Genomic DNA, 57,671 nt, shown 5'->3' on the forward strand with positions numbered 1-57,671 from the left:
TTTACATTAGTTTTTCTCATGTATATTATTACAAACATTCGTTTTACTTGTATATTGTACGTGAGTATACTGATCTAGTTCAATTATCTGAAGGAGGATTTTCATTGAAACCGCTCAAGGCCGATCTACTTATTTTTTTCGTCACTATATGTTGGGGCTCATCATATCTATTCATGAAAATGGGACTTGGAACACTTGGTGAATTTAATTTAGTTGCCCTACGCTTTGGATTGGCTTTTATCGTTGCAGCAGCATTATTTCACCGTCGTTTACGGCACTTAAATAGAAAGACATTCTATTATGCTATGTTACTAGGCCTTCTCTTGTTTCTTGTATTCACCGCGATTACGTTCGGTCTGAAGACCACATCCACTTCCAATGCAGGCTTTTTGGTTAGCCTAACTGTTGTATTTGTTCCACTGATCAGTAGCTTTATTTATAAGAAGAAAATAGAAAACAAAATCTTTATCAGCATCCTGCTCGCCTTAGTCGGCATTGCCTTTCTAACCATTAAGCTTCCATTCACGTTCGCGATTGGAGATTTTCTATGCATGGCTGCGGCCTGCTTTTACGCTATACATATTCTTGTTGTAGGTTCAGCAGCTCAGAAGGTTGATACGCTAAACCTTGGTATTTTGCAATTGGGATTCGCTGGGGTGTATGGTCTGATCTTCTCTATCATCTTCGAAACGCCTGTTTTCCCAAGTACGACAGACGGGTGGGTAGCGATCCTTGCTCTAAGCTTGGTATGCAGCGCGTTAGGTTTCATCATACAAGTCGTTGCTCAGAAATACACTTCACCAACGAAGACCGGGCTGATCTTCTCTATGGAACCGGTATTTGCCGCCATGTTTGGCTATTGGTTTGCTGATGAAATTATGGATTCTAATGCTCTTATAGGTGCAGCGCTAGTGCTCCTAAGTATTGTTGTCGCTACTGTTAATGTAAATATATCTAGACGATCAAGGGTTAAGACTACTCCTACTAGTTAGAACTGATTCTTCTTTGGCACAGCAAAGAACCCCAGCCGTGATTAAGCGGTCAGGGGTTCTTCTTCGTCTGCATTACTTAACATATACGCCATAATCCAAAATAACATTTCCTTTTTCATCAGGGGAAGAGAAACGGACTTGATCGTAACGCTCGAAACACCAGGTGTTATCTTGTAGTTGCCATCCCTCTTCGGCGATCTTCGCCATGCACATATTGTGAGGCAGGGTACCGTACAGCTCACCATTATCGTCTCTACCATAGATCCAACAGGTAGCAACTTCACCTGCAGCGATGTCAGCATAGCTGTAGCCTTCAGGCACTTCCGTATTTTCAGTAAACAACATACCGATCCAATATTCAAGTTGGTTCCCGCTCATTCTCATCATCCCGTACGCTGCACCGTAAGACTCAGGCAACACACTCAGACCGCCAATTTCTTCAAACCAACCATTATGGATCCACTCATCCCACTTGTCCGCAAAACTCCCAACAGCATTTCGATCTTTATCGGAATACATCTTACCAATCAATCGTAGTTTAGGAAGATGCTCTCGATATACTTTGATCACTTCTGCAGCCATTATCCCTTACACCTCCAGAATATCACTAATATTACCCGTAATAATTCGCTGATAATCTTTTGGACTCCTGCTTCATTTAGATATTGTTTATTTGATTACGCTTGGAGATGAGTAACTGCAAATTCATAGAAAGCATGCGCTTCTTCCCAAGAAGGGAATGCCGCCTGAGCCATCTTTTCACTGCCGCCACCTTTTCCGCTGTACGGAGTCAAATGAGATTTGAAAAATGCACCGCAAGACTGGCTTGAACTGTTGTTATGCGCTAATACAACCTTGTTCTCAAGTGAAGACGCCAGTAGCACATACGATTCGCTTTTTGAGGTAATCATACTTGCCAAAGACTGAAGTTCTTTAAGTGATTTGTCGTCAAAAATATATGTAACTACACCATGATCACTTCCATCTAACAATTGCTCAGCAATAAACTCATTGTTCTTTTCCTTCAGAATAGCAACTTCAGCTTGAAGCTCTTTTTGCTCCTGTTCCCATTTCACAATCCGTTCCATAATCTCGTCTTTACCAGTTTTGAACTTAGTTGTTAGAGCTCCCAAAATCTGCTGGCTATCATTAAACTCCGCTAACGCACGGAATCCACATTTAAAATAAATACGAATGTTTCCTTTTTGCTTCTCTGTTTTGAGAAGTTTAATCATTCCGATCTCACCCGTTGCAGATACATGTGTTCCCCCGCAGGCGTTATACTCCACTTCTTTAATTTCAACTATGCGAATATGATCCGTCACTTTAGGCTGTTTCACAAGGTTTAAAGACTTCATCTCTTCTTCACTAACCCAATAGCTAAGAATAGGATGATTCTGATAGATACGAAGATTCACTTCACGTTCAATCGCATCTAATTCAATCGCACTTAGCTCTTTAGCTTCAACATCAATCGTGCAGTAGTCAGTTCCTAAATGAAAGCTTAGCGTCGTCGCTTGGTATAAATCCAAACAAACCGCTGACAACAAATGCTGTCCGCTGTGCTGCTGCATATGATCAAATCTTCGATTCCAGTCAATCTCACAGGTTACTTCTTTCGCTTCTGGAATCGATTCTATCTTATGTAATATCAGATCGTCTTCCTTGATGACATCAAGAACGGGGACTCCTTCAATATAACCTAGATCACACGGTTGTCCCCCTCCATGCGGATAAAAAGCCGTCTCTTCTAGAATGACATAATGCCCGTCGGGCTTCTCTAGGGTCTTACTAACAGTGGTCTTCCATTGCTTTAGATATGCAGAATCGTAATATAATTTTTGTGTCATCTCTATAATCCTCTCCATTAAGTACATTATGTTTATATTATAGTTGTTTGAATGTCCAGTCAAAATCCGAGATCATCACTTTGAGTTCCTTTTAAACTGATTTTGTGGTTAGGTAAAGTGTGGATTTTGCATAATTTCGTATGAACTAAAGAGAGTATGAATGATTCCGGTTATTATTGTGAATTTTTCATATGTTGTAATTTTCACTTTATACTGTGTATTCTTGAGTTTATTTTACAATTGAGCATGAAAAAAGAAGGAGATTTAACTCCTTCTTCGTTATCGTTGAGATTCCAGTTATGATTTGTCCGCAACTTACAGTACTTTTTAAAAGTGATCTAAAAGAAGCGTTTGTTCATTCGGAATCACCGATTCAAACTGTGTCACTTTCAATGGATCACCATGAAGGCGTCTCATCTTATTCATCTCACAAGGGCGTTTAAAGCCCAAGAACAGAGCAGATAGGGTCTGGATATCCGTCGACAAATCTGTCAGAATATCTTCTTGGTCCCCAAGATAGGTAACCTCGGCTTTACCATCCTCTTTGATGCATAGCTTCCAACAACCTGAATTCCAGTCTGCTGTAGCATCCGACACTCGAATGGTGAATTGAACTTCATTCTCTCGATTCCCCTCAAACGAATACTGCTCTATGAAGGACTTTAAATCTACAATGCGCGCCATAAAATAAGGAACTATTTCTTGAGCAATGCGGGGATCGGGTAACATGTATGGCAATTGATCGTCACTTGGAACCATAGACAACTTCACTTTATCGATACGAGAATCATGATTCGAGAAAAAGGTCCACAGTGCACTGCGAGCATCTTCATTCAAATAGACAAATTCATTACAAGTAAGCTCTTTACCATGTATCTCATACAACACATACCCCTGCGGCTCCTGACTAGCCGAATAATAAACGGCGCGGAACTTCTCTTCCCTTAACACGGATTCTCTCCACCATGCATCATCACGCGCGAGAGTTCCGTTATATCTCTTAACAAATGATTGATAGAGTGAATTAAATACCGAAATATCCGATACGTCTCTCACTATAGTTCCTGGTACGACTATTTTGGGTGGAAACTGCTCCACCGGGATCGTGTATCTCTTAAACTCCGTAAATAGCTCCCAACCAAATTTGCGATAAAAAGGAAATGAGAAAGGATGTAACATAGAAACGGTCTGACCTTGGTTCTTCATAAGCTTGAGGGTGTGCTTCAGTAGCGAAGCCACATGACCTTTACGCCGATTCTCTGGCCAAGTAGCAACACCTGCAATCCCTCCCATATCAATCATTCTGCCTTGCAGATAAATCTGGAACGGAATTAAAGTCAATTTAGCTTGTAATGCTTCTCCTTCAAAGATTCCCCAGTATTGTTCTGGTTTAAAAAGCTTCTTCCCTCTCTCCATATCTTCTGGCGTGAATGAGAAATGAAAAGCATACTCTGATAATTTCATACTTGCTTCATATTCATTGGGATGTAACTGTCTAAGCTCCATGGACTCACCTCTCTAATCAGATTGTTAAACATATGTAGATGCTACTACAGAATATAATATATCACCTTCGAATCCATAATATTGTTTTAAGATGTAAATCAATCCTTCAGACATCCATCTCGTAAACATTAATGGTAAGCTTGATCAAATGCCTGCATGAAGTGGTGCACTGAAAACGTGACTCTATGTTATTAAATAAGCTCTTCTTTCGTTCACTCTGTTAAATATCATCGATCCATTCCACGGTTGTTGTTCTCATAGCATTAAAACGGCGCAACGAATAATCAATTGAGTAACAGCAGCAATGCGCCATCCCTAATTACTAGCCTCCTCAAATATGTGTTGGTCTCTCCTGATAGCGCGGATTCCAGGTTCTGCTGGTTGTGTGATATTTCTGCAAGGAAGCGTGCAATACGTTTTAAACTTCCGTCCTTTTTCTGCCATGAAAAATGCACCCCCAAATGTCCATTAGTTTACCCGAGGGTTTTCTAATGTCCATTTTAAGGGGTGCACTTCAGCAAGATCGGGGTGGTTTCTCTTAGTGCTTCAATACAATACAGTATGATCCATCATTGAGATCGCCGTTACCCAACAATCCCCGTACGTTCCACACTCTCAACGAAATAGCGCTGTAGGATAACAAAGAGTACGATAATCGGCGCGATGAACAGCAGTTCGCCCGTGTTTTTAATCATGTATGCATATAATCCGTCTTCGAACTGTGTCGCCGTCCACATTGTTGGCAGCATCGTCGACAAGACTTTGATCCGCGTCAATAGCAAGGACACGTAGTAATTGTCGTTCCACATCCACACGAAGGAAAACAACGAGACGGTGACGATCGCCGTTATCGCGTTCGGCAGCATCACGCGATAGAAGGTCTGGAGAATACCGCAGCCATCCATATAAGCAGCTTCTTCCAGTTCCTTCGGAATGCCGCGGAAGAACTGCCGGAAGATGAAGATGAACAACCCGCTCTTAATCCCCATCCCCAACGCCGATTGCAGGATGAATGGCCAGTAGCTATCCAGCAAGTTAACGCCGTTACCGCCGGTGAATAAGCTAATGAGACCCGCTAGATCGAAGAAGCGATAGTTCAAGTACGTCGGAATCATCAAGGTCTGAGAAGGCACGATAATTGTGAAGACGGCCAGTGCAAACAGAATCCCGCTTCCCTTGAATTTCAGCCTCGCAAACCCAAATGCAGCAAGCGAGCATGAAATGACCTGCAAGACGGTCGTCATCACCGAGATTAAGAGCGAATTGAAGAACGTATCCGCATAGTGCAGCGTATTTGCCGCAAATTTGAAATTTTCGAGTGTAAAATGCTTAGGCAGCCAGAGGACGGTCGGATCCAACATATCCACCCGATCCTTGAAGGCGATCGATATTTTGAAGAACAACGGGTAGATAATAACGAAGCATAGCCCGATGATGAGTATCGCCCGAACAAGGATCCACGCCCAGTTCTGCATTATAAGGAGCGGCTGTTTCTCACGGGCTAACCGGACAAAGGCTGCTCTCTTGTTCATAACCACTTGTTTCAGAACAATCCCCCCTTAAATTTCCAGACTAATCATGATAGAACACCTTCGTCGACACGACGCGGATTAAGATGAGCAGAATAATGGATGTGATGATAAAATACACCCATGACATCGCTGCGCTAAGACTGAAGTTCAGCGCCTTAAAGGCGGTATCGTTGATCAGCAAGCTTAACTTGTTATAGTTGTACGAGTCGATGACCGTATAGACAATGTTCGTGAGAATGAGCGGACTTACCATAGGGAACGTAATTTTCCAAAAAGCTTCATAGCCTGTTGCCCCTTCGATCTTCGCCGCCTCGTATAGTGACGGTGATACGGACTGAAGACCCGCCAGGAAGACAAGAATTTGCACCCCTGAATGGCTGATAATTTCATAAATTCGATTCACGGAGCTTGTAATATACGACGTCAATTCGCTGCCGAAGCCGGACTGCAGCATTAAGGTCTCCAGCTCCGAGCTCGTGAACCCTGTTCCATCCACTCCGCCGGTAACCGTCTGTGCCACACTGGCCAAATCGCTGCTCTGCTCAATCGAGAGCAAATTTGTCGCAAGAAGGACCGGCAGGAAGAAGATCGCCCGTGCGACTACCCTGCCGCGGAATTTCTGATTCAGCAGGGAGGCGGCGAATAGACTGAAGATGATGATCGAAGGAATATTAACGAGCAAGCTCGTAATCGAATCCATTAATACACGATTGAAGGTAGGATGCTTGTAGAATATTTCTTGATAGAACTTCAAGCCTGCGAACTTCGTATCGAAGCCATTTAACGCGACCGTTAGATTGTTGAAGCTGTACACGAATGACTCGTATAGTGGAATCGCGAACAAGAATACAAACCCGAGGAACCACGGCACGACGAACATGACACCGATCCACGATTTTTTCTGCGACATCGTTAGTCCTTTCTTCATCGCCCTCCCCCCCCTACCAAGTAACCTTCAGCCGCGATGCTGGTACCGTTCACAATCACGTCCGTCTGATTATAGTTCACCGTAATCGATGTCCCGCTCTCATACGTCGTGCGATACACATGATCTGCGAGCTTCTCATGATTGACGATCGTCTGCGTACGTAGTCCTCTCATCACATCGTTTGTCTCCCGGTAATACTGAACCGCTTCATCGAGCCAGTTCGAGTAACTCGCCGAATATAAGTCGTTAAATTCCGTATTTCGCACAGCAGAAGGCTTCTCATAGAACCATTGATAATACACGTTGGATCCGGTCTCTAGCGTCTTCAGCACATTCGATTTATAGCTCTGGTCCGGGCTCATATTGATCGGCGATCCCGCGTAATCCATATATCCATGCAACACGAGTTGATAGAATGGGATTTCTTCATCCGCAAAATTGAGCATACTGCTCTTTAATGGCGCATCAACAATTGTCTTCACATAAGGCAGAACGTTTGCATTGCCACCGCTCACCATCGTGTTTCCTACTTTTTCTTGAAGCAACTTTACGCTATCCGCGATGATCGCCGCACTCTGCTCTCGATCAGTCGTTCTCCCTGAAGTGACATCGGAAATCATCATATCACCCAGATCACGCAGCGACAGACCGCCAACTTGCAGAGGTTCGTAATCCTTCAAGAAACTCGCCACGAGATCCGGCAGCTTTTTTGGCGAGAGAAGATAATAATCTAGTTCCCCACGGCTTCCCATTACGAGATCTGTCTTGTACTGCGCAATGCCTTCCCGTAACAAGAAGCTAGCACCGTCTCGCTTGGGCTTGAACCCGTGTCCAGTCGTATACACCCGTAAGAAGGACACATCCGGATAGAGTTCGATTTCCTCTTCTTTGGCATAACGAATTAATTCTTGAAGACCCGATTTTCCTCCCAATGCGGAATCAATATCGACATCATCGGGGAAATCATGATCCACTCCCCGATTGAACCAACCAGAATAACGAAGCTTGATCTGCTTCACACCGCGCTGTTTGAGCATCGCCAGTACGGATTTCGCTTGTTCAAAGCTGGTTAGCGATTTCACGGATTGATATGGAATGCCGAGGAACGTATCTCGAACCGCGATGGAACCGACCAGATCCAACACAAATGGTGTCTCTGCTTCTGCCTCCAGCTTGGTGAGTTTCTTGCTCTTCACCAGATAGTCTTGATAGTACTTCGCCATGCCGACATAACTTGCGGATTCCTTCGGCAGGAAGGCGTAGCGCAGCTTAATCCCCCCTTGGTAGAGCTCAGGGAACATTGGACTGTCTTTCTTTACGCTCCCCGCACGATACGTGAACGACTCCATCGGCTTGAGCAGGAACTTGGCACTGACGCGGTTATACGTATTGACCCGCCCGCTGACATCCGCATTTACCGAGGCGATTGCATCCCCCTCTTCAATGATGCAGAAGAAGGCTTGATCACTTTGCTTCATCCCGAAGACTGGCAGTCTCGCCGCTTGCTTGAATTCCTTCACAACATCTTTCTCTCTTAGCGACTGATCCTTACCATAAATCGGCATGTCGTATTGCGGAACAGAGATCTTTCCGTTATTCAAGTGAATCAACGCACCCGATCCATCAGGAACGAACATATATCCTTGATGATTCACACCCGCTGCGCCGAACATTTCAAGCACCTGAATCGAATCAATCGGAAACTCCTTCGTATCCTGAATTTCTCGTACAGGAACCTCGACCATGAAGTTCTCATCGTCCAAATAATATTCGATTGGAACGGTGAATCTTGCAGCAGCCGTGGGCTTCTGCCCTCCAGCTTGATTATGCATATTATCCTTCGCCGCTTCTTCCGCTGTGTACCCTACGGAATCTAGAATAGCGACGACGTCTTTGACTACATATTCCGGCATCTCTTTACGCGTATAGATTTGCTTCACTTCATCAAATTTGAAACGCTTCTCGATTTCGAACTTTTCCCCTTCATCTGCAATTTTAGATAAGATCATTTCGTCCATACGCTGCTTGCTAATGATCTGCGGGATGGCTTCCATCCCTTTCTGGAAGTTGCCGAGCTGATAGACAATTTTAATCCCTTTCGATGTCTTAAGAATTTCGAACTGATTGCGTTTGATGGCCTCAGCGAAATTGTTCACATAGAAGTTCTGACCTTTATCATTGTTATAAGCGATCGAAAATTGCGAAGATAGATTATCGCGATTAATGCCTTCAGCTTTCTTATCCGACTCGCGGTCGAGCGGGTTTGAATACCACGTATGACCATTCCGCTTATCCTTCACCGAGATTTCCGTTGTCGCCGGATCTATATACAGCGCAAGCGCCTGCGTCTCTGCTACCAACTGAGGTCCGTTCGTACCACTGGCGCCAAATGGGGTAGGTTCCGCAGACTTCTCAATGTTCGCCTCGTTGTTCGTCTTGGCAGCGGTACGCTCGTAGCTATCCGTCTGGCTTATCATCCGTATCCCCGTATACCCGATGATCAGGACCAGAGCCGCACCCGTCAGAAGCCAGCCTACTGTTTTCAGTCTCACACCGATCCCCCCTTACAACCGCACGATGATCTCACGATATAACGCCTCAATGAAGGTAATCATCTGTTGCACTAAGCTGAAACAGAGAAGACCTAAGAAGACGATAAACGCCATCACCAGTACGGTTAGAATTAACGTCAGTATTGTTTTGCCGATCGTATATTGATGTACGGTCATTGTACCGATGAACAACAGCCATCCGAACCACAGGTAGGCGATCGAGTCGAGCAGGTAATAAAACGGTGTCTCATCGATCGTAATGATATTACTAAATAGGACTTGTGGTAGGAAAATGACAACCAGCGGAAGAGTTGCATATCCGACGGCGATCACGATATCTTTGAATTTGCCTTCGCCATCCATCAAGGTCGTGAGCGACCAATTCGAAATACAGAATAAGAGGAATGGCAGCACAATGAATTTCAACTCATCCACGCTGTTCAGCTCGTCTAATTTGTTGAAGTTGACGATGAACCCCGCATACTGTCGCTTTAGAATCATCGTCAAGACGACCAAGATCAGAATGCCGAGTGCGATCCAGATCCTCCCTTTATGCTCGTATTTCAATTCCCAGAAGCTGCTGAATGGACGCACCATCGTGCGGAGTGGCATTTTAATGACACCCGTGTCGATATAATGCGCAGTCGTCGCGAGCTTCCGGCGCATATACAGCCTTCCTGCAACCACAGCAGCCACAACCAGGAATAGAATGGTCATCACTGTTCCGAAATTGTTCCACATATATTCCGTACGGTAACGCTTCAAGGCTTGGGAGTAATACTTACGGTTGTTGCCGTTCTTGAAATATTCCATCGCTTGTTTGTTATCGTCTTTCTTGAGCAACGCCTTCCCGATCCCGATATAGGCAATATCGAAGTTCGCATTGAGCTTGAGCACTTCTTCCCAGCTCTTCGCTGCTTGATCTTCCTTGCCGTTGTAGTGTTGCTTCACGCCTTCTCGAATTAATGATCCATAGCGGGTAGGACGGAAGATGACCAATCGGTTCGTCCCGCCGTCAAGCACGACCATCCGATCGCCTAACATATCTATCGCAGTCGGCTTCTGGAAATGATCTGAGGTCGTTCCCGTACCACCAAATTGATACAGCATATTGCCGTCGTTGTTATACGTAAATATCCGGTTACGCTTCGAATCGAGCGCGCTGTACATCCCGCTCTCATCATAGATGACATCGACGAAAACTGAACTCCCAGCATTTTGAATCGCCGTCTGCTTCGCTGCATCAACATGAATCGCAGATACGTCCCCTGCCGGATCGAAATACCCTTCACGCCGCAGAATATCCTCGCCGCCCGGATTGATCCGTTTGATCGGCTCCGGCGAATTAGCCTCCGATGAGACAGTATAGATAAATCTGCGGTCATCCATATCCAAATTGGAGAATTCCACTGGAAGAAATAATTGCATCTGACTGCTCTGTTCCTTCGTGGAGAAGCGTTTCCAGAAAAGATCGACAGGGCTAAATCTAACCTTGTTCGTCCCGATATAGCCGCGGAAATCCCCCTCGATATCGAATTCCATGATCCCTTCAAATGCACCTTGGGCCACCACATAGAGACGGTTCGTCTTATCTACCGACACTTTCAGCGGGAAGTATTGGAACTCTTTCGGAATGATGCTCGATACCGGTGGACCGAAGACCTTAAGCAATTTCCCTTCATCCGTGAGCTGAACCACTCGGTTGTTCTGTGTATCAGCGATGTACACATTGTCACCTGGATCAACAAACACACCATTCGGCTTATTGAATGTATCCTGCTTTCCTGTATTATCGAATGAATCAATGACGCGTACCAGCTTCCCGCTCTCATCCAGGTGCACGATCCGATTGTTGCTCGTATCAGCAATATAGATATGATTGCGGCCGCTTACGTACACATCTTGGGGATCATTGAAATCTCCGATTCCAAGTCCCGACCCGTAAATTTCAACCTCATTAATATATGGATAAGGCGCTGGCTCTGCTTCTCTCCAGTACGAATAGTTATAACCGTGATCTGGTACGTCAGCATCTGCGGTCGTATTCCCCGCAAGAAGCATGATAATGAGCAGCCAGACCGTTACCTTCCTGATCGCCACGCGCGCTCCTCCCTTCCATCCTTAATCTTTCATCCCCGATGTCGACATCGTCTGAATAACATTGCTTTGTGTAAAAATGAATATCGCCACGGGCACGATCATCATAATTAGGGCAGCAGCTGCCATCGGACCAGACCGGACGAAGCCGCCGGATAAGATCTGGCTGAATGCATAGTCCATCGTCTTCAGCTGCTCGCTGTAAATGTATGAAGAGCCTTGACTCCCCGACCCCGTTCCCCATAACCCCTTGAACGAGAAAATAATGAGCGTGAGCCACGCAGGCTTCACGATCGGCATGACGATTTTCCAAAAAATACGATATTCGCTCGCTCCATCGATCTTCGCTGCTTCAAGCAGTGAATCCGGGATCTGCTCCATGAACTGTTTCATGAGAAAGAGTCCAAGTGATGTTGCAAATGCCGGAAAAATCAGCGACCAATACGTGTTCAGCAGACCGACCCATGTCATGGTCAGATAAGTAGGAATCGATGTTACCTGCGATGCAAACATCAGCGACAGTACGACCAGTCCGAACAAGAAATTCTTCCCTGGAATATTCATCTTGGCGAGCGGATACGCTGCCATTGAGGCAAGAATGACATGGCCTGCCGTCCCTAAGAAAGCAACAAAAAAAGTATTGAAGATATATCTGGATAGAGGTACCCACGAGTTCGCGAAAATCAGGAACAAATCGTAGAAGTTATCCAGCGTCGGCGTGCGCACGATAAAGGTCGGCGGGAATAGAAACATCTCATCGAGTGGCTTCAGTGCCGTACTAATCATGAAGACAAAAGGGACCGCCATAAAGGCACCAGCTGCACCCAGTAGAACAAAGATCGCGATATCGACCGGCATCGAACGGTTTACTTTCTTCTCTCTCCGTAACCGAAATTGGAGTTGCATCGCTTCTATTCCCCCACCTTCCTGAGCAGCCTCTGAATAATCATGTTCGAGCCTAACATAATCACGAACAAAATCGTTGCAATCGCACAAGCATAGCCCATCTCGAATCGAATCGTACCGTAGTCGTTCAAATGTGTAACAATCGTATGCGCAGCATACTGCGGACTTGGGAAGCCGACCATGCTCGTTGCCACCTCAGCAACGGCGAAGGAGCTGGAGATTTGCATGACAGCGCCGAACAACAATTGCGGGCGCATCGAAGGCAGAGTAATATACCATAGCTCCTGCCAACGATTCTTAACCCCATCGATGGATCCGGCTTCGATCAATGTGCGGTCCATACTCTGAAGACCAGCGATGAACGCTAGGAATGCGGTACCCAGACTCAGCCATAGCTGCACGATCATGATGATGACGAGCATATATTTCGGATCCTGCAGCCATTGAATCGGTTCAAAAATAAATCCCCACTTCATAAGGAAGGCGTTCACATACCCAAAGGAATCACCAGAGAACGCCACCTGCCAGATCAAATACACATTCCCCGAAATGGAAGGGGCATAGAAGAGAAGCGTAACAACAGCTCGAATTTTGGGTGATAATTCATTGATCAACCAGGCCAGCATGAAGCAAGCGATATAGCTGAGCGGACCGGTAATGAGCGCAAATAACAATGTATTTTTCAGTGCGACGAGGAAAATCTCGTCTTTTAGGAACAGCGTTGCATAATTCTCCCAACCCACCCATTTCGGCGATTCGAGCACATTGTAGTAGGTGAAGCTCAGGGCAAAGGCCATCACGACGGGAAACGCCGTAAAGATGAAGAATAAGAAAAAATAAGGAGCGAGCAGCACATACCCTTGTTTATGCTGTTTCATCGTGTTCCACAGTTCTGCGTATTTGCCAGGCTGTCTCTTCGGAACAGGCGAAGGAACTACGCGGCCGGGTTCTGGTATGCTTGCGTTCAGTTCAACCGGATTAGGCACCTCAATCACCTCTCTTTCTACTCGTTCGACAACCCAAACTCTCGTTGTTTTTTCTTCATTTCGTCATTAATAAAGCGTGTATAATTGTCGAGCGACTCACGCGGATCATCATTAGAGATAACGACACTACGGAAGGCATTGTCCAGATGTCTACCTGTGAAATAGCCGCCTGGGACTTCAGGAACGCCTCTCGTCCATTTCCATTGTTCTATGAGCGTCTTGTAGTCCTTCACTTGCCATGGGAGCTGCGCCACTGCGACTTTGTTCGCCGTCTGCAGACGTCCCGCGATGCCGAACATCGCTTCCATCTGTTTGCCGTATCTTGCCTGTGTATCCGAACTTGCCCACCACTTCATGAACTGCCATGCTTCTTGCTTGTGTTCACTACTTTTTAGCATCACCGTGCCGTTCCCTGCTGAAGGAACATCCCTTCGAATCGTCCCATCTGGCAACGCTGTGCCCGGCGTTATTGTGAAATCCCATAATCCTTTCAATTCCGGTGCAATGACATTCACGAGATTGACCTTCGGATAATCAGCAATACCGATCGGCATTTCTCCACTACGAAAGCGATTCGTAAAATCCGTTGTTAGCGGCAATTTATACGTCGTATAGAGCTCCGTCCACTTCATGAATGATTTCATCGCGATTTCGGAATCGAGTGCACTTGACTTGTGATCATCAGAGTAGAGACTTCCACCTTCTTGATACAACATCATCCCGAACGTCGGATTTAGTGGCAAGCTTCCGCTATCCTGTACATTGGACCCCGTCTTTACGAGGACTTGAATCGGGAAACCAAAGATCAGATTGTGCTTCTGCAGCTCAGGCACCATCGCATAAACATCATCCCACGTCTGCGGCACCTTCATATTCAGCTCATCCAATATATCCTTGCGATAGAACAGGACCGGGAAATATTCATCCATAGGCAGTGCATAAACGCCGCCATTGAATTCGAAAGGCACGAAGGAACTCTCACTGTATTCCTTCTTCACCTCATCAAAGCCTGGGTACTTCGACAAATCTTCAACACCGCCCCGGAGCGCATAGTTCAGCGGCTTCTCATTGGATACCTGGAAAGCTACATCCGGCCCACGTCCTGCGAGCATCGCTTGCAGCAATACGCCTTCTGTAACAACTTGAAGATCTACACCAACGCCTGTATCTGGGGTGAAGGTCTCCTCGATCATTCGCTTAAGGACCTTTGCCTGATCCAGACCTAACGTGATCCATACTTTGATCTTCTTGCCTTCCTTCCCTTTCGTTGATCCGAGCTCATTGTAATCCGTGAAGAACGAGAGCGAGAAGGTCCCTACTTGATGTCTGAACTTCTGCCAGAAGCTGGCGTTCGAACTCGGCATTTCTTGGTTCGGCGAGGCTACGACGAGATAGTCAATTGATAGTGGCATGAAATTAATGGAATAAATCCATGATCCGAGTGAACTAATATTCGATTTGAATGTCTCCAGTCGTTGAGCTATTGTATTAGGATTTTCCGCCAAATCTCGCAGTTGTATCACGATTCGATTGAGCGTTGCCGTTCGGTCACTGCCTCCGCCTGTTGATTTCTCAATCTGGCTTGAAATCGTGCTAATGATATTCGCTTGGTTGCGGAATGAATCGATCATTTCCGGCAGCTTCTTATCCAGCTGATAGTCGCGATATTCGTCCGGAACCGTGCCCGTAATCATAACGATCCGGCGATATAAGGTATTTAGCTCCAGAACGCTGGATTCTATCGTTCGCAGGTAGATCGCCATCTCTCCAAGTGTTACATCCATCCGGATTTGATGCTTGCCTTTTGTCAGGTAGAACAAGTAAGGTGTTTTGCCATCCCCAATCTCTTGCATCTCCCAATTCGTTGAGAAATTAAAAGCCATATTCTCTACTTCCGCAAAAGGTACTTTGCCGTCAATACGCAGCTTCCGATAGGACGTAACGCCGCGTTGCATGCTCTGGTTGTACTTCACACCAATCTTATATAGTCCATCTTCGGGCGCTTCCACATCCCAGGATATCCATTGCCCCGCTTCCGACCAGTTGAAGGAACCAATCGTATTTAAGCGAATCTTGGACATACTATACGGCTCATTCGCTGGACTGCGATCCATCATCGGAACGAGCATCGAGCTGGATTTGAGTCCTGCTTTCTCGCCTTGGATTTTGATCAGCGCGTCTTTCGCTTCCTGATAACCATTCTGTTTATAGTTCGCTGCGACTTCTTGATAGGATGGTGCAAGATCCGGTTGACGTAACTTTATATAATCAATCATCATCGGCTCCTTCGCAGAGACGAGTGATATGACGTGTTTTCCTTTGGAAAAATAAAATGAGTACGGTTCTCCATAGCGCCCATCTGAGCTGTCAATGAGCACTTCTTGCCAAGCAGGTACTTCCACCTGTGTCGTATACAAGTCGTTATCGTCCTCGTCCCGAACGGTCTCGCCTGCATCCTTCCATAGTCTACGGAATACTAGATTCTTGCTCTCTGCAAACGGATGCTTGCCATCAATCATGAACTCCCGATCCATATCAGAACCTTTGCCTTCCATGGCTTGATAACGAACCGCAACTTGATAGAGCCCTTCCTCTGACACATCAATATCCCATGAGACGGTTCCGGATTCACCCGTCTGAATCACTTTCCCAGTAGCACCCTCAATGCCATCCACGACTGATACGTCCATGCCCTCCGCCCTCGCGTACGTCTCACCTCGGATGATGAGCTCACGTTCTGGAATTGGTGCCTTCGCATACTTCGCAATATATTGGTCATAGCCATCTTTATTCGTAGATCCTAAACGGATCTCTGACTCCACATTAGCTAATTCCCCTTCTGCATAATTCACCGGCGCAAGCTGTAACGTCTGCGGAGAAGCGATGCATATCGCAGTGAGCAGGGCAATGATCGTGATTCGATATTTATTCTTCCGCATCAATAGGATTCCCCTCCTATGTAATGGAAGTACCCCTAGCAGTGAGATGCTTCGGGGTACTTCCATTACATCATTTGCAAAATGGTTTACTTCTTCGTCGTAACATCCATCGCCGCTTGCGCCATCGGTTTCACACGCTGTATCGCTTGTGCAGGTGATTCCTTGCCGCTAGCAATATTCTTGAATGCTTCTTCTACGACATCCGAGAGACCAACGTACGCTTTATAGTTGATGACCTTATACGTGCTGTCGAACATTTTCTTCATCGTATCAAGCGATTCTTTGTTCTTCATGTTTGGCTCTTCTTTTTGCAACTGAATTTGTTTGCCCTTCTCAACATCGAACTCATACAGCTCACTCCATGCCGCTAGAACGGCCTTCGCATTCTTCACACCGGACGGAATATACCACATATTCATCTTGTCATATGGTGTTACATAAGCAGTAGCCTTCGGACCTTTCGGGAAGAATACATAGCCGATATCGTTCGGTTTGTCTTTGACATAGCCGAGGTTATCCCACCGATAACCGTTAACGAATGCTTCTTCACCGCTGCCGAAATTCTGTTCGGAGTCTACAACTTTATGGACATTGTACAAATCGCTGAAGAATTGAATCGCTTCCATCGAATTTGGCTCATCCATCGTAATTTTGTTCGTCGTATCGTCTTCGATCTGACCTTCGTTCGTCGCGATCAAGGAGAAGGCTAAGAGTTGCGGGCTATCCACGTAGAGCGGCTTCTTGCCGTTCGCTTTGACTTTCTTCAGAATGTCGAGGAAATTATCCCATGTCCATTCGCCTTTTTCTTGCAATTCGTACGGATCTGGCAGACCCATCTTCGTCAACATCGTCTTGTCGTAATACAAGCCGTGGCTTTCCGTGTATGGCAGCGTTACGCCATATTGCTTGCCTTGGTATTTACCATTCGATAACGTAACAGGGTTCTTACCGAATGCAGGGTTATTCAAGTCAAGCTTGTCGTCGATCGCTTGCACATATCCTTCGATAACCAGTTTCGGGAACGCTTCACGAAGCGGAATCATAACGATATCTGCGAATGGTTCACCAGCTACCGAAGAGGTGATCAGACGGGAATTTGTATCCTCAACCGTCACATATTCAATTTTCGTATTGTACTTCTCTTCCACTTTCTTCTGTCTTTCCTTTTCTTCGTCATTCAAATAGGCATCCATACCCCACCACTGACCAATACGAAGTGGCTTCCCGCCGAAATCCATGCTCTCTTCTTCCTTCGGCTCTGTTTGCGCAGGTTCGGTTGTCGTTGTTGTCGTATCCGTCGTATCCGTCTGCTTGGTGGTGTCCGCGGGCTTCTCGGCGGTATTGCTGCCGCCGCTTGAACACCCGATAATCGAGATTACCATCGTCAAAATGAGTATCATGGTCCATGCTCTAAATTTTTTCAATTCATTTCCCCCTCGTTTTGAAGTTGAATTTACTAAATCTCAACAACCTGTAATCGCTTACAATTTGTCTGTATTTACTGTAGAACAATTTGCGTCAATGTTGTATTCACATATTTTAGTTGTTTTTTTACATAAGAAGCCACAAAAAAACAGGGAAAACAACTCCCCTGTCCTAACATCCAACAATCATCCATAGTAAAACTAAGATTTGTGCATAGTGAAGTAATCGTTAAGCTTAATTTGCTTGTTACTTTGCTTTTTGTTCCCTAAATTGCGTTGGGGTATGTCCCGTAATCTTCTTGAACATTCTTGTGAAATAAAAATAGTCCTGATACCCTACTTTCTCCGCAATTTCTGTTACCCGCAATCTCGTCTGCTCCAATAAATTGCATGCATTGGTTATTCGCAATCTCGTCATATAGGAGGTAAACGTCTCGCCGACTTCTTTTTTGAACAATTGGCTCAAGTAGTTCGGATTAATGTAATATTTCTGCGTGAGACTCTGAATCGTGATCGTACTTCGGTAATTCTCATGAACATATTGCAAGATCGACATGAAGGTCTCATTCGTCGTCTCTCTCATCTCATATTCAGGCAGCCTACGGATTAACTTCATTGATAAGCTTCTTAAGTACGCATTCATATCTGTGACATTCTCGAAATGATCCATCAGCTGCTCGTAGCTCATCACCATCTGCTCTTGCTGATCCTCATCTAGGAGGTAGAGAAAGGACAATGTGACATTATAAAACCGAAGCGCATCTTTGACTGTGTACCCTTCTTGTTGAAATAACATGCTGACTTCATCGGAGAGCTGTCCTAGCGCTGTGTGATCTTGATTCGTGATCGCCGTACCAATTTTCTTGAACGTCTCCTTCAGTACACCGCGTGATGCGGGAATCCACCGATATATCCCCGCATGCCCTGTCATAAAATACTGATTTGAGAGCAATGTCGCATGCTCCAGCTCCTTACTGATGATTAGGTAGTCATAAATCTTACCGCTAACCCCAATCCCTCGAACGCCATCCGGCAGATGCGTCTCCAGCTCAGACATCACAACCTCCAGCTGGTCATAAGCCATCATGTACAACATTTTGGATTTACCGATACGAATCCGAATTGCATCCAGATGGACGAAGGGATCTCCCTCACTCGTACATACCATGAGCCCCGCCGCTTGTCCACTATCTATGTGCAGCCCTCGGATCTCGAGCGCTTCCTTAATTTTCTCGATGCTGTCCTCATTATTGTCGGCTAGTAGCTGAATCAACTGGGTCTCGGAACGATCGCGCTCCATATTCAAAGTCTTTTTTAGTTTCTTGAGTAAATTTGCAATCTCTTCATCATCGTATGGCTTGAGGCAGTAAGCAGTCGCGCCATAATTCAATGCCCGCTGTGCATAAGCGAATTCTGCATAACCGCTAACAACGACAAACTTCGGAAGGTAGTGCAGCTCAGACCCCTTCTTTATCAGCTCAAGACCGCTCATCCCCGGCATCCGAATATCGGTGAAGACAACGTCCGGCTTCATGTCCCGAATGGACTGAAGCGCTTCTAGCCCGTTATAGGCCTCACCGACAACCTCGAATCCGTACTGCTTCCAATCCACACTTACCTTCAGACTCTCTACGACCCAGCTCTCGTCATCGACAATGAATACGCTATATCGATCCATGTTCCTTCCCCCTCGTTGGCATCAGTAATTGAATCTGCGTACCTTCCCCATAGATGCTATCGATCGACAATCCATAGGGATGGCCATATGTCAGCTTAATTCGATTATTCACATTTGCAAGACCGATACTCGAAATTTGCGGTTCCTCTGGATCACGCTCCTTGTTCTCGTATTGATTCAGCGCATGCTGGATCTGGCGCAGTCGGCCGGGATCGATCCCTAGCCCATTATCTTTAACTGTAATGATGAGTTCCTGCCGCTCGTTTAGTACACTTCTAACCGTCAACGTCCCTTGATCTTCTTTCAGCTCCAGTCCGTGAAATACGGCATTCTCGACAAGCGGCTGAAAAATCATCTTCGGAATCTGGCACATCCATGTATCCTCTGCGATCTCATAATGCACCTGGAACCGATCCCCGAATCGAATTTGTTGGATTTGGATGTACGACTCGACGACTTCCATCTCCGTCTTAAGCGATACGGTGTCTCCCCCTTTTATGCTGTATCTGAAGATCTGCCCTAACGCTTTGGCAATTTCTCGAATTTCATGTGCACCCTTGACGGCAGCCATGCCTTTGACCATTTCGAGCGTATTATATAGAAAATGTGGATTGATCTGACTGCGTAAGAATGATAGCTCCGATTTCTTCTTCTCCAGCTCTGCTTCAAAGAGCATCGCATTCGACTCTAAGAGCTGCCGCGTCAGAGTATCTACTTCGTCCAGCATATTGTTCAGTCCGTTCGACATCACCGTGATCTCCGCATAACCTTGTAGATGGATCCGATTTTTGAGTGTATCGAGATCCCCTCGTTTGATGTTGTTAATGAAGGCCATCAGTTTCTTGAGCGGGTACAGGATGTTGCTAATAACGAGTTTGAACAAGATGAACATCATCACGGCCCCAATAATGAGAATAATCAGCTCCAGCTTTCGTATTTTCGATATATCCCGCAGCAGCTCATCCTCGGGTATGATACTGATAATCGCGCTGTTGATTTCCGGTAAGTCTTCCGTCTGCACGATATATTGGGTCCCATTCAGCTCAACATTCCTCGATTTTCCGGGCGGGGCATCGCTTGTAATCATCGCGTTCAGTACACTGCCGACTTCATTCGGGTCATTACTAGAGAAAATTTTATTATCTCGATCCACCAAATACGATTGCATCGCATATTGCTTCGTGATCGAACCGGATGAACCAATTAACGCTTTGGGATCAATGACGAAGAATAACGTTCCAATGACCGAGGTGAACCGATCGCCTGATTGGAAAGACTTGATCTTCATCCCGACGAGCAGACTGTTCTCAACCTGATAGGCACCTTCAAAATGCTGTAAGCCGAAATAATGTATTCCGTCCTTCGGAGCGAGTCTATCCGTGAACGGTGCCGTCCACCGCTTGCCTCCGAATAGATCATACCAACGTCCATTCTCGCCATGAATCACAATATCCAGAATGCCTTCCTTAAGCGTCGTCATATTGATGAGCAGGCTATTGATTCGCTTGGAATATCCGTAGACTTGCAAGTTATTCTGTTCAGTGAGGAAATTTTGCACATCTTGATTATAGGCGATATTCGCCATGAGCCGATCGATAACATCCCGGTTCGCATGCACCGTCTCCTTGATCTGTGCACTCAACGCTGTCGTGTGTTGTTCGTTATTATTACTAATAATGCTAGACATTTGAACATACGTCGTCATAATGATGAACAACAGCACCGCTGTAATGAGCAGTGCGATGAACAGCAGCTGCGAACGAATCGATAGTTTACGATAAAAGACCACTGCTTGTCCCCCTAGCATTCACAGATACTAAACGTATCATTTACCGCTACTAAACGTATCATATACAATTGATATCTTATCATAAATTTTCCCATATGTTTGGGGCAAAACTATTTACTCGATGAAACTTTTCCATTACTATTCTTTTAATAGCATAAATACAAGGAGTGGTGGAATGGTTCGTATCAAAAATTACGTCATACTGCTATTCACCGCCATATTCATCACGATAGTTATAGGATGCAAGCAGACGGATGAGAACGAAGCAAAGTCGCCTGCTCCCACGTCTGAGATCGGTAACCCTCTCACCATCTCAATCTCCTTTTGGGACATCGGCAGAGACTTCGAGAAGAAGGATGCTGTACTTCAGAAGCTCGAACATGACTTCAATATTACCTTCAAGCCAATTCAAGTGAGCCAGACAGACCACGAGGAGAAATTCAAAGTATGGGCAGCTTCAGGTAATTTCCCCGATTTATTCGCCCATTCCCTCGTCATCAATTCACCTGGCATCTATGCCGATTGGATCAAACAAAACCTCATTCGACCACTGCCAAGCGATCTATCGAAATATCCCAATGTCTACAAAATTGCACAAATTCCCGATACGCTCGCACTGCGACGAGAAAAAAAATTGTATATGCTGCCGCGCATCGCTTACCCAACCAACGATCTGTGGATGATGGAACGCATCGTATTCGTCCGTCAAGACTGGATGGATCACCTGCAACGCACCGACCCGCGCAATTTCGAAGAGTTCGCCGCCTTGCTCGAGTCGTTCACCAAAGATGATCCGGATGGCAATGGTCTGCAGGATACCGTGGGGTTAACTGCCGCAAGCATGAACTATCTTTCTTGGATATTCAGTCCGACCTTCCCGCAATTCGCTGCGAATCAGTGGGTCCAGGAGAATAATGAATGGATTCCTTATTACGCCTCGCAAAAGATGGAGCAGGTTGCCTTACAATTCCGTCAATTGTATCAGAGCGAAGGGCTTGATCCGAACTTCTTCCTCATGAAGGAAGATGATGCGATCGCCAAATTCACGCAGGGAAAAGCTGGCGCCTTGGTCTATAAAGGGACGCCGGAGAGCATGAGCAAGCTCGTTGAACTGTGGAACAAATCTAATCCAAAACAAGATTTCTACGATGCGGTCAAAATCTTGCATTTATGGCCTGCCGAAGATGGAAATCGCTACTTCTATGTCGCTCCAACCTATTCAACGGAGAGTTATTTCAGTGCGAATGTAAATGAAGAGAAAATGGATCGTATCTTACAGCTTTATGATTATCTCCTCTCACCCGAAGGAAAAAAATTAATGCAGTACGGGATTGAGGGTAAAGACTATGTGGAGATCGACGATCAGATCGTGATTACACGACCTCGCGAAGCGTCAGGACAACCTGTCAGCATTCAGAAGCTGTATCCTTCGACGAACACCTTGCATTCGCTTGCTTCTTGGGGGCTGGAACGAACCTATCCTCTCGACGAAATGAACAAAATCAAATATGGGGAACGAAATATTCTCGCTTGTCTCGAGGAAATGCGCTGGCTATTGAGAAATGCACGGGCCACCCCGTTTAAATATTCGATCATCTCGCTCTCGACGCCGCATAAAGACAACATAAGTGCTTCCATTAATCCGCTAGAAGATCTGACGGAAGTCGCGCTAAGCACGGAAGATCCTATCAAGTTATGGCGTGAGAATATCAAAACCTATAATCAGATGGGGCTGCAGCAAGCCATCCGCGAAGTGAACGAAAAGCTTCTGCACCCAGATTATTAATAATCTCCTAACAAAATGGAGACCTCGCTTCCATGTTGATTCAAGTGCTTTACGGGGCAACGGAAAGTAAATACACAAACAACCACCCTTTGCATCTCTCTTCACGAGAGATCCGGGGTGGTTGTTGTTCTAATTCGAATTGAACAGAGAGCTTAATAAGGACCTACCCCTTCAACAATTCAAAAGCGGAAAGAACATCCTGAATAAGTTTATGGAAGGCTGAGGAAGTAAATCACCATAATCAGGCTTCAATCGAATGATCAGCCAGTAAGTCTTCACCAGACAATAATAACTGGGAGGTCCACTTCGCATTTGGCGCAGACCAAAATTCATCAGAGGGCGATAAACCCAGCGGTAGGAATACTGCAGAACATAAATATAAGCTGCCGGTATTAATATATGCTTCTGCAAGATTTGGCTGATAACCATATACGCCTGGGCGCAGCCAACCGTTGTCATCAAAATTCCCGGGGACTTCCATGGTACGCCTAATAACGGCAGTAAGCGCACAACGTACCTGAGCTGGATTGATCTGTTCGTCTAAGAAATGCTGCAATGCCGCTTGTCCCAAATGCTGAAACGCACCGAAGCGGTATGTAAGTGATCGTCCGATCAAGGGATACGTCCCATCAGGTGAAATCATCCGTTCCAGAATCGATGCATATCTCTTGGCTCGTTCAAGAATGATCGGCTTGAAACCTGTATATGCATATGAATCCTGTTCAAAAAGATGGATGAGATCAACCAGCATCGGTTGAATCACAAAGCTATTGTAATAATCCCAGTGATAATCCTTTCCGTCTCCATATATGCCGTCTCCTTTATACCAATCCATAAACATACGAATAGCATAATTGACGCGCACTTTGTCATAGTCTGGGTCACCCAGAATATATAAGCCCGCTTCCACCATTGCACTGAATAACAGCCAGTTGTTCGGCCCGGGTATCATATGACGTGTTTTTTTGAAGGCCGAAATCAGATTCTTCTTAACTCGATCATCCAGTTTACTTGTAATATTACGGGGAGAACGTACAAGAGCATGGGCTAGGAACGCAGCATCTACCAACGGTTGACCGACGGAATCAAAGTCCATATAATCAGGCGAATCCTGATCTGTAGCCGCGTCCAGAGATTGCAGCATTAACTCGGTATATTTAAGTCTACGTTGTTCCTCTTCTCCATCCAGATCCTGCAATTCGAGCCAAGGAGCTATGCCGCAGGCCAGTCGAGCAAAGGCTTCAAGATGAGCAAAGTGACTGCGCTCTCTATGAAATTCTGTGGGCAACTGTTCCCGTAACTTTCTTTGAGCCAAGGAAGATAACACGGGGTCACCAATCCTAATCATCGTATCTATCCAGTATTTACGCTGTTCTGTGCCATTCATTGTAAGCATCCCTACTTTCCACTGTCTGATTAGTTAACTTACCTTTTCGATAGAATACATTATATTCCTTCTAACATGAACCCTTTCTCCTATACGTTCTATATATAGCAAAAAAACAAGCGTCTTCCTCGAAGAGTTACTCCCTTCTCAAAAGACGCCTGTTTTGAATTACTATTAAATTAAAGTCTACCTGCTGCCTTCACCTTCACAAGCAAAGCATTGCCCGGTAAGTACGCAATCGGAATATCTTCAGTGAATACAATTTGAACCGTGTCTGGATCGGCACCAGCAAGTACTGCCTGTTCTATTGCATGACGGCGAGCTTCCTTCATAACCTCATCATATGTCATATCATCGAGAGAATAGATTCGCTCTGTTTCTCCACTGACTTCACCCAGAGCAGCACCGATCGCATTCGCTGCATCATAATGATCTGGTCGAACAATACGAGATACGCCGGACAGTTCATCAGCTACGAGGATACTTCCGCCCCCTACCAGAATAACGTCTACCGGATCAGCGCTCGTCTTCATTCGATCAATAGCATCTTCAATATCTTGAGTCATAATCTCATCTGCGCGGCGGCAAATCTGTTCATCAATACCATCCGTAAGTGCATCTGCCCATTCAGATCGGCCCAGCTTAACCACTACGTCCGTTGCCGTTAGTGTATCTCCACCGAAAATAAGACCTCGCTTCAGTAGCTCGTACCCTACGCTGTCTGGACCTACTGTAACACCAGCTTCACCAGATCGAACGATCGTACCTCCACCGATACCAATGGAGAGAATATCTGGCATGCGGAAATTCGTGCGCACCCCTCCGAGTTCGACAGCCGTTGAAGATTGGCGTGGGAACCCTTGGGTAAGAACGCCAACGTCCGTCGTTGTTCCGCCGATATCGAGCACAAGTGCATCCTGAAGACCAGATAGATGTGCAGCGCCGCGAATCGAGTTCGTTGGTCCGCAAGCAATTGTCAGAATTGGATACCGAAGTGCATAGTCGCTTCGCATCAACGTTCCGTCATTTTGACAGATATACACGCTCGCGTTGATACCAAACTGGCCAAGTGCCGTTTCAAATCCTTTGACAACACCGGAGATCACACCTAGAAGAGCACCATTTAACAGAGAAGCATTCTCTCGTTCCAAGAGCCCAATACTACCAATCTCGTGCGAGAGTGTGACCGACATATCAGCACCTAATACAGACTGCACAATTTCCGCAGCGCGCTTTTCTTGCGAAGTATTCACTGGAGAGAACACGCCGCAGATTGCAACAGCGTCTACCTCTCCTCTCATTCGTTCTGCAAATTCCTTAATCTCAGATTCGTCCATGTCTACTATGGTACGACCGTCATACTCATAGCCACCTTTAGCCATATACGCATGGGTTCCTACCGCTGCTTTGAGCGTATGATCCCAGCCAGCAAGAGGAGGAACGGCTGTTGTTGCCGGTGCGCCCAGTCGAATAAGTCCAACTTTACCCAGATGCTTTCGCTCGACAATGGCATTGGTACAGTGTGTTGTCCCGAGCATGGCGTACTTCACATGCGCTGGGTTCACACCACTCTCAGATAGCAATCTACGCACAGCTTCCACGATACCATCGTTCACATCTCGGGTTGTATGCACTTTTACCGTGTGAATCGTGTTCAATCTTGAATCCAGAAGCGCAGCATCCGTATTCGTACCACCTACGTCGATACCTATACGGTACACTTCATTTTCGTCGATCTGTACATGCAAGTTGTTAGTCATGTTGTTTCGCTCCCTTCTGTACAGACGTTAATTCTTCAATGGGCACATATGGAACATCGTAACCAAAGTACTGTGGACCTACCGTATTCAGGCCCTGCGGCGTGCGCCATTTGGGATCACATGGGAAGCCAACAGCTGTCACGCGAGCTCCATATTTTAGATTTTCAGTTGTAATTGGCATTCCTGTATCCTGATCCAACAGAGAGATGAGGTCAGGTGTTACCGCTAAAGATTGTCCATCTTCTGACGCCAATAAGAATTCATTTTGGAAAAAGAGCTTCATCGAACGCCCCTTATGATCGCCCGTCCCCTCAAATGTAGCTTCTCCTCTTGTAAATCCACCTTCCATCCGGCGACGGATATCTGCGGCTTTGCCATGGAATAGAGCATACCCGTTCAATTGCTTAAGTAATGCTTCTATAGGGTTTTGCTTCAGGTCTTTTGATTCAAACAACGTTCTTCCAATTTCATAAGCAAGGGATAGAGTATACGGAATAGCACTTTTTTTGATCTGAGCGCCTGTTGCTGGGTAATCACAAATCGACGCAGAGCCCCCCATTTGTATCGTAATAGCTCGAGCAATTCGCTCTTCCCATACCCCATCAATGGCGTGGAGAAGAATACCATTTCCACGTTCATCTGCCATCGTAATTGGACTTGGATCCATACCATCTAAGTAGAATGTCACCATCTGAGATTCTGGAAAAGCTCGTCCCATCGCATCTGCATCCAGTACAGGAATGCCACGTTCCGCTGCGGTAATAACCGGAATAAGAGAGTTACCACCTCCAACCTCGATCGGCATGAGTGCTGTGACTTTTCTTCCTAATTCCTTTTCGATAAGTTCCAGGGGTTTGGTCATTTGTGATAACGCTGGAATTTTCTCATTCATCACGGTTGGAGCCCCAATCATGGATAACGGTACAATCAAATCATCATCGTTTAAATCTTCTGGACGTACAACCTTAACTGGTCCATGCTTTTGGATTGCCTCGATTGCCATCAGTTTTCCGATATGTGGATCTCCTCCACCGCCCGTTCCCAGAACGGCAGCACCTACCGCTATATATTCAATTGCTTTTTCATCCAATTCCGTTAATACGAATGTACTCATCTTGTTGTCATCCTTTCTGACTTGCTACTTTACCAACGATCCACTGCACAATAAATGCGAATATGAACCCATCCAAAGCTGGAACTTGCGTTAATTGAAATAAGCCTAAACCGTCCGGTGCTGCTGTTGTCATATACGCAAAGAAACTTGATACTGCCCACACACAAAGTGAACGCACAACCCAGTTTTGGTTCTTATCCAATCCATCGAATGTGAATTTCGCCTTATTGATAAGCAAATATTCTGCCGTATAAATACCACCAATCGGTGAGATCAGCATCGTTACAAACGTTAAAAACGTGAGGAAATTATCATAGATACCGAATACAGCCAGTAGAGTTGCGAACAATCCGGCCACGATGGTAATGATATATTTAGGAACACGTGAGAATACAACCGAGAATCCTAGCGAAGCGGAATACAGATTATTGGTATTGGTTGTCCATTGTGCCAGAGTAAGGACGATAATTGCAGGGAACCCGAGTCCAATCGTTAAGAATATGCCCGTTAAATCACTTGAATCCATCACTCTAGATAAGAAAATCGCGATTACCGTCATGAAGCTATTCCCTACAAAAAATCCAACAAATGCAGCAATAATGGCATGCTTTGGTGTCCGTGCCCAGCGTGCGATATCGGGTGATAGTACCGTACCTAACATGAAAATGCCGATTACAAGAGATATTGCTGTCCCCATCGGAAGTGGACTCCCACTAATCGGTTCCCAGATCGCAGATGTACCATTGATTTGAAAAGCAACAAACAAAGAAATAAAAATAAATATAACAAGAAGGGGAACAGACATCACACTCAGTCTTTCAATTGAACGATATCCCCATATTGCAGTTGACATCATCAGGACGCCACCTATGAATGACAGTAATCCTAAAGAAGCTTTTATGCCCCATAGATCTAACAAAGCGGTCTGCATGTTAGAGGCAAAAAATCCGGTTTGAACGCCAAACCATCCAAGGGATGAAATTCCTAGTATCACCGAAACCATACGTGCTCCGCTATTTCCGAACAAGAAGCGGCTGATCATCGCAGTGGATAAACCTGTTTTGGCCCCTACATAAGCACATAGTGCACCGATAAGACCCAAAATCAGAGATCCAATAAAGGTTGCTGTCAGTGAGCTTGATAAATTCATTCCCGCTCCTAGCTCCGCACCCAAAAACATGGCAGAAAGATCAATCCCAATAGCAATCCATACGAATGCCATAGATAACCAATGCTTGCGTAAATGCTGCGGGACAGGCTCCCGCTCGAAATCTTGAATCTTACCACTGTTGCTTGTGCTTTGAACTACACTTTTTGCCTCACCCATCGCTAGACTCCCCCTGTTGATTCAACTCCTAAGTGGAAGCTACAGACTGAGTACCTCTCCAGAACAAATCAAAGGTACTTTCCAGTTTCCGTTCAAACACTTCATTAGAGTTGTAATAAAAGAACTGCATACTCAGACCGTCCATTAAGTTCAAGAAAGCATCCACAAGCGGCTTTATCGGTTGATCAGGTATGGAACCTTCCTCCATCCCATGCAGCATGAAGTCCTCAATGGTCTTGGACAACAGTTGATCAGATTCAAAGAAAGCCTCTTCTATCCCTTGTTTTAGGAATGTCGGTGGAAAAAGAAGCGTACGCAACACAAAAATATTAGATTCTCTACTACTTATGTAATATTTATATTGTCTACGTAACACCCCATGAAGCTTCTCTCTCACCCCTGAGGTCTCCCCTTCTTCAGATAATTGCTGTATGAAAGAGTTGTAGTCATGCATTGCTTCCTTAAATGCTGTGAGGAACAAGTCTTCTTTGTTCTTATAAAAAGCATAGATGGCAGGCGTCTTTACCCCAACTGCTTTAGCGATTTCAGACAACGCCGTACCGTCATACCCCTTCTCACCAAAGAGCACCATGGCTGCTTCCCTCAACTTATTTCTGGTCATGAATTGATCACATCCTAAATTTAATTAACGTTAATTAAGTGAATTATACGTCTGGTTGTATAAAAATTCAATAGTTTTGTTAGATATGATTTTTCCGGGGTTACAAGAGCTTTTCCATGAGCTTATATCAAAAAACGACCTTCCATTCATCATTTGAATGAAAAGTCGTCATTTATAGCCTTACTTAGACTTAAACTAACTTTACAGCTTTCCTTGAACGATCACTTTTTTCTGTCCCCTAAAAACCGTGACACATAAATCATGTTCAACCGCCTCGTACAATAACTGTAAATCATCAACGGTATCAACGATCCCACCGTTTATCTCCAATATGACATCGGCAATCTGAAACCCAAATTCATTCTGCCAGCTTCCCCATGGTATCGTCTCGATGAGTACCCCTGTTTCCGATGGTAAACCAGCGGCAGAGACCTCGCCCATACCAACAATATTTTTTACTTTGCATTGATCCCATGACGCATACTGATGCTCACGACCCGATTCACTGACCGTATCACCAACCTGTGGTAGTTTTGGTGTTTTAGCAATCTTCTGCAGATCAAGGGTCCTCACGCCGAATTGATCCATTGCAAAATTACGAAAGCCGAGGGTAAGTGCGGGTGAATTCTCCCTGACCCGATAATCGCCAACGGCTGGATCGACGAACATCGCATCTGCTTTAATCGAATGTGTATCCGCCCCGCTCTGTTGTTGAAGCTCCTCTGCTACCCTCACACCTTCAAGACCCTTCTCATGAAGCAGGTTCCAGTCGCACTCCCGTCCCCACGGTTGCTCTACACGAATTGGTGCATATGCTGTAAAAACAATATTGGCCCGCACGATATCCTCACTACCCTTGAACCAGACATGGGGATGCAATGAGTTATTCACCATCACATTATTCTCACACAGCCTATCAAAACCCTCTCGAAGCTTAATTCCTCCAGCAAGACAAAGATTGTTATAGATTTCATACTGGCTCGATCCATCGTCTAGATCTATGTCCCATCCATAGTCACAACGCCAGCGGTTATTGCGGATGATCACCGGCCTCATCATATCTAGCCTAGGCAGATTAGATAACTCACTATGTTCCTCCATACGTATGGTATCCATGTCCACATCTTCAAGCAACCAATACCGGTCTCGCCCCCATGAGTTAAATGATCCGTGATCCCCCGTTTCGAGTACCGTGTCGAACACATCGCAATACTCAATCAGATGTCCTCCAAACGTTCCCTCTGATACATTTATTCCAGCTCTTGGCACATCGTATATACTGCAGTGACGAATGGTAATGTCCAGCGCCATCGAAACTTGTACTCCGGCAGACTGCTTCTCGACACGTCCGATTTTTGTGATCAAGCAATCTTCAACCATACATTCTGCTGGGTAATTATTCGATTTTGGTCCCGGGGTAGTGTCTATATCCCCAAGCTTCTGTCTTTCTTCATAATTAAATAGTGGGCTTCGAACACTGTCAGGCCGCCCAACAAATGCAATCCCGTTTGATCCAACATCCTCGATAAGACATTGTTTGACGAAGACGTGCCGATTATAGCCATCCACGAATACTGCATTTCCGCCAAGTTGACGGAATGTACATTGTTGAAGGATACAGTTCTCCGCCCCATGCATCTTAATCGCTCCGCCCCGATAGATTGTCCAATCACTTCGTAAAAGCGGCTCCTTATTGTCCATAAATGTTCTGGTTGTATGTGTAAACGTAATTCCTTGGATATGGATATGACTAACAGGTGAATCTTCACTTCCTATAAATTCAATAAGATGAGGCAGATGACTAGCTTCAACGATACTCTCCTTCAAATCCGTTTCCGGATAAGGATACACATACAACATGCCTGTCGATTCATCATGATACCATTCACCGGGTGCATCCAATTCTTCAAAAATATTCTCAACATAACGAAACTCGTCATGCATGCCCATCTGACGGTTGTTCTGCCACCCGCCATCAAGGATGAGTTGATTCGCTCCAACTTTACCCGTAATTAGGTACCTGTAATCCCCCCAAAGATGACTATGCATGGCGTGAACATAACCGCCCTTGGGACTAGACCACCTGTTCACCCTCTCCGGATGAAGACTATCGGCGGCATAACCGTTCATAATACGCGTTTCTTTACTGAAATTGGGGTATCTCGCCATATGATATTGGCACCCATCTATATACAACTGATCCAGCTTCAAATGTGAGGGAACATTTGCTTGCATGATACCGTCCTTATATTCCTTCCAAGACAAGTTTAATTGTACACTCCCACTAACGATAACGTCTTCTCCTTCTACAGCCACATAACTTACAGCATCTAATTCAGTTCTTGAATCCTTCGCCCTGAATTGAAGCGCTTCCATCAAGTGATAAACCCCACCATGAATATGTACAGTTGTCTTTACTCCCTGGGATTTTCGTGCCTCCTCTTGGGCACGAGCAATCGTTGCATACGGACGTATCTTCGTTCCGACATCTTCATCGTTTCCATGAGGCGATACATGGATATGTCTCTGATCTAACATCTTCGTTATTCATACCTCCTTAAATATCACTATATTGGACACCGTATTTATATCACGTCCTCTAGTTCATTACAAATCAATCTTTCTTTATAACAAAGCTCCATTCCACCTCGCTTATTCGTGGGAATGGAGCTATCAATTCGTTTATTAGAAAATGAAAAACAGTATTATCATTTCAATAGCCAGAGTGCAGGGACATTAGGTGGCTCCCACCCTGTAAGAGATGTATGAGGTTGACGGCAGATGTACGTTTTCCCACCATACGTAACTTCATCATTAACTTTGTAACTTACATTCGCACTCCATCCTACAGGCCCCGCGGGGCCCGTTGTTACACTAACTGAAGAACCTGCAGAAATATTACCTGCTGCATCTTGTGCTGTCACGATAAACTGATAGCTGGTATTCGCCGTTAGTCCGCTAATTGTCACGGTAGTCCCCTGAGTTTGAGCAATATTGGCCCCATATGTTATCGTGTATCCGCTCACACCAACATTATCCGTTGAAGGCGTCCAGCTTAGTGTTACACTCGTTGATGTTGATGAGAGGATTTGTACACTCCCTGGTGCTGAAGGTGCCGTCTGATCTGTACTAACCACATCTGTTTTTACTGTAAGCTGTGAGCTTGCTGCAGACTGATTACCTGCCGCATCCTTAGCTTTTACAGTGAATACATAATTTGTATCGGGGATGAGACCGGTGATCGTTGCACTCGTTCCAGTCACATTTAACATTTGAGAGCCGTACGAAATCGTATACCCGGTCACAGCTACATTATCTGTCGAGGATGTCCAGCTCAAGTTAACCGTTGTTGAGGTTTTGGATAGTAAAGCTAGATTTGTAGGAACGGTTGGAGGCTGTGTATCAGGTACGGGAGGTGTCAATGCATCCAGATAAGCCCGATGATTGTTCGAAAATTCAAAGTTGTTAAACTTATCCCAGTTAATCGACCAAGTCATCACTCCACGGAAGTCAGGATATCCGGTTGTACTGCCCCTTGTGGTGTAACTGGATAATTGTTTACCTTTAATCAGAGCATCAAGTGCTTTCTGTACTTCTGCAACCGAGGTGAAACCACCACCTGCATTGGTGTTAGCTGGTAAACCGAGAAGCACTTGGTCCGGACGTAATGCTGGAAACATATGATTGCTATTTTTGGCGACAGGGAAGCCTGTAAGCAGCATATCAGCCATCGCTACATGGAAATCCGCATTTCCCATGGTGTGGTACTGATTATCTAGTCCTGTAATCGGGCCCGAATTATAGTTCTGTACTTGTAGCCAATCCAGAATATCACGCGTTGCATAAATGACAGGTAGATAGGATCCGGCTCGGCTGTCACAACTTATGCAGCTCCCTCCATAAAAGCTGTAGCCAAGCTGCACGAAGAACGTTTCAGGAGCCATCGTGAGGTAGAACGTATCGGTTCCAAAATAATTGTTAAGCGTCCGAAGTGCAGATATTAAATTCACAATGACAGGTGTAGTTGGATTTTTGAAATCGCTATCACCCGAATTTAAATAAAGGGAATGACCTTCAAAATCCACATCCAATCCATCAAATCCATATTTCTCAATAATCGCTCGCACAGAATTTACGAAATTATCACGAGCTGTCGTTGTTGGAAGCTGTACTTGACCGTTCGCGCCTCCGATTGAGATGATCACTTTTTTGCCTTGGGATTGTAAGTATGCAACATCTGATTTGAATTCAGATTCTGTATAATTGTAAGGAGTAAACCCGATCGTTCCATTACTAACCCCTGAGGTAGGTTCGGCGAAAGAGACATTGATTACATCAAACTTGGAAGAGACATCACGCAGCTTAATAAAGCCTGAACCATTATCGAAATTATGCCAATAGCCCACAATCGTCTTGCTTGCTACAGCGGCATGAGCTTTAGGAGTATTCACAGCTAGAACCTGAAACAGTGTAAGAACCATGATGAAACTAAGTGCGAACATCCACATTTTACGAATCGAAAAACGGTCTTGAACCATTCGTTATTAGCCTCCTTGTTAATGAGAGTGAATTGATAACGTTTGCACAAAACCATGAAATTCCCGGATGAAATGCCGGAAGCCCCCTCTCCTTTCTCGACAGTGTACGGATAGCGATGACACACTAGCATCTAATTCCTTCATTTTTGCTGTGTTCTTCCTGCTTTATTATCAAGAAAGGACAATCTGAAGAGAAAGGATAATTTATGACAAAGGGGGATAAATTCTTCTATCCCAAACACAAGTTACCTGAACTCTTCCACTTATGTGTGAACTATAAATGATCAATACTGTTAAGCAGTAAAATAATCCCCGCAATACACATCATCCAAGAGAGCACCGATCCAGTACTATTGGCGATTTTCACGCTTAATTTTTCAAGAGGTTTCTGCAGTAATCGGCCAAACAGAGCATGTAATCCGATCAATAGTAGTGGCGGAAGAATCATAATAAAATTATAAGTAGCTAATATGGGTAGCCACTGAAAGATTGTTAACTGAGCTGTTGTCATAAGTCCAATAGCCGCAAAATATGGGAGTGCTGTAGCTACCTCTAATAAAGAAGTCGTTACTCCAAGACTAATCATCGCACTCATTTTCAAAGATTTAGGCTTGACCGGTTTAGCCGTCTTCTTCGTAGGAACATAAAAACTTGCGATAAATAAGACTCCTCCAACAACCGCTGTAATCCAGCTTATCACTCGGTTTTGAAACATATTGGATGCTGCATCAAATATATAATCCATACCTAACATAAGCGAAATGCCTACAATGAAATAGAATCCAGCTACCGTCATCAAATACATCATTAATCGGGAGAAGATCCGATTTCGATCACTCAATAATAAATACAAAGTCACCCCAATGGTTGCTGGACTCACCATATCTAACAAAGCTAATGCCCCGACAGAGAGCAGTAATTCTATACTCAAGATATTCTCCTCCACTCCAGATCTGTTTCAATTACTTCTCTTTCTTCATCGATAGCTTAATGAAATATCCAATCCCCAATCCAATAAGGACGCCTGGTAGAGCTTGATCCATGATCAATCCTAATCCAGCACCTATAATTACAAATACATAAATAATCATATCTCCTCGATTCATGTTGTCTCTCCTTTCGAAATCTAGTCGTTTATTTCGTTGATGATCATCCTATAAGATGACGTAACGTCAGGTTCAAGTTTTTTTATGAAAAATATTAAATCCGGTAAAATCATAAATTAATACTTGCTTGTGACGTTACGTCACCTATTACAATCAGTTCTAGCAAACCTAAGGAGTGTTCATCATATGAAATTCAGAAATCTTATTATTTACGTATTGATCATGCTATTGGTAAGTGGCTGCGGCGGCATAAACTCAGATGAAAATGAAGAAATACAGCACCTCTCTCTAAAGGATATAGAAACGATACACATTGATCATGGAAGCACCAAATTATTCATAGAATCAGCCGATATCGAATCACTCGAAGCTACCTTACGCTTGTATGACGATGGACCGGGAATGGTGATGGACCGTAGTAAACAGCAACTTGATATTAAGCTGAAAAGTGACGTTATTCGTATCTTAAATCTTGGGCAGCAGCCGGAGCTCCATGTCCGTATTCCAATCGACTTTACAGGGCAGGTGATCCTTGAAGGTACATCCGGCACGATTACGGGAAGTGATCTCCAGATGCATAGCCTAAAGATTACTGGTAAGAGCGGCAACATCAATCTCGATTTTGCTAAATTCCAAAGTGATGTACTTGTTAAGGCCTCCAGCGGAAACATAAGCCTGACCTTACAAGATGAAAATCCGAATGTTCATTGGCTTCTTCAAACAGGCAGTGGAAGACGATCCATATCTATTCCGATTGAGAATCTTCAAGAGAGTAATCGTAAGACAGAGGGTCATACAGGTAGTGGAGTTTATGACGTGAATCTGAAGACAGGTTCGGGGAATATATCCATTGAATAACAACGATTTAGAGACAACCAAAGTCTATAATTCGAGTATGATACTTCTCATATAGATTAAAAAAGAGAACCCGCACAATTCGCGAGTTCTCTTCTTGTTTATATTTAACTAAGGTTTAACAGGAAGGGTCAATTCTAAATCCTTAAGATACGTCTTATCACCGACACTATTCTTCCCTTGACCGACTATACTCCAATCCTTGGTGTTCACAGTTAATGTAAACGGCTTGATTGTAATTGATTTCGGTAACCTATTAAAAGGACTAAACAGTTGATCTATGTGATATTCTGTTTTTGGTTTGCTGTTGAAATACTCAAATTTATTGGGATTAAGCACATTCCCCTGATCATCCACTAGTTCATAATATACCATGCTGGCACTGTAATCGCCTGTTTGCGTCGGAGATATTGGAGCTTGTCCATTACTGTCTAGAACCAGACGTGTAGATACTGGTGAAAGCTCCATCTGCTTGACGGTATAACTGAATTGTCCGTCTGATTTCGAAGCCTCTGGCTTCAGAACGATAGATTTATTTTTCACATTCACAGGAATGTTGAATTCAAACATGTCTTTCACCCCTGTGACATTTGCCTTAATCGTTAACTCGAATTGATCAGGCAATTTCAGATCCTTAGTCAATTGAACGATGTAAGCATTCTCCCGTTGAGGATGATCCCCATAATTGCCTTCGCCGTATACAACTTCTTGTCCGTTAGCAAAAATAGCTGGCGTTATAATATACCCTTTCTTCTGATCCTTTACAGGAACCTTTCTGGATTTAAGATACTCGCTATCAGGAGATCCAATAATCTTATCATTTTCATTAATATATGGAGAAGCCGTATTCGGTAAATCTACCCCTTCACGCTCCAAAATGAAAGATAAGCGGGATCCATCATATAATAAATCAGCTACCTTCAGCGTTACTCCATCATGGGTTACACTCAGATTAGGTTCAGATACGATTCCTTGCTCAATAGCAGCTTGCAGAGATTCCTCACTTGTTCCATCAAAAAGATTTCCTACCACTGGAATTTGCTTCAAAGTTGCAGCCATTACGGGCGATATAAATCCCGTACCAATCACACCTACACCAAGTAAAGCAGCAGCAGACGCCACCATTACAATTCTTTTCATTACATTTGGCCTATGTTTGGATGATGCTTTTGTCATTTCATTCTCTCCAATCTTATTCATAATTTGATAACTCAAACTTTTATTAGGTAATGAAGATTCACGAATTATTTGTTCAATTGCATCCATTTCAGCGAATTCCGTTGGTTCCGACAAGTGTCCCATGTTTCATCTCTCCTCTTTGGCTTATACGTTCCATCAGTTTCCGACGCAATCGTTCATACTTTTTCCGTATGGTAGCGGACTTGAGGCCCATGATTTCACTAATTTCATCAAAGGTGTACTGTTCAACCGCCTTAAGGAGTAAAATATGGCGTTCTTCAGCTGTAAGGTAATTCAAGAGTTCATAAACTACGGGCTCACTTTGGGAGATTTGCAGTGTAGGTTGCTGCTCTTGAACATGCTCGACCAATTTGAGCCATCGGCTCTGCTTCTTTTTCATATTGATCAAATGATGGTAGGCCATTTTATAAAGCCAGGCAGAGAAGGACACTTGCCTGCTATATTGATGAATGTTTTCATACGCGCGAATAAAGATTTCCTGTACGGCATCCTCCGTCTCCGTATGATTCTTCAAAATATAATAGCAGTACGTATACATTTGCCGTTCAAACTGGAGAATAATAATTTTGTATTTCTGTTTATCTCCTGCTTTGACCTCTGCTACAACTGCTTCAATTTCATTTTTGCTTACTTCCGCTTCCCCGGGGATGGTTGACTGCAAGAGATTACCTCCTTTCTTTCTTGTTATCTATATAACAATCTCGTAATGTGTTTTTGTGACATCATCTATTTTTGTGATCATTTATTATGTCGTCCTAATACATTCGTTAGAATACACTTCCCAACAAAAAAGACAGACCAAACGTAATATCGTTCAGTCTGCCTGATTTCTATATGAATTCTTCATCTAGTATATATCTTTAATATCGTTTTCCCATAAGATTTCTTGTATCTTAGCAGTAATTATCATCAGTTCGTGTTGAGTCAGTAGTTGGCACCTTTGCTAACTCATCATCTTTATGCTGATCAAGTAGGATCATCTGAACTCTTCATCTCCATTAGATATTCCTTCAATCCATTAACAATAGCATTCGCTGCAAGTTCTTGTCCCTCACTGCTTCGCAGTAACTTCTCCTCTTCAGCATTCGTAAGATAGCCAACTTCTATAAGTACAGCAGGCATTTTGGCAGTTGATAGCACATGCATGCGTTCTTGTTTAATTCCTCGATCTCGTAGTCCAAAATCTTGTGTTAGATGCCGTTGAATAATTTCGGCCAATGCTTTACTTCCTTCATGCCGGTAAATGGTCTCTGTGCCCGTTACTGTTGAATCTTCATACGTATTAGCATGAATGGATATCAAGGCATCAGCATTCCATGCATTTGCCATAGCAGCTCGTTCGTTTAATTCTATATATTCATCATTCTCTCGAGTCATATAAGGTTCAAACATAGGGTCTGCTTCAAGCACCTCATATATGACCTGTGCAAGAGATAGATTAAACTCTTTCTCATATGCTCCGCTAACGCCCATAGCACCTGGATCAGAACCACCGTGTCCTGGATCAATGGCAATCCGGTATGTCTGTGATGGAGAAGATACTTTCGTAACCTTCTTTAACGCTTCATCAGATTGTGAAGATACTTCAGAAGATGTATCGTCAGCCACTAGAGTTCTTGAATCGCTGTGCTCAATGATGTTGAATCCAATCATTACAACAAATACCACAAGCATTAACAAGATCACTTTTATTGGTTTTCTTCTTCTGTAATGAATCATGGTTCCTTCCTCTCTATGATGTCGGTATGATAAATAATAAAAGAAGCCATACATTGTATGACTTCTATTCTAAACAGTTATTTATTTAAACGGGGTAAAATACTTCACTTTTAATGATATTTTAATTTAGTTCGTATAATACAGCTTATACGATACGACTCACCAAACGCTGAAGATCATGGATCCTCCTTGGTGTATCCAGCGTAGAATGATTTAGCATTTCACATAATGCAACGAGATCCTCCAGCTTAGATAGGATTCTCCAATTCTTATGAAGGATACCTCCCTGCTCTCTGTAAGCTCTAATAAAATGCTCTTCATATAAGGAACCATCTTCTTCGTATCTGAGCATATTGCCAATGTCCACATATCGATTCCATGCGAAGGCAAATTCCCAATCCAGAATAGCGGATACAGCGCAATCTACTACGTCATCTCGGACGAGTATGTTTAAACCATTAAAGTCGGAATGTACAAGAACTGGCTTCTCATCGCTCTCTGACAACAGTGGACTATAATTTTGGCAATAAGACCACACCTGTTGGATAAGTTCCTCTCCTAACCATATACCACAAGGCTGATGAAATAGACTCTGCTCAATGAATGAAAGAAATCGATCGGCATCCATTGTCATAGGCGCCTTGATATTTAAATCTTTATCGAAAAAACCGGATTCAGAAAAAGTATACTGATGCACATCTGCAAGACTTCTACCAACAGAAGTTGCCGCCGATATTATATCAGATTTAGTTCCGTTTCTAATCAAGTCGCGAAGAAGAATTCCTTCCTTCCACTCCATAACAGCCCATGGATGCAGAGTGTGAGTACAGGTTGTATCTGCATAAATAAAGTTCGCAACAGGAACGGATTGAGAGACATGCTTCGATATAGCGAGTTCTTTATCTGCTACACCTTTATCTCCGCGATATAAGCGAAACACATAGGGCGCCTCGCTCCCTTCCATAAGAATCTTATAATTTGAATTACTCAGCCCCGTTCCGATTCGTTCTGCTGAGATCAGTTTTTTATTCGGAAAGGCGGGCTTAATTATGTCCTCGATTTCGGTGAAATCTAGTAAGATAGATTCCTCCGTTCGCTCCCAATGATCTTTCATCATCAACTCTCCTTCTACGATTTCCATTCTATTGAAACAGACCTATAACTCAATAGAACCTAACCCTACTCAGCAACTTTCGCATATTCTTTATCCAAAGATTGCTCTCCTTGCCATAATAACTGCATCTCTTCATTCGTTGCGAGTAACTCTGACAAACTTCCTTCTGCCTCGATTCGTCCATCTTTCATAACAATGATGTGATCAGCCTTCGCAAGAGCAGCCCTGCGATGAGACACCGCAATACATGTGACGTCTTTCTCTTGAAAAAGTCCTTCCCACACCTGCTGCTCTGTTTCGACATCCAGTGCACTTGATAGATCATCGAAGATGAATAAATCGGCACCTGTCATCAGCATACGAGCCGTTGCTGCTCGCTGAATTTGTCCTCCAGATAACATGACTCCTCTTGGACCGACGTATGTTTCCAATCCTTTATCAAGGTTCTCCAAATCCTTATCCATCACAGCTAGGCGTATGGACCGCTCCAAACTTTCTTCAACATTCTCTTTCTTTCCCTGAACGATATTCTCTCGTAAGGGATCACTGAACAAACGAGGTACCTGTGGCGTATAAGCAGCTCTTGGTGGCATAAGAAAGGTTGCCGGATCGACATCTTGCCCGTTCCACCGAATGGATCCACTCTGTTTAGGAAGAAGACCAAGCAATGTACGTACAAGCGTGGATTTACCTGAGCCTATACGACCGGTGATCACAAGAAACTTCCCTCGCTCAAGACAGAACTGGATATCTGCTATCCCGTTGTCAGACTGAGGGTAGTGATACGACAAGTCCTTTACTTCAAGCACTTCGAGTTTTTCGCTTGGATCTCTTTTAATATTCGGAAGCTCTGGCGGATCTTCATTAAGGTACGTTTCTCTAGCTTCAATAAGTCGATCTTCTTCACCTGGACGAAACAATGTGCGCATCCGGTCAAAAGATACTTTAAGTCGCTTATGTTGAAACACCATATAACCGAATAGAGAAATACTAAATCCGATATTTCCCAAATAGGCTGTGAATAAAGCAAAATCCCCAACACTGAAACGCCCCGCTTGCATCTCCGTTGCACAAAGGAGGAGAATCAAGCCCGTACAGATACTCAGCACATGCTGATTAAGAGAACGCATCCACTGCTTGAACAGATTATCCTTAAGTGCAGCTTGACGGCGCTCTTCATTCAGCTTCATAAATCGTTCATGAACATGGTTCTCTGCCTGCCCCAGCTTCAAGGCTTGCACGGAACCAAATGTTTCTGCAATAAAACTTGTAATTCGCCCCGTCGCCTCACGATTTTTCTGTCCATATTGTCGTGCACGATTACCTGACAGATTATTAAGCAGTGTAACTACCACTAGAGGAAGAACAGCTACCAGCATGATCACCCAGTTAATGCTCGCCATAATAATAACAGAAACGATTGCAAACACGAGACGTCCCCAAAAATCAACCCATGATTCTATATACTCGACAACCTCATCCACATCATCACGAAAACGACTCATCGCTTCCCCTGGAGATGCTGGTAAGTTCCGTCCAGGCCAGCGCATAATACCTGCCAGCATATTCGTTCTTAGAATAGCTTGGATGTGATAAATATACGTCACCCATTGATAAAAGGCTGTAAAGAAAGCCCCCACTCTTACAACTCTAACTAGGGCAATGAATATAAGAGGCACAGCGAGCCACAAGAAATCCGGTGAATTCGAAGTCGCTCGATCAAAGAACCACTGCATTCCAAGTCCGATAGCTAACGGCAAGGAATGAAATATACACCACAACAATCCATTGATGATAAACAAGAAAGGTTGAAAGCGGAACAAACGCCCGATAAAACCACTGATTGTCATGCTAATTCCTCCTCTCTACCGGTTACTAACAATCTTGAATAATGCGAGGTTGGATCTTGCGCAAGTGCTTCTCTTTCACCAAACTCCAGAATCCGGCCATCACCGAGAACCATGATTTTGTCCACAGACTCTAGTGTTGCAAGTCGGTGTGCAATAATGACCCCTGTACACTGACGCATGAGTTGGTCCACAGCGACCTGAAGCATATGTTCTGTTGCAGCATCGAGTCTAGAGGATGGCTCATCTAGAATGACCAAGCTTGGCTGGGTTAGAAATACACGAGTTAGTGCAAATAGCTGCGCCTCACCTGCAGAGAGGGATGCACCACCTGCAGTGAGATATGCATCTAATCCTTCTGGCTGAGCGTCAATCCATTGACGAAGTCCTAATCGCTCTGTTGTTTCCAGAATAAATTCATCCGTCACTCGGTTATCAAACAGCGTTAAATTATCTCGTAGCGTACCATCAAATAACTGTACATCTTGCGTTACCATTCCAACTCTTCGATATAAAGATGTAAGTTTAAGCTTCGTAATATCCGTTCCTCCAACCCGAATGATGCCGCTATCGATGTTATACAGACGAAGAAGTGTTCGACTTAGGCTCGACTTCCCGCTTCCAGTACGACCGATAATGCCAAGACGCTCTCCAGGATTCACTTTAAAATGAATGTCATGCAGGACAGGCTTATCCTGGTTATAGCTAAAGTTAACTCCTTCAAATTCAAGTCCAAGTGCTCCATCTGGTAGCTCTTCCTGCTTACCATCAACAATCTCACTACGATTCGATAGTAACTCTCTAGAACGAATCATACCTGACTTCGCTTTCTGGAACTCTTGCACTTGATCCCCTAGCATCTCAATCGGGTCATTCAGCATTTGGGTATACTGATAAATTAGGAATAAGGTTCCCAAACTAATCTCGCCAACTAAATAATAACGAACACCGATTAATAGAACAGCCGTTACAGCAAGTGCGAATAGGATGACCGTGGTGTTCCACGGGACGACTCGAAGCATCCAAGCTTTTCTTCCTTTTAAGAATACCACTCGCATCATACGATGGAATCGATTCATCACATAAGGCACATTCCCATTGGCTTGAACATCTTCGATCCCGGCAATCCGTTCTTCTATAAGGCCAAACAAGGATGCACTCGCTTCTCGCTCCGATTTGGACGAGTTCACACCTAAGTTACGAATGAATACCATAAACATAATGGATAAGAGCGTAAAAATGGTCATAACGATTGCAATGGGTAGATTCACCGTATACATGAATCCTAAAATCCCAGCCAATAGCACAAAACTTCCAATGACCTGCACTATAAACATCGAGAAGAAATTCGAAATGCTTGTTACGTCCCCATCTATGCGTTCAATCATCTCTCCTGGTGTTTTTTTGTTATGAAAACGCATATCTAGCCGTAAACAATGCTTTAGCAGATCTCCACGTAATCGATTCGTAGCTCGCCATGAGACATCGTTCCCTAGATAGCTAACAGCCACCGTAACCAGTTGGTTGACAACAGCTACGATCAAGAACAGCCCCGCAAGCTGAATCAGACTGGCAAGTATCCCGCCTCCAGCAGCGGTATCAATAAATCGCTTAACAATCTGTGGTTGCAAGAGCTGCAAGCCTGTAGAACCTAAGAGCAAGATGATCAGGATCATCAGCCGTCCTTTAACCGGGCTTAAATATCTCAGCAGCCACGACATTGAAACTTTTTCTTGTTTGGGCAATGTGCCCACCCCCATAATATTCAGTTATCTTCTTTATCTTCTTGTCATTTTAAGAGCCATCTGTATCATTTTTCATGCGCAGACTCGCTAAGAAGAATTCTGAAACACAACTTTTACAACTCGGAACACACCATGATTAGAAATACTGAATAACAAGATAACTCACCCATTTCTTCATATTAATTTATTAAAATCTTAAACTCCGAACCGTAGTAGCATCTGCTTATCACAAATTCCGCAATTATCTGTACACTACTGAAGCACCTCCCTTCCAAGTAAGCGAATAATTTGGACGCAAAAAAGCCGCTCGATGAACAAATGTCCACCAACGGCTTATTAACATTAAAGAAACGGCAAAAATGAAAGTGAATATCACTTCTGCAAGTTGCTTGAATGCAATGCAATAATAGATGAGATGTTCAAGACAGGGTGTGTACAAACGTTCTTCATGATATCAACCTTAATAAGCATTGATTATAATCATCAAATCGTTTGCCACCTATTCAGTTATCGATTACTCGATAGGTCCTGTCATAAACATTTTCATTATTATCCACCCACTCACATATTTGTTCTTATTATATTCGCTCAACCCACAATTGTAAAGAAAATATTCCCAAGCAACCTCATATTCAAAATCAGGATAGCGATTGTTCACCCGCATTACATTACACTAGCGCCTTCTTCATATTTATGGTAATTTCACTGTAGCGCGAATGTTCCACTCGTATGGGAAGACTTTTTAACTGGGAGGTAAGAACAACCTAATGCTAATGAAATCTTTAAAATGGCTACTGTGGATCGTGCTTGGCTTGATTACTCTGGTTGTCATCTTTCTAATCTATATTACAGCAGTGGATTATAAGCCACCCGCTCAAGTAGAACTACAAACCAATAGTAATAACACCCCTGTTACACTTAAGCAAGGAGAACCGTTCACGGTTACGACTTTTAATATCGGCTATGCAGGGCTCGATCGTGGTCAAGATTTTTTCATGGACGGTGGGACGAAGTCTCGATCTAGAAATACAGAACAAACAGAGATCAACCTAAATGCCATTATCGATTTCCTAAGGAGTAATGAGTCCAATCTGTACATGCTGCAAGAAGTGGATACAAATTCCTCACGAAGTAATCGGATCAATGAATATGCGCGAATTAGCCGTGCATTGAAGCAATGCAGTGACACATTCGCTTATAACTACAAAGTGCCTTGGGTACCGGTCCCGATTACACGTCCTATGGGTGAAGTGAACAGCGGCTTACTAAGCCTATCTCAGTTCACCAGTACTTCACATAAACGGTACGATCTACCCGGTAAAGAAAGCTGGCCAGTGCAGTTGTTTGAGCTAGATCGTGGATTTATAGAGAGTAGATTTCCAGTCAGTAATGGTAAAGAACTTGTCACGATCAACCTTCATCTATCTGCATTTGACAAAGGTGGGACGATCCGCAAACAGCAGCTCGAGTTCCTAGAAGGCTATATTGATCAAGAGGCCCAAAAAGATAACTATCTTGTCATCGGCGGTGACTGGAATCATGCCCTGCCCGGTACAGATCATAATAAATTCATAACGAAGCAGGAATGGCCACAGTGGCTCCAACCCATCCCTGAATCCTTTGCTCCGGAAGATTTTCAGTGGGCCGTAGATCCAAGTACACCAACGGTCCGAACACTCGATATCGCTTATCAAGAAGGTGTTAATTTTCTCTCCGTGATCGACGGCTTTCTCGTTTCTCCGAATGTTGAGATCGCTAATGTCACCGGCCATGATCTAAAATTTGAGAATAGTGATCATAATCCAGTTACTGCAACTTTCATTCTAAAATAGGTCGATGATTTCATATAAAAGGTGCTTCTCCCTAAGATCTAAGATCTTGCGAGAAGCACCTTTTTTACACATTTCAAATTATGAAGCCGTCACTACCAACTGTCTGAAGCGGTGAATTTCATGTCCACTAGTGGGGTCTGTTTTGTTATGTTACTGCTATAAAAATTGCTGTCATTTCTTTCTTTCTCTCTCAGATCAAAAGTGATTTCCTCAATCCCACTGTTCCCTTTCACCGTAAGATAGGAATCAACGTTATAACTCTTATTTGAAGAATCTACATAGGAAAAGATTCGATATTGACCAGGCTCAGCAAATAAAGTGGCTTGATTCCCCTGCACTTCGACGGCCATAGGACTTGATGTGCGTTCGTTATACAAACTAAGAAAACCATCAGAGATTGGGATCGAATCACTTGTTAGTGTGACTTTCACATTTAATCTCGGTAGTGTTACTGTATTTGGAACAACATTCCCATCTTTAATTGTTATTGCATAGGTCTGTTGCAATATATATGCGCTGTATGGTACGTAGACATGAACAATCTGATATCTGCCATCCGGAACATCAATATAGACCTGCCCCGAATTAAATTGAATATAATGATATGGGGTTTTAGAGTCGTCTAACGAACGAATACCAACTCCTCCCGAAGAAACCTCAGCCCCATTTGCATCTAAGATTTTAAACGAAGGAAGAATAACTCGTTCTGCTTGAAGCGTCAACCAACGATTAATGTTTTTTCGGACACTATACTCATAAGGGGTTTCCCCATGTTCATTCGCTTTATAAGGATCTGCACCAGCACGTAACAATGATTGGATAATGCTGTAATTTTGAGCGTCTACTGCTCGGTATAAGGGGTTATCGATACCAGGGTCCGCTCCGTGTTTCAATAACATGTTAACTATTTCTAAAGATGGTCTAAGATCCTTTCTGAAATTCCCATTCTCAGACATTCCTATGATGCCCGAAGCTGATTGAAGCAGCGTTCCCGTGTGATTCTTGTAATTCGGATCTAATCCATTCTCAATCAGAATTTCTAGTAGTTCAGCATTCTGACTAACAATTACACTGAAACCAAGGTGTTGACTGTCTGAGTCTACTTTGGCCCCAGCTTTCACTAATGCTCGAGCAGCCTCTGTCCTGTTGTTGCTCACGGCATAAACGAGGGGAATATTATTGCCATATTCAAAATTGAGCTTACCGTTTGGATCAGCCCCACGCTTAATTAAGTTTGTTACGGCCGTAGCATCTCCCCTTCTTGCTGCTTCAAACAAGCTTCTTTGCAGTGCTTTCTTGGATTCGGGACTCAAGCCAATACTGATCTGGCTGTTACTCGCATCATACTTAACACCTTTACCTGACACGATCTCAACAAACCTAAGTGGTACATAGATCCGTCCTTCACGAAGTAGAGGTGGTACAGTCAAATTAAGTTTCCGTTCTCCGATATACATACGCTTCTGGTCTACCTCTCCACGGTATGTATTATCATTATGGATGATTTTGATTGTTTTCTTTCCAAGCGTTGACTGTATCTCGAGTGCATTAAATATGCTTTTTGCATGTAAATAGACATTTCCTTTTACTTTAATCGGTTTTACAGATAGTTTCATCTCGTTGCCGTCTACGATGACGGTGATGCCTGAGTTCCCAGCAGCATTAACAGGGTGCTCTTCTGCAAATAGCGAGATGGGACCAAATAAGAGTACGAGTAAACAGACAACCTTCAACAACCGCGACATGAACAGCCACCTCTCCAAAATAACAAATGGATTTCTCAGCACATTATAGCATTTTAATCATATATTTCCATTTATTTTTCGGATAGTTTAGTATCTATTATTTCAACAAACTTAGTAGATGCTGGTGATAGAGATACACTGTTCAAGAAACATACCCCTATACTTCGCATTGGTATTTCCTTCTGAAGTTGAACTTCATATAATAATCCTTGATCTAAATATTCTTGAGAGAACTGTTTCGTTACACATGCTACTCCTAAATTAATTCTGGCGAACTCTAATAACAGATCATGTGAACCAAGTTCAAAATCCGGTGACATTTTGATACCCTGAGATAACATGTAGTCCTCAACGTATTTTCTGGAATTGGACTTTGATTCAAGAAAGATTAATGGCAGGCTCACAACCTGTTCTAGACTAACTTGACCAGTTAATGTACTTTTGAACTTCTCACCACAAACAAAAATATCCTGTATTTCAATACATGGTCTTGTTTCTAGAGCTGGATCATATAATGGAAGATTACATATCCCAATATCCACTTCTCCGGATTTAATAATCGAGCAAATCTCAAGTGTGGTCCCATTCACAATTTTGAATTTAATGTTAGGGTATTGATTATGAAATGCTTCGAGATAGGGAAGTAAAAAGTAACGGGAAATCGTATCACCAACACCTATTTTTAACTCACCGGTTGTTAGATTCTTAAACTCCAGAATCTTCTCTTCTCCAACATTTATTAAGTTAATAGCTGAATTCGCATATTCAAATAAAAGACTGCCTTGATTCGTTAAAGTAACTCCTTTGGGCGTTCTTGTGAACAAGCGTGTATCTAGTTCATTTTCCAATTGCATGATCGATTGACTTACAGCCGGCTGGGTCATGTAAAGATCTTGAGCCGCTTTGGAGAAGCTTTTTCTTTTGGCAACCATACAAAACACTCTATATAAATCTAATTTACTCATGGTATAAGCACCTCTTATATCTGTTATTTGATATATTAATTTCACTTATATCACATGGTTATTGTATATTACAAATATAAACGTCAATTATTACATTAGATGTACATATATTAAGGAGCGATTATTTTGGAAAGATTAGTTGGAACTGTAGTAAGAGGTCTTCGTGGCCCGATCATCAATCGTGGAGACAGTATCGAAGAAATCGTTGTAGATAGCGTACTAAAAGCATCCGAAGCAGAAGGTTTTACCATCCAAGATAAAGATATCGTTACAGTAACAGAATCGATCGTTGCTCGTGCCCAAGGAAACTATGCTACGATTGATCATATTGCGCAAGATGTAAACTCCAAATTTGGAGACGAAACCGTCGGAGTTATCTTCCCGATTCTAAGTCGTAACCGCTTTGCAATCTGTCTTCGTGGTATCGCAAAAGGCACTAAAAAAGTTGTCTTGATGCTTAGCTACCCATCGGATGAAGTCGGAAACCACTTGGTCGATCTAGATATGCTTGATGAAAAAGGCATCAACCCATGGACTGATGTTCTGACTGAGCAACAATTCCGCGAGCATTTTGGATATGAGAAGCATACCTTCACAGGTGTGGATTACATCGATTACTACAAATCGATTGTTGAAGAATATGGTACAGAATGCGAAGTTATTTTCTCCAACAATCCAAAGACCATTCTTGAGTACACGAAAAATGTTCTTACTTGTGATATCCATACTCGATTCAGAACAAAGAGAATCCTCAAAGCAAACGGTGGCGAGAAAATCTACAGCCTGGATAACATTCTATCCGAATCCATTGATGGCAGCGGATGTAATGAAGCATACGGTCTGCTTGGATCTAATAAATCCACAGAAGATAGTGTGAAATTGTTCCCTCGTAACTGCCAACCTGTCGTTGATAAAATTCAACAAATGCTTAAAGAAAAAACAGGTAAACTGGTTGAAGTTATGATCTATGGCGATGGAGCATTCAAAGACCCTGTAGGTAAGATCTGGGAGCTTGCTGACCCTGTAGTATCACCAGCTTACACTGCAGGCCTTGATGGTACACCGAATGAAGTCAAGCTGAAGTACCTTGCAGATAATAACTTCGCTCACTTAAGAGGAGATGAACTGAAACAAGCCATCTCTCAATATATCAACAATAAAGAATCCGATCTCGTAGGTGCCATGGAAGCTCAAGGTACTACGCCTAGAAGATTGACCGATCTTATTGGCTCTCTATCCGACCTAACTTCGGGTAGTGGAGATAAAGGAACACCAATGATCTATATCCAAGGATATTTCGATAACTATACGAACTAAATGTTCACACATTAGCATAAAACCTCTTCGCTTAACGCGAAGAGGTTTTTTCTCTTTTTGATGGGATTTAGATGAAAGTATAAGGTATTAGAGGGTCTCAACCAATTTCTGAATCTTTGAGTTGGAAATTATGTATACATTGCCTATAATGTCGATTTTATTGTCCTTTACACGAACTGCACCATCTTGGTCTGCCGCCACATATATATCCATTGTATCAGATAAAGGAAACCGTTCCTCAATTAGTGCTTTGTTATCATGATCAAAATGAGCTTCAAAAGAAAAGTAATGAAGAGCCATACCTTCGTAAACAGTGCATTCATCCAAATATTTATTAGACATATTCATCCCACCAGCACTCGTTCCCATTACAACAGCATTACTTTTTTTAATCAAATCCGATAATTCATTTTTCGTCAAAAGATGCTTTTGATGCTGTGGATTCCCACCACATAAAAAAATGACGGAGGCGTTCTGAATGAATCGCTGGGCATCTTCCTTCTGTGTACGGTGATCAATTAAATGATATTCATCAAAAAAAATGTTAGCTTGATTAAACCAATTTCTTTCAAAAGCACTATCAATATTAAGTAACTCATCTTTATAATCAGGTGTTTCGGCGCTAATCATAACAAGGGATTTTCTGACGGTTATATCCTCATTCAGCACATTGACTAACTTCTCAGAAAAGCCCTTATCATAAAACCAATCTAAGTAATAGTGAGTTGTCATACATAATTACCTCCATATAAAATATGTTAATTTATCCATTATGTATATCATAATGCATAGCTCCAGGCGAGATAAAATATTCGATAAAAAAGATTAACATATGTAAAAATATCCATTATTTTGATATAATAGTTTCATTATTTCTACATATTAACATTTTTTTGTTTTTCTCCACTGTTACCCTTTGTCATGAAAGGAGGTGAAATCAATGAAAAAATCACTCATCATTTTGTTGTTAGCGTTCTTCTCTTTCTCTACTAGCGCTTTTGCTTCCTTTACAGCAACATCACACGATCTGTCTGTATTCCAAACAGCTCAACATAAATTAAGTGTTGGACTATGGAGCCCTACCAATGATACTGTTGAACTCTCTCTCTATTCCAAAGGGCCTTCTGGTCAACTTAATAAGGTATTCTCCACTTCCGTGAATGTTGGCCCCACCTCGAATCCTGCAGAGTTTTCCGTAGGCTATCTTAGCGCAGGAACTTATGTTGTCAAAGGACAATTCCAAGGTTCTAGCGGTAGTCTGGGACCTGTCAGTTTAAATCAAGTCTACTAATGTGATAGTGCCTCTCGGATAACTCCAACAATTTTTAATTAATTAAACATTTAAATTTTAAACAAGGGAGCCTATCGACTAGGCTCCTTTAGCCCTATCTCGGTAACTTGCCTTCCGCTGTATGAAGGGTATTCCGAATGTTCCCCTCCCAATCATATACCTTCTTAAGAGATGTTTGAATTCGGTTTAACTCTCCAGTAATCACTCTTAATTCAATAGCAGCACTTACTGCATCCCCCTGCTTAATAGCCGCCTTATAGCGTTTGTCCGCTGTAATCCTACGCTGATTAGCCTCTGCGATCCTCTTATTCTCCTCTGTTACTTGTTTCTTAACTGTTCCCACAGGTGCTAGAGCATCTTTAACGACCTTAGTTTTCGCTGTCGCTTGCTTCTTCGCAGCTGTCAGAGCATCCCGCTTCACCTTAATCTCTTGTCTTGCAGCAGTTACAGATGCTTTAATACGGTTCCGTTTGAGATCATACATGAGAGCAGACTTTTTATTCTTACTCTTTCTTGCTTCCGTAGCCTTCTTCCCAAGCTCCGTATACTCTGCAAGTAGAGGTGCATACTTCTTCTGTGCTTGTTCGGCATCAGACTTCAACTTATCAAGCTTAACTTTGTCAATGAGCTGCACTTGTTTATTTATTTCTTTCAGTTTCTCGTTATTTCGTTTACGTAGATCTGATGTTTGCTGCTTAACTTGTTTATTCGAAGTTTCTAAAATGATTAAGCTATCATAAAGTTGATCTATACTAGTTAATGCATCATCCCACCCACTTCCTGCAGCTTCTGCATACGGTGGTTTTCCTATAAACAATAGGAAGCACGTCAGAACTAGTCCAGACCAGATCATGTAACTGTGGTGTTTGCTTCTTCGTTTCATCAATGAAATCATCTCCTGTATAAATAATATTTTCAAACAAATAGCAAAAAAAGCACCCCACAAGAAAGGCATATTAGCCTATCCTGCGAGGTGCTTCTCCCGCTACTTCATTCGATTGATAATAATATAATATTTGGTTGGCTTAGATGTCAACTATTTTTTCAGAACACCCGTTCCTGTTCTGTTAGGACGAAATTTAATAAACGACCAGATGCTGAGCAGCACCAGAACAGCTAGGCAGATCCCAATACTTAAGCGGCTCTGCTTATCAAATATAAACATAACAGCTATGACCGAAAGAGCAATTACGACAAATCCAGTTACATAAGGGTAACCCCACACTTTAAACGAAGGTTTAATAGGATAATGCTTTCGGAGTTTCAACTGAGAAGAGGCGATACATATCCATACCAATATCACAACGAATCCAGGAACAGCCATCAATATACGAAACAGCTGATCTTGTGCGAATAATCCAAGCATCGAGCCAGCAAGTAGAATAACGGCACACAGATAGAGTGTATTTACCGGGCTTCCCTTTTGGTTCGTTTTAGCTAACGATTTAGGTGCCTCGCCTGCAGCTGCCATGGAGAACAGCATTCGTGATGCACCGTAAATGCCGGAATTCGCCGCAGACAATACAGCTGTGATGAGTATGAAATTCATAATATGCGCTGCACTGGACAGTCCGGTTGATGTAAGAACCTGTACGAACGGACTGCTATCTGGTCCGAGCTGATTCCAAGGAATTAGCCCACAGATGATTAGGATCGGCAGGGTGAAGAACAGAATGATTCTCAGAATAAAGGTACCGACCACTTTCGGCAGTATTTTTTCGGCATTCTCAGTCTCCGTCAAGGTCAGACCAATAAGCTCAGAGCCTCCATAAGAGAACATCACGACCAGCAGAGCCGAGAATATCGACGTCCAGCCACCTGGGAAAAAACCTCCAAAAGCCGTGAAATTGTGAAGATAAGGTGTATGATCACTTGGAATAACTCCGAATATTAATCCTCCACCCAGTACGATAAAGATGAGGATCATAGCAATCTTAATACCTGCAAGCCAGAATTCAAATTCCCCAAATGTACCTACACTTAGTAAATTGATAAGGATTATAAACGCAGCACAAGCCAGACTTAACCCCCACAACGGTACATCTGGAAACCAATATTGCAGAAAGCTGCCTGCCGCAATCACTTCGATTACACATACAGATAACCACATGAAACAGTACATCCACCCCATAACAAATGAGACTTTCTCTCCAAAAGCTTCACGTATAAAATCCTTCATATTCCGATTGGAATATACGGTTGCCATCTCAGCCATTGCAGCCATTACAACTAGAAGCAATAATCCTGCAAAAATATAAGATACAATAACCCCTGGACCTGCAAGTCCAATCGTTTCAGCGCTGCCTTTAAATATACCAGTACCAATGACACCGCCCATAGCCATAAAACTGATATGTCTAGGCTTTAATTTCTTCTGTAATGTTCCATTTGCTTGTCCCATCCATATCCTCCTGGTGTAAACATTCATAACAGTTTATGAATTTTTCAATGTACATTCCAGTATAACCTATTATGCATGTTTGTGAATATATAATATGTCTGGGAGAAGTTACATTGGACACCACGGACCTATATTAATTTTTTTCGATTGTAACAATAACACCATCCGTATTATTTCCTGACAACTCATACATGCTATTCACAGGGATTTCGAAAGTCATTTGCTCGGAAAGAGGAACGAAAGAAATTTCATACTGCTTACCATTAATCGTTGTGGTGTATGTTTTCTGTTCCTTGAGAAACTTCAGATATTCCTCAAGTGTCAGATGTTGCTCCTTCATAATGATACTGTGAGGTAATCCTACATAACGGAAGTGCCAGGGCTCATATTGAATACCTGTTATCTCTGATTTATCTAAAGGATACCGAAGAATAAAGCCGTAATTCCATGCGTACTTCTTGAGCCAAGATCCTTCAGGAGCCACATCAATCGATTTAAGCGTAGATCCGATATCTAAAGAGAGTCCAACATTATGTTCACTGTATCCCGGAGGAAGAGCATAATCGGAACCCATCTCCTGATATAACTTCTTTTGCTCAGTATTGTCTCGGTACCCGCTGCTGATCATAAAATGGTTCACTTCACTACGAGCTGCCGCTGCCACCATCTTGTTAAATTGTTCTGCTACTAGCGTCGATATTTGTATCGTATTATCCAGCAAGCTATATCCCTGAATTAATTCATTGTTTTGGTATAGGTTTACAATATCGGTAGGTAACCCTTCTTTATGAATCGGATACTTCTTATTGACCAGTACGAGGTTCCCTTTATGCACCTGATCTTTCGAAATTTGGATTGTATCATGTGTTTTCTCAGGTTGAACTACCGGTACTTTATTCTCTTGCTCACTATTGCCCATACCTTGCTGTGATTGAACTGATTCACACCCCACTAGCATAACTAATAGAAGCAAGCATAACCACTTCTTCAACTTCAACATCTCCCTTATGTAATATCTATGTAGTCTAGAATATATAGTTTAATAAAAAATGTGAAAAAGCTAAAGAAAATCTTAAGCTGCAAAAAAAAGCCTGCATATTAAGCAGGCTTTTCGTACGACGCTTGTCAATTCGTATCCCTGTCTTTGATCTCTTTTAGTAGTAGTATAACTTGTTCTTGATGTTTCTTCGTTCTATTCACATGATCAATCACATTAATCATTGTGTATACCAATAAGATAAAAAACAACAGCCCCACTACTTGAAATAAACCATCCATTCTAAACTCTCCTTATTAAGTAAATCACTTACATATCACTGCCGATACGCAGGTTTACTCGCTTTAGGGTCTGAACACCATGCCCCCTCTTGATATACAAAACTAAATCATGTGCTATTGAAACTATACCAGATATTTATTCAGTTCATATCTTAACGGGTATTAAAAATGTATTGTGTTTATCACTTTACTGTTTCTAATGTTCCAACAATTGTAGGAGGTTATTGATTATGGAAAAAGCGAAACCTATTCCCAAGGAAGACGGACTGGATAATAGTCTGGATGTTCTCCGTGAGGGTTATTTGTACATTACGAATAGAGCCATCGGCTTTCAATCCGATATTTTTGAGACACGCTTACTAGGTGAACGAGCGATCTGTTTACGAGGTGAAGAAGCTGCCAAGCTCTTCTATGATAACGATAAGTTTGAACGTAAGAAAGCAGCTCCTAAGAGAGTTCTCAAGACCTTGTTCGGCGAAGATGGTGTTCAGACATTAGATGGTGAAGAACACCAACATCGTAAAGCTATGTTTATGTCCCTCATGTCTCGCGAAGCTCTCCACAGGATGAGAGAAATTACACATAAACAATGGATTCTTGCTGTTAAACAGTGGGAATCTCAACAAGAAGTCGAAATTTATGAAGAAGCTCAAGAACTTCTGTGCCGTGTAGCTTGTGAATGGGCAGGAGTTCCACTTCCTGAAGACCAAGTTAAAGAGAAAACAAAATGGCTAGCAGCGATGATTGAAGCTACAGCAGCTATTGGCATAACACATATGAAGGGACGAAATGCACGTTCTAAAGCGGAGAAGTGGATTCAAAATCTGGTAGAAAATGTCCGTAAAGGGGAGATTCATCCATCAGAAGATACGACTCTATACGCTTTCTCTTGGCATCGTGATCTAAGGGATAAACTGCTAGATAAAGAAGTAGCCGCAGTTGAAATCCTCAACATACTTCGTCCAATTGTCGCTGTATCGATCTATGTATGCTTTACAGCTTTAGCTGTCATCCAGCAGCCCGAGGAACGTCAAAAATTAAACAACTCAGATGAAAAGCTCCTTAAGAACTTCGTTCAGGAAGTACGTAGATTCTATCCATTCTTTCCTTTTGCTCCGGCGCGCCCTATTAAAGATTTCACCTGGAATGGATATGACTTTGAAAAAGGTGTGCTCACGATTCTTGACTTATATGGAACCAACCACCATCCCAATCTGTGGGACAATCCCGAGCTTTTCAATCCGGATCGATTCAATGATTGGAATGGAAGTCCATTTAACTTCATCCCTCAAGGCGGTGGCGATTACCATACGGGACATCGTTGTGCAGGAGAATGGATTACAATCGAAATCATGAAGGAAAGCCTAGACTTTATGGCTAATAAAATGAGGTATGAAGTACCTGTGCAGGATGTAAGTTTCAGCTTCAACGATATGCCCTCTCTTCCACATAGTCATATTGTTATCCAGAAAGTAAAACCTTTGTTCGAAAAATAAAAGTTGAATACACACCCACCTGCATGTCACAATTAGGATTAGGCAAGCAGGTGGGTTATTTGTCTACGCATTTAACCGAATATGATATGGAGGTCCAAATTCATGAAAACGATTAAACTTGGAAGCAGTTCACTTGAGGTACCCGTTGTGGCCGTTGGCTGCATGCGTATAAATTCGCTGGAGAAAGCTGAAGCAGAGCGTTTTGTTCGAACTGCCCTTGAAGAAGGAGCAAACTTCTTTGATCATGCTGATATTTATGGCGGTGGAACCTGTGAGGAAATATTCGCAGATGCTATACATATGAACGCAGAAGTACGCGAACAGATTATACTCCAATCGAAGTGTGGGATTAGACAAGGGATGTTCGACTTCTCTAAAGAACACATTCTAAATTCTGTAGATGGTATTTTGAAAAGACTCAACACAGAGTATCTGGATGTCCTTCTTCTACATCGCCCGGACACACTTGTAGAACCGGAAGAAGTGGCTGAAGCATTTGATCAACTAGAAAGCTCCGGTAAGGTTCGTCATTTTGGCGTATCCAACCAGAATCCAATGCAAATTCAGCTTCTGAAAAAAGCTGTAAAACAGCCGTTAGTGGCTAACCAGCTTCAACTAAGTATTACGAACACAACCATGATTCAAAGCGGTATCAACGTTAATATGGAGAACGATGCTGCCGTAAATCGTGATGGTAGCATTCTGGATTTCTGCAGACTCCATGACATTACAATCCAGCCTTGGTCACCGTTCCAGTATGGATTTTTTGAAGGGGTATTCCTAGGTAATGATAAGTTCCCAGAACTGAATATGAAAATTGACGAGATAGCAGAAAAATATAATGTAAATAACACAACAATTGCAATTGCATGGATTTTGCGTCATCCTGCGAACATGCAGCCCGTTATCGGCACAATGAATGCTAATCGTCTTCAAGATTGCATCAAAGCCAGTGATATTAGACTGACTCGTGAGGAATGGTACGAGATTTACCGTGCGGCAGGTAATATTCTTCCTTAACCCGAACTTATGCGTCATACAGCACATCTCAATAGAACAAACAGCCACCCAAAGAAATAAAAGGTGGCTGTTTTTTTATCGTAGTCTATTCAATAATGCCAGTGCGAATGACTCCGACATTAACTTGACCATGAAGTGTGGTTTCAGGGAACATTTTACTCCAGTTTTCCTCAATCATATCCGAATTTCCGACCCTACTGCGATAAATCTCACCAAAGCCCACACAATCCGAATTCAACCTGCGCAGTTTATTCAAGAACTCTTGGAATTCTTTGTTTACTTCGTAATGAATCTGCTTCTTCAAAGCATCAATCGCACCTGGCTCGATAAACTTGTATCTTTTTGATACTTCCTGTATATCAATATCCATATCGATGGATGTATCAAATTTGAGGTTCTTCTTATCCACGAGCTTGATCTTCCCCTTAGCTTTTATAACACTAAATACAACGCGTACATTATTGGAATCTTGTATTAAGTAGTGATCCATACCACTGTGTTGCATCTCTTCCTTCTTGATGTTTAATTCATATAGATAAGGAATATCTGCCCCCTTCAGTGTCTTAATGAAAAATCCCTCTTTAGGCGAAGCTTCTCCTACGATTTCATCTTTATTAAGAAGTGTGAGACCTTTCAATACAACCTCATCCTCTTCTCTTTTTAGCAAGGGTATCGCTAAATCGGTTCGATTAAGCCCTCTTGACCGCGTAAAGTCATGCAGTGTCATCGACGGGGTCCAGTTTGTCTTTACATTGTGCTCCAATAGATCATTAAGAGCTATCGCAATATTGGAATGATTCTCATATTTGTAATTCAAAAGCTCTTCAGGTGAGCCGTCCACAATCGCAATCTTAATAAGATCACTAAAGAACGGATCCCGGCTGAGAACTTCAATTTCTTGAATCATCTTTAAGCGAAATATGTCATGATCTAATAAAATGATTCGAATTTGCCCCGTTGCTAGCTTATTTGGGAGCATTTGATTCATTTTTTGACGAGCCCCTTTACTTGTTTCTGCTTCTACAGA

Annotated in this window: 44 protein-coding genes (1 of these 44 only partly in view); 8 read left to right on the forward strand and 36 right to left on the reverse strand. The window is 43.2% G+C overall.

Features of this window, described 5'->3' with window-relative positions; genetic code table 11:
- Positions 1-104: 104 nt before the first annotated feature.
- On the forward strand, positions 105-992 hold the full coding sequence (locus tag ACK8P5_RS14025) for a DMT family transporter (protein WP_422656895.1): 888 nt from the start codon (positions 105-107) through the stop codon (positions 990-992).
- A 72-nt stretch (positions 993-1,064) separates the two neighbouring features.
- On the opposite strand, the gene ACK8P5_RS14030 is transcribed toward ACK8P5_RS14025, so the two are convergent.
- The 13 genes from ACK8P5_RS14030 to ACK8P5_RS14090 form a co-directional block, all read right to left on the reverse strand.
- Positions 1,065-1,574, reverse strand: coding sequence for a GyrI-like domain-containing protein (locus tag ACK8P5_RS14030; RefSeq protein ID WP_422656896.1), 510 nt, complete (start codon positions 1,572-1,574; stop codon positions 1,065-1,067).
- A gap of 95 nt (positions 1,575-1,669) precedes the next feature.
- Positions 1,670-2,842: an alanyl-tRNA editing protein gene (locus tag ACK8P5_RS14035; protein ID WP_422656897.1), complete on the reverse strand. Its 1,173-nt coding sequence runs from the start codon at positions 2,840-2,842 to the stop codon at positions 1,670-1,672.
- Positions 2,843-3,169: 327 nt separating this feature from the next.
- Complete coding sequence (locus ACK8P5_RS14040; protein ID WP_422656898.1) at positions 3,170-4,348, reverse strand: GNAT family N-acetyltransferase; 1,179 nt, start codon at positions 4,346-4,348, stop codon at positions 3,170-3,172.
- Between the two features lie 584 nt (positions 4,349-4,932).
- On the reverse strand, positions 4,933-5,880 hold the full coding sequence (locus ACK8P5_RS14045; RefSeq protein WP_422656899.1) for a carbohydrate ABC transporter permease: 948 nt from the start codon (positions 5,878-5,880) through the stop codon (positions 4,933-4,935).
- A gap of 40 nt (positions 5,881-5,920) precedes the next feature.
- The gene (locus tag ACK8P5_RS14050) at positions 5,921-6,808 is read right to left on the reverse strand and encodes a carbohydrate ABC transporter permease (protein WP_422656900.1); all 888 of its coding nucleotides are present in this window, start codon (positions 6,806-6,808) and stop codon (positions 5,921-5,923) included.
- Entirely contained in the window at positions 6,805-9,360 is a 2,556-nt protein-coding gene (locus ACK8P5_RS14055) for a DUF5696 domain-containing protein (RefSeq protein ID WP_422656901.1), read from the reverse strand. The genes ACK8P5_RS14050 and ACK8P5_RS14055 overlap by 4 nt, the downstream gene beginning before the upstream one ends.
- A gap of 12 nt (positions 9,361-9,372) precedes the next feature.
- Positions 9,373-11,460 (reverse strand): YIP1 family protein, encoded by a 2,088-nt coding sequence (locus ACK8P5_RS14060; RefSeq protein ID WP_422656902.1) that lies wholly within the window; start codon positions 11,458-11,460, stop codon positions 9,373-9,375.
- Positions 11,461-11,481: 21 nt separating this feature from the next.
- Positions 11,482-12,363, reverse strand: a complete 882-nt coding sequence (locus ACK8P5_RS14065; RefSeq protein WP_422656903.1) for a carbohydrate ABC transporter permease — start codon at positions 12,361-12,363, stop codon at positions 11,482-11,484.
- A gap of 5 nt (positions 12,364-12,368) precedes the next feature.
- Positions 12,369-13,349, reverse strand: a complete 981-nt coding sequence (locus ACK8P5_RS14070) for a carbohydrate ABC transporter permease (protein WP_422656904.1) — start codon at positions 13,347-13,349, stop codon at positions 12,369-12,371.
- 17 nt (positions 13,350-13,366) lie between these two features.
- Positions 13,367-16,288 carry an extracellular solute-binding protein gene (locus ACK8P5_RS14075; RefSeq protein WP_422656905.1) on the reverse strand — a complete coding sequence of 974 codons (2,922 nt, stop codon included), beginning with the start codon at positions 16,286-16,288 and terminating at the stop codon, positions 13,367-13,369.
- Positions 16,289-16,374: 86 nt separating this feature from the next.
- Complete coding sequence (locus ACK8P5_RS14080; RefSeq protein ID WP_422656906.1) at positions 16,375-17,712, reverse strand: ABC transporter substrate-binding protein; 1,338 nt, start codon at positions 17,710-17,712, stop codon at positions 16,375-16,377.
- 247 nt (positions 17,713-17,959) lie between these two features.
- Positions 17,960-19,390, reverse strand: a complete 1,431-nt coding sequence (locus ACK8P5_RS14085) for a response regulator transcription factor (protein WP_422656907.1) — start codon at positions 19,388-19,390, stop codon at positions 17,960-17,962.
- Entirely contained in the window at positions 19,377-21,179 is a 1,803-nt protein-coding gene (locus ACK8P5_RS14090) for a sensor histidine kinase (RefSeq protein ID WP_422656908.1), read from the reverse strand. The genes ACK8P5_RS14085 and ACK8P5_RS14090 overlap by 14 nt, the downstream gene beginning before the upstream one ends.
- 175 nt (positions 21,180-21,354) lie before the next feature.
- Between ACK8P5_RS14090 and ACK8P5_RS14095 the strand changes: the two genes are divergently transcribed.
- Positions 21,355-22,965, forward strand: a complete 1,611-nt coding sequence (locus ACK8P5_RS14095; protein ID WP_422656909.1) for an extracellular solute-binding protein — start codon at positions 21,355-21,357, stop codon at positions 22,963-22,965.
- A 241-nt stretch (positions 22,966-23,206) separates the two neighbouring features.
- Here ACK8P5_RS14095 and ACK8P5_RS14100 read toward each other — a convergent pair whose 3' ends face one another.
- The 9 genes from ACK8P5_RS14100 to ACK8P5_RS14140 form a co-directional block, all read right to left on the reverse strand.
- Positions 23,207-24,352 (reverse strand): DUF2264 domain-containing protein, encoded by a 1,146-nt coding sequence (locus ACK8P5_RS14100; protein ID WP_422656910.1) that lies wholly within the window; start codon positions 24,350-24,352, stop codon positions 23,207-23,209.
- Between the two features lie 179 nt (positions 24,353-24,531).
- Positions 24,532-26,112, reverse strand: a complete 1,581-nt coding sequence (locus ACK8P5_RS14105) for a hydantoinase/oxoprolinase N-terminal domain-containing protein (RefSeq protein WP_422656911.1) — start codon at positions 26,110-26,112, stop codon at positions 24,532-24,534.
- A complete protein-coding gene (locus ACK8P5_RS14110) occupies positions 26,105-27,226 on the reverse strand; it encodes a DUF917 domain-containing protein (protein WP_422656912.1) in 1,122 nt (373 codons plus the stop codon). Before ACK8P5_RS14110 ends, ACK8P5_RS14105 begins: the two co-directional genes overlap by 8 nt.
- 7 nt (positions 27,227-27,233) lie before the next feature.
- Positions 27,234-28,553 carry a cytosine permease gene (locus ACK8P5_RS14115; protein WP_422656913.1) on the reverse strand — a complete coding sequence of 440 codons (1,320 nt, stop codon included), beginning with the start codon at positions 28,551-28,553 and terminating at the stop codon, positions 27,234-27,236.
- A 28-nt stretch (positions 28,554-28,581) separates the two neighbouring features.
- A complete protein-coding gene (locus tag ACK8P5_RS14120; protein WP_422656914.1) occupies positions 28,582-29,175 on the reverse strand; it encodes a TetR/AcrR family transcriptional regulator in 594 nt (197 codons plus the stop codon).
- Positions 29,176-29,376: 201 nt separating this feature from the next.
- Positions 29,377-31,713, reverse strand: coding sequence for a hypothetical protein (locus tag ACK8P5_RS14125; RefSeq protein WP_422656915.1), 2,337 nt, complete (start codon positions 31,711-31,713; stop codon positions 29,377-29,379).
- Positions 31,714-31,883: 170 nt separating this feature from the next.
- On the reverse strand, positions 31,884-33,713 hold the full coding sequence (locus ACK8P5_RS14130) for a fibronectin type III domain-containing protein (RefSeq protein WP_422656916.1): 1,830 nt from the start codon (positions 33,711-33,713) through the stop codon (positions 31,884-31,886).
- Positions 33,714-33,987: 274 nt separating this feature from the next.
- Positions 33,988-34,644, reverse strand: a complete 657-nt coding sequence (locus ACK8P5_RS14135) for a GAP family protein (protein WP_422656917.1) — start codon at positions 34,642-34,644, stop codon at positions 33,988-33,990.
- Positions 34,645-34,675: 31 nt separating this feature from the next.
- The gene (locus ACK8P5_RS14140) at positions 34,676-34,819 is read right to left on the reverse strand and encodes a hypothetical protein (RefSeq protein WP_422656918.1); all 144 of its coding nucleotides are present in this window, start codon (positions 34,817-34,819) and stop codon (positions 34,676-34,678) included.
- Between the two features lie 186 nt (positions 34,820-35,005).
- Here ACK8P5_RS14140 and ACK8P5_RS14145 point away from each other — a divergent pair, with 186 nt between their 5' ends.
- The gene (locus ACK8P5_RS14145; protein WP_422656919.1) at positions 35,006-35,677 is read left to right on the forward strand and encodes a DUF4097 family beta strand repeat-containing protein; all 672 of its coding nucleotides are present in this window, start codon (positions 35,006-35,008) and stop codon (positions 35,675-35,677) included.
- Positions 35,678-35,785: 108 nt separating this feature from the next.
- Here the strand turns inward: ACK8P5_RS14145 and ACK8P5_RS14150 are convergent, their stop codons facing one another.
- The 6 genes from ACK8P5_RS14150 to ACK8P5_RS14175 all read right to left on the reverse strand — a co-directional run bounded on the left by ACK8P5_RS14150 (position 35,786) and on the right by ACK8P5_RS14175 (position 43,275).
- On the reverse strand, positions 35,786-36,976 hold the full coding sequence (locus ACK8P5_RS14150; RefSeq protein ID WP_422656920.1) for a DUF4179 domain-containing protein: 1,191 nt from the start codon (positions 36,974-36,976) through the stop codon (positions 35,786-35,788).
- Positions 36,942-37,535, reverse strand: a complete 594-nt coding sequence (locus ACK8P5_RS14155; protein ID WP_422656921.1) for an RNA polymerase sigma factor — start codon at positions 37,533-37,535, stop codon at positions 36,942-36,944. The genes ACK8P5_RS14150 and ACK8P5_RS14155 overlap by 35 nt, the downstream gene beginning before the upstream one ends.
- A 305-nt stretch (positions 37,536-37,840) precedes the next feature.
- Positions 37,841-38,593 (reverse strand): N-acetylmuramoyl-L-alanine amidase family protein, encoded by a 753-nt coding sequence (locus ACK8P5_RS14160; RefSeq protein ID WP_422656922.1) that lies wholly within the window; start codon positions 38,591-38,593, stop codon positions 37,841-37,843.
- A 145-nt stretch (positions 38,594-38,738) separates the two neighbouring features.
- Positions 38,739-39,734, reverse strand: coding sequence for a phosphotransferase family protein (locus ACK8P5_RS14165; protein WP_422656923.1), 996 nt, complete (start codon positions 39,732-39,734; stop codon positions 38,739-38,741).
- Positions 39,735-39,772: 38 nt separating this feature from the next.
- Positions 39,773-41,557, reverse strand: coding sequence for an ABC transporter ATP-binding protein (locus ACK8P5_RS14170; RefSeq protein ID WP_422656924.1), 1,785 nt, complete (start codon positions 41,555-41,557; stop codon positions 39,773-39,775).
- Complete coding sequence (locus ACK8P5_RS14175) at positions 41,554-43,275, reverse strand: ABC transporter ATP-binding protein (RefSeq protein WP_422656925.1); 1,722 nt, start codon at positions 43,273-43,275, stop codon at positions 41,554-41,556. The genes ACK8P5_RS14170 and ACK8P5_RS14175 overlap by 4 nt, the downstream gene beginning before the upstream one ends.
- A gap of 791 nt (positions 43,276-44,066) precedes the next feature.
- Between ACK8P5_RS14175 and ACK8P5_RS14180 the strand changes: the two genes are divergently transcribed.
- Complete coding sequence (locus ACK8P5_RS14180; protein ID WP_422656926.1) at positions 44,067-45,131, forward strand: endonuclease/exonuclease/phosphatase family protein; 1,065 nt, start codon at positions 44,067-44,069, stop codon at positions 45,129-45,131.
- A gap of 92 nt (positions 45,132-45,223) precedes the next feature.
- Here ACK8P5_RS14180 and ACK8P5_RS14185 read toward each other — a convergent pair whose 3' ends face one another.
- Positions 45,224-46,876, reverse strand: a complete 1,653-nt coding sequence (locus tag ACK8P5_RS14185) for a stalk domain-containing protein (RefSeq protein WP_422656927.1) — start codon at positions 46,874-46,876, stop codon at positions 45,224-45,226.
- A 71-nt stretch (positions 46,877-46,947) separates the two neighbouring features.
- Positions 46,948-47,841 (reverse strand): LysR family transcriptional regulator, encoded by an 894-nt coding sequence (locus tag ACK8P5_RS14190; protein ID WP_422656928.1) that lies wholly within the window; start codon positions 47,839-47,841, stop codon positions 46,948-46,950.
- Between the two features lie 126 nt (positions 47,842-47,967).
- Between ACK8P5_RS14190 and ACK8P5_RS14195 the strand changes: the two genes are divergently transcribed.
- Positions 47,968-49,158: a coenzyme F420-0:L-glutamate ligase gene (locus ACK8P5_RS14195; protein WP_422656929.1), complete on the forward strand. Its 1,191-nt coding sequence runs from the start codon at positions 47,968-47,970 to the stop codon at positions 49,156-49,158.
- Between the two features lie 87 nt (positions 49,159-49,245).
- Here the strand turns inward: ACK8P5_RS14195 and ACK8P5_RS14200 are convergent, their stop codons facing one another.
- Positions 49,246-49,890 carry a Type 1 glutamine amidotransferase-like domain-containing protein gene (locus ACK8P5_RS14200; protein ID WP_422656930.1) on the reverse strand — a complete coding sequence of 215 codons (645 nt, stop codon included), beginning with the start codon at positions 49,888-49,890 and terminating at the stop codon, positions 49,246-49,248.
- Between the two features lie 208 nt (positions 49,891-50,098).
- On the opposite strand from ACK8P5_RS14200, the gene ACK8P5_RS14205 reads away from it, so the two are divergent.
- Positions 50,099-50,449, forward strand: coding sequence for a hypothetical protein (locus ACK8P5_RS14205; RefSeq protein ID WP_422656931.1), 351 nt, complete (start codon positions 50,099-50,101; stop codon positions 50,447-50,449).
- 94 nt (positions 50,450-50,543) lie between these two features.
- Here ACK8P5_RS14205 and ACK8P5_RS14210 read toward each other — a convergent pair whose 3' ends face one another.
- From ACK8P5_RS14210 to ACK8P5_RS14225, 4 genes are all read right to left on the reverse strand, one after another.
- Positions 50,544-51,332, reverse strand: a complete 789-nt coding sequence (locus ACK8P5_RS14210) for a hypothetical protein (RefSeq protein ID WP_422656932.1) — start codon at positions 51,330-51,332, stop codon at positions 50,544-50,546.
- A 153-nt stretch (positions 51,333-51,485) separates the two neighbouring features.
- Positions 51,486-52,850, reverse strand: coding sequence for an amino acid permease (locus ACK8P5_RS14215; protein WP_422656933.1), 1,365 nt, complete (start codon positions 52,848-52,850; stop codon positions 51,486-51,488).
- A 133-nt stretch (positions 52,851-52,983) separates the two neighbouring features.
- Entirely contained in the window at positions 52,984-53,841 is an 858-nt protein-coding gene (locus tag ACK8P5_RS14220) for a M15 family metallopeptidase (RefSeq protein WP_422656934.1), read from the reverse strand.
- 134 nt (positions 53,842-53,975) lie between these two features.
- Complete coding sequence (locus tag ACK8P5_RS14225; RefSeq protein WP_422656935.1) at positions 53,976-54,128, reverse strand: hypothetical protein; 153 nt, start codon at positions 54,126-54,128, stop codon at positions 53,976-53,978.
- A 230-nt stretch (positions 54,129-54,358) separates the two neighbouring features.
- On the opposite strand from ACK8P5_RS14225, the gene ACK8P5_RS14230 reads away from it, so the two are divergent.
- Both ACK8P5_RS14230 and ACK8P5_RS14235 read left to right on the forward strand, forming a co-directional pair.
- Positions 54,359-55,624 carry a cytochrome P450 gene (locus ACK8P5_RS14230; protein WP_422656936.1) on the forward strand — a complete coding sequence of 422 codons (1,266 nt, stop codon included), beginning with the start codon at positions 54,359-54,361 and terminating at the stop codon, positions 55,622-55,624.
- A gap of 102 nt (positions 55,625-55,726) precedes the next feature.
- Positions 55,727-56,644: an aldo/keto reductase gene (locus ACK8P5_RS14235; RefSeq protein WP_422656937.1), complete on the forward strand. Its 918-nt coding sequence runs from the start codon at positions 55,727-55,729 to the stop codon at positions 56,642-56,644.
- A gap of 85 nt (positions 56,645-56,729) precedes the next feature.
- Here ACK8P5_RS14235 and ACK8P5_RS14240 read toward each other — a convergent pair whose 3' ends face one another.
- Positions 56,730-57,671, reverse strand: partial view of a Ger(x)C family spore germination protein gene (locus ACK8P5_RS14240; RefSeq protein WP_422656938.1) — the 3' portion only. Its footprint extends 192 nt past the window's final position; the window shows 942 of its 1,134 coding nt (coding positions 193-1,134); the start codon falls outside the window, past its right edge; it ends in the stop codon at positions 56,730-56,732.

Origin of the sequence: Paenibacillus sp. EC2-1 (assembly GCF_049311625.1) — a bacterium.
GTDB lineage: Bacteria > Bacillota > Bacilli > Paenibacillales > Paenibacillaceae > Paenibacillus_AQ.

Coding starts and splice junctions, on each gene's coding strand:
- ACK8P5_RS14030 (WP_422656896.1), bottom strand. CDS start 1,574: ATGGCTGCAGAAGTGATCAAAGTATATCGAGAGCATCTTCCTAAACTA.
- ACK8P5_RS14035 (WP_422656897.1), bottom strand. CDS start 2,842: ATGACACAAAAATTATATTACGATTCTGCATATCTAAAGCAATGGAAG.
- ACK8P5_RS14040 (WP_422656898.1), bottom strand. CDS start 4,348: ATGGAGCTTAGACAGTTACATCCCAATGAATATGAAGCAAGTATGAAA.
- ACK8P5_RS14045 (WP_422656899.1), bottom strand. CDS start 5,880: ATGAACAAGAGAGCAGCCTTTGTCCGGTTAGCCCGTGAGAAACAGCCG.
- ACK8P5_RS14050 (WP_422656900.1), bottom strand. CDS start 6,808: ATGAAGAAAGGACTAACGATGTCGCAGAAAAAATCGTGGATCGGTGTC.
- ACK8P5_RS14065 (WP_422656903.1), bottom strand. CDS start 12,363: ATGCAACTCCAATTTCGGTTACGGAGAGAGAAGAAAGTAAACCGTTCG.
- ACK8P5_RS14075 (WP_422656905.1), bottom strand. CDS start 16,288: ATGCGGAAGAATAAATATCGAATCACGATCATTGCCCTGCTCACTGCG.
- ACK8P5_RS14085 (WP_422656907.1), bottom strand. CDS start 19,390: ATGGATCGATATAGCGTATTCATTGTCGATGACGAGAGCTGGGTCGTA.
- ACK8P5_RS14095 (WP_422656909.1), top strand. CDS start 21,355: ATGGTTCGTATCAAAAATTACGTCATACTGCTATTCACCGCCATATTC.
- ACK8P5_RS14100 (WP_422656910.1), bottom strand. CDS start 24,352: ATGAATGGCACAGAACAGCGTAAATACTGGATAGATACGATGATTAGG.
- ACK8P5_RS14105 (WP_422656911.1), bottom strand. CDS start 26,112: ATGACTAACAACTTGCATGTACAGATCGACGAAAATGAAGTGTACCGT.
- ACK8P5_RS14110 (WP_422656912.1), bottom strand. CDS start 27,226: ATGAGTACATTCGTATTAACGGAATTGGATGAAAAAGCAATTGAATAT.
- ACK8P5_RS14115 (WP_422656913.1), bottom strand. CDS start 28,553: ATGGGTGAGGCAAAAAGTGTAGTTCAAAGCACAAGCAACAGTGGTAAG.
- ACK8P5_RS14120 (WP_422656914.1), bottom strand. CDS start 29,175: ATGACCAGAAATAAGTTGAGGGAAGCAGCCATGGTGCTCTTTGGTGAG.
- ACK8P5_RS14125 (WP_422656915.1), bottom strand. CDS start 31,713: ATGTTAGATCAGAGACATATCCATGTATCGCCTCATGGAAACGATGAA.
- ACK8P5_RS14130 (WP_422656916.1), bottom strand. CDS start 33,713: ATGGTTCAAGACCGTTTTTCGATTCGTAAAATGTGGATGTTCGCACTT.
- ACK8P5_RS14140 (WP_422656918.1), bottom strand. CDS start 34,819: ATGAATCGAGGAGATATGATTATTTATGTATTTGTAATTATAGGTGCT.
- ACK8P5_RS14145 (WP_422656919.1), top strand. CDS start 35,006: ATGAAATTCAGAAATCTTATTATTTACGTATTGATCATGCTATTGGTA.
- ACK8P5_RS14150 (WP_422656920.1), bottom strand. CDS start 36,976: ATGGGACACTTGTCGGAACCAACGGAATTCGCTGAAATGGATGCAATT.
- ACK8P5_RS14160 (WP_422656922.1), bottom strand. CDS start 38,593: ATGATTCATTACAGAAGAAGAAAACCAATAAAAGTGATCTTGTTAATG.
- ACK8P5_RS14165 (WP_422656923.1), bottom strand. CDS start 39,734: ATGGAAATCGTAGAAGGAGAGTTGATGATGAAAGATCATTGGGAGCGA.
- ACK8P5_RS14170 (WP_422656924.1), bottom strand. CDS start 41,557: ATGACAATCAGTGGTTTTATCGGGCGTTTGTTCCGCTTTCAACCTTTC.
- ACK8P5_RS14175 (WP_422656925.1), bottom strand. CDS start 43,275: ATGTCGTGGCTGCTGAGATATTTAAGCCCGGTTAAAGGACGGCTGATG.
- ACK8P5_RS14180 (WP_422656926.1), top strand. CDS start 44,067: ATGCTAATGAAATCTTTAAAATGGCTACTGTGGATCGTGCTTGGCTTG.
- ACK8P5_RS14185 (WP_422656927.1), bottom strand. CDS start 46,876: ATGTCGCGGTTGTTGAAGGTTGTCTGTTTACTCGTACTCTTATTTGGT.
- ACK8P5_RS14190 (WP_422656928.1), bottom strand. CDS start 47,841: ATGAGTAAATTAGATTTATATAGAGTGTTTTGTATGGTTGCCAAAAGA.
- ACK8P5_RS14200 (WP_422656930.1), bottom strand. CDS start 49,890: ATGACAACTCACTATTACTTAGATTGGTTTTATGATAAGGGCTTTTCT.
- ACK8P5_RS14205 (WP_422656931.1), top strand. CDS start 50,099: ATGAAAAAATCACTCATCATTTTGTTGTTAGCGTTCTTCTCTTTCTCT.
- ACK8P5_RS14210 (WP_422656932.1), bottom strand. CDS start 51,332: ATGAAACGAAGAAGCAAACACCACAGTTACATGATCTGGTCTGGACTA.
- ACK8P5_RS14215 (WP_422656933.1), bottom strand. CDS start 52,850: ATGGGACAAGCAAATGGAACATTACAGAAGAAATTAAAGCCTAGACAT.
- ACK8P5_RS14225 (WP_422656935.1), bottom strand. CDS start 54,128: ATGGATGGTTTATTTCAAGTAGTGGGGCTGTTGTTTTTTATCTTATTG.
- ACK8P5_RS14230 (WP_422656936.1), top strand. CDS start 54,359: ATGGAAAAAGCGAAACCTATTCCCAAGGAAGACGGACTGGATAATAGT.
- ACK8P5_RS14235 (WP_422656937.1), top strand. CDS start 55,727: ATGAAAACGATTAAACTTGGAAGCAGTTCACTTGAGGTACCCGTTGTG.